Source organism: Actinoplanes sp. NPDC021490, assembly GCF_055562135.1.
Map to the genome: position 1 here is coordinate 184,956 of NZ_JBVHFW010000012.1, position 56,660 is coordinate 241,615.

52 protein-coding genes and 2 pseudogenes (1 of these 54 only partly in view) are annotated in these 56,660 nt (G+C 71.1%); 41 read left to right on the forward strand and 13 right to left on the reverse strand.

What is annotated here, in order from left to right:
* The first annotated feature begins 165 nt into the window (after nt 1-165).
* The 3 genes from ACZ3I4_RS29205 to ACZ3I4_RS29215 all read left to right on the forward strand — a co-directional run bounded on the left by ACZ3I4_RS29205 (nt 166) and on the right by ACZ3I4_RS29215 (nt 5,289).
* Entirely contained in the window at nt 166-849 is a 684-nt protein-coding gene (locus ACZ3I4_RS29205; protein ID WP_465385226.1) for a gamma-glutamyl-gamma-aminobutyrate hydrolase family protein, read from the forward strand.
* Between the two features lie 28 nt (nt 850-877).
* The gene (locus tag ACZ3I4_RS29210) at nt 878-1,627 is read left to right on the forward strand and encodes a gamma-glutamyl-gamma-aminobutyrate hydrolase family protein (RefSeq protein WP_465385227.1); all 750 of its coding nucleotides are present in this window, start codon (nt 878-880) and stop codon (nt 1,625-1,627) included.
* An 89-nt stretch (nt 1,628-1,716) separates the two neighbouring features.
* Complete coding sequence (locus ACZ3I4_RS29215) at nt 1,717-5,289, forward strand: SpoIIE family protein phosphatase (RefSeq protein WP_465385228.1); 3,573 nt, start codon at nt 1,717-1,719, stop codon at nt 5,287-5,289.
* A 4-nt stretch (nt 5,290-5,293) separates the two neighbouring features.
* On the opposite strand, the gene ACZ3I4_RS29220 is transcribed toward ACZ3I4_RS29215, so the two are convergent.
* The gene (locus ACZ3I4_RS29220) at nt 5,294-5,605 is read right to left on the reverse strand and encodes an STAS domain-containing protein (protein WP_465385229.1); all 312 of its coding nucleotides are present in this window, start codon (nt 5,603-5,605) and stop codon (nt 5,294-5,296) included.
* A 210-nt stretch (nt 5,606-5,815) separates the two neighbouring features.
* On the opposite strand from ACZ3I4_RS29220, the gene map reads away from it, so the two are divergent.
* Together map and ACZ3I4_RS29230 are read left to right on the forward strand one after the other, a co-directional pair.
* A complete protein-coding gene (gene map, locus ACZ3I4_RS29225; protein ID WP_465385230.1) occupies nt 5,816-6,673 on the forward strand; it encodes a type I methionyl aminopeptidase in 858 nt (285 codons plus the stop codon).
* Entirely contained in the window at nt 6,670-7,374 is a 705-nt protein-coding gene (locus ACZ3I4_RS29230) for a VIT1/CCC1 transporter family protein (RefSeq protein WP_465385231.1), read from the forward strand. Before map ends, ACZ3I4_RS29230 begins: the two co-directional genes overlap by 4 nt.
* Here the strand turns inward: ACZ3I4_RS29230 and ACZ3I4_RS29235 are convergent, their stop codons facing one another.
* The 3 genes from ACZ3I4_RS29235 to ACZ3I4_RS29245 form a co-directional block, all read right to left on the reverse strand.
* Entirely contained in the window at nt 7,375-8,082 is a 708-nt protein-coding gene (locus ACZ3I4_RS29235; protein WP_465385232.1) for a nucleotidyltransferase domain-containing protein, read from the reverse strand. It abuts the gene before it with no gap.
* Between the two features lie 71 nt (nt 8,083-8,153).
* A complete protein-coding gene (locus ACZ3I4_RS29240) occupies nt 8,154-8,579 on the reverse strand; it encodes a ferritin-like domain-containing protein (protein WP_465385233.1) in 426 nt (141 codons plus the stop codon).
* Nucleotides 8,576-9,067, reverse strand: coding sequence for a hypothetical protein (locus ACZ3I4_RS29245; RefSeq protein ID WP_465385376.1), 492 nt, complete (start codon nt 9,065-9,067; stop codon nt 8,576-8,578). The genes ACZ3I4_RS29240 and ACZ3I4_RS29245 overlap by 4 nt, the downstream gene beginning before the upstream one ends.
* Before the next feature lie 152 nt (nt 9,068-9,219).
* Here ACZ3I4_RS29245 and rimP point away from each other — a divergent pair, with 152 nt between their 5' ends.
* The 16 genes from rimP to dapB all read left to right on the forward strand — a co-directional run bounded on the left by rimP (nt 9,220) and on the right by dapB (nt 27,512).
* Complete coding sequence (gene rimP, locus ACZ3I4_RS29250) at nt 9,220-9,846, forward strand: ribosome maturation factor RimP (RefSeq protein WP_465385234.1); 627 nt, start codon at nt 9,220-9,222, stop codon at nt 9,844-9,846.
* Nucleotides 9,843-10,874 carry a transcription termination factor NusA gene (gene nusA, locus ACZ3I4_RS29255; RefSeq protein ID WP_465385235.1) on the forward strand — a complete coding sequence of 344 codons (1,032 nt, stop codon included), beginning with the start codon at nt 9,843-9,845 and terminating at the stop codon, nt 10,872-10,874. Before rimP ends, nusA begins: the two co-directional genes overlap by 4 nt.
* Nucleotides 10,875-10,914: 40 nt before the next feature.
* Entirely contained in the window at nt 10,915-11,253 is a 339-nt protein-coding gene (locus ACZ3I4_RS29260) for a YlxR family protein (protein WP_465385236.1), read from the forward strand.
* Between the two features lie 92 nt (nt 11,254-11,345).
* Nucleotides 11,346-14,402: a translation initiation factor IF-2 gene (infB, locus tag ACZ3I4_RS29265; protein ID WP_465385237.1), complete on the forward strand. Its 3,057-nt coding sequence runs from the start codon at nt 11,346-11,348 to the stop codon at nt 14,400-14,402.
* A 68-nt stretch (nt 14,403-14,470) separates the two neighbouring features.
* On the forward strand, nt 14,471-15,493 hold the full coding sequence (locus ACZ3I4_RS29270; RefSeq protein ID WP_465385238.1) for a TRM11 family SAM-dependent methyltransferase: 1,023 nt from the start codon (nt 14,471-14,473) through the stop codon (nt 15,491-15,493).
* 39 nt (nt 15,494-15,532) lie between these two features.
* Nucleotides 15,533-15,826, forward strand: a complete 294-nt coding sequence (locus ACZ3I4_RS29275) for a DUF503 domain-containing protein (RefSeq protein ID WP_465385239.1) — start codon at nt 15,533-15,535, stop codon at nt 15,824-15,826.
* Between the two features lie 95 nt (nt 15,827-15,921).
* Complete coding sequence (rbfA, locus tag ACZ3I4_RS29280; protein WP_465385240.1) at nt 15,922-16,395, forward strand: 30S ribosome-binding factor RbfA; 474 nt, start codon at nt 15,922-15,924, stop codon at nt 16,393-16,395.
* The gene (locus ACZ3I4_RS29285) at nt 16,392-17,444 is read left to right on the forward strand and encodes a DHH family phosphoesterase (protein WP_465385241.1); all 1,053 of its coding nucleotides are present in this window, start codon (nt 16,392-16,394) and stop codon (nt 17,442-17,444) included. Before rbfA ends, ACZ3I4_RS29285 begins: the two co-directional genes overlap by 4 nt.
* A 509-nt stretch (nt 17,445-17,953) precedes the next feature.
* Nucleotides 17,954-19,291, forward strand: a complete 1,338-nt coding sequence (locus ACZ3I4_RS29290; RefSeq protein WP_465385242.1) for an MATE family efflux transporter — start codon at nt 17,954-17,956, stop codon at nt 19,289-19,291.
* Between the two features lie 17 nt (nt 19,292-19,308).
* Nucleotides 19,309-20,190 (forward strand): tRNA pseudouridine(55) synthase TruB, encoded by an 882-nt coding sequence (gene truB, locus ACZ3I4_RS29295; protein ID WP_465385243.1) that lies wholly within the window; start codon nt 19,309-19,311, stop codon nt 20,188-20,190.
* A 210-nt stretch (nt 20,191-20,400) separates the two neighbouring features.
* The gene (locus tag ACZ3I4_RS29300) at nt 20,401-21,333 is read left to right on the forward strand and encodes a bifunctional riboflavin kinase/FAD synthetase (RefSeq protein WP_465385244.1); all 933 of its coding nucleotides are present in this window, start codon (nt 20,401-20,403) and stop codon (nt 21,331-21,333) included.
* 133 nt (nt 21,334-21,466) lie between these two features.
* Nucleotides 21,467-21,736, forward strand: coding sequence for a 30S ribosomal protein S15 (gene rpsO, locus ACZ3I4_RS29305; protein WP_203724260.1), 270 nt, complete (start codon nt 21,467-21,469; stop codon nt 21,734-21,736).
* Between the two features lie 192 nt (nt 21,737-21,928).
* Nucleotides 21,929-24,271, forward strand: a complete 2,343-nt coding sequence (locus ACZ3I4_RS29310; RefSeq protein WP_465385245.1) for a polyribonucleotide nucleotidyltransferase — start codon at nt 21,929-21,931, stop codon at nt 24,269-24,271.
* A gap of 6 nt (nt 24,272-24,277) precedes the next feature.
* Nucleotides 24,278-25,612: a M16 family metallopeptidase gene (locus ACZ3I4_RS29315; RefSeq protein WP_465385246.1), complete on the forward strand. Its 1,335-nt coding sequence runs from the start codon at nt 24,278-24,280 to the stop codon at nt 25,610-25,612.
* Nucleotides 25,613-25,698: 86 nt separating this feature from the next.
* Nucleotides 25,699-26,616, forward strand: coding sequence for a phosphatase PAP2 family protein (locus ACZ3I4_RS29320; protein ID WP_465385377.1), 918 nt, complete (start codon nt 25,699-25,701; stop codon nt 26,614-26,616).
* Between the two features lie 137 nt (nt 26,617-26,753).
* A complete protein-coding gene (gene dapB, locus ACZ3I4_RS29325; protein ID WP_465385247.1) occupies nt 26,754-27,512 on the forward strand; it encodes a 4-hydroxy-tetrahydrodipicolinate reductase in 759 nt (252 codons plus the stop codon).
* Between the two features lie 25 nt (nt 27,513-27,537).
* Here dapB and ACZ3I4_RS29330 read toward each other — a convergent pair whose 3' ends face one another.
* Complete coding sequence (locus ACZ3I4_RS29330; RefSeq protein WP_465385248.1) at nt 27,538-29,463, reverse strand: glycogen debranching N-terminal domain-containing protein; 1,926 nt, start codon at nt 29,461-29,463, stop codon at nt 27,538-27,540.
* A 135-nt stretch (nt 29,464-29,598) separates the two neighbouring features.
* Here ACZ3I4_RS29330 and ACZ3I4_RS29335 point away from each other — a divergent pair, with 135 nt between their 5' ends.
* The 6 genes from ACZ3I4_RS29335 (at nt 29,599) to ACZ3I4_RS29360 (ending at nt 35,173) form a co-directional block, all read left to right on the forward strand.
* On the forward strand, nt 29,599-30,567 hold the full coding sequence (locus ACZ3I4_RS29335) for a LacI family DNA-binding transcriptional regulator (RefSeq protein WP_465385249.1): 969 nt from the start codon (nt 29,599-29,601) through the stop codon (nt 30,565-30,567).
* Nucleotides 30,568-30,582: 15 nt separating this feature from the next.
* On the forward strand, nt 30,583-31,818 hold the full coding sequence (locus ACZ3I4_RS29340) for a sugar ABC transporter substrate-binding protein (protein WP_465385250.1): 1,236 nt from the start codon (nt 30,583-30,585) through the stop codon (nt 31,816-31,818).
* Nucleotide 31,819: 1 nt separating this feature from the next.
* Nucleotides 31,820-32,836, forward strand: coding sequence for a carbohydrate ABC transporter permease (locus tag ACZ3I4_RS29345; RefSeq protein WP_465385251.1), 1,017 nt, complete (start codon nt 31,820-31,822; stop codon nt 32,834-32,836).
* Nucleotides 32,833-33,666, forward strand: coding sequence for a carbohydrate ABC transporter permease (locus ACZ3I4_RS29350; protein WP_465385252.1), 834 nt, complete (start codon nt 32,833-32,835; stop codon nt 33,664-33,666). Before ACZ3I4_RS29345 ends, ACZ3I4_RS29350 begins: the two co-directional genes overlap by 4 nt.
* A gap of 209 nt (nt 33,667-33,875) precedes the next feature.
* Nucleotides 33,876-34,313: a hypothetical protein gene (locus tag ACZ3I4_RS29355; RefSeq protein ID WP_465385253.1), complete on the forward strand. Its 438-nt coding sequence runs from the start codon at nt 33,876-33,878 to the stop codon at nt 34,311-34,313.
* Entirely contained in the window at nt 34,310-35,173 is an 864-nt protein-coding gene (locus ACZ3I4_RS29360) for an MFS transporter permease (RefSeq protein WP_465385254.1), read from the forward strand. Before ACZ3I4_RS29355 ends, ACZ3I4_RS29360 begins: the two co-directional genes overlap by 4 nt.
* Before the next feature lie 103 nt (nt 35,174-35,276).
* Here the strand turns inward: ACZ3I4_RS29360 and ACZ3I4_RS29365 are convergent, their stop codons facing one another.
* From ACZ3I4_RS29365 to ACZ3I4_RS29375, 3 genes are read right to left on the reverse strand one after another with little or no spacing between them, the layout of a single operon-like run.
* A complete protein-coding gene (locus ACZ3I4_RS29365; RefSeq protein WP_465385255.1) occupies nt 35,277-35,678 on the reverse strand; it encodes a thiol-disulfide oxidoreductase DCC family protein in 402 nt (133 codons plus the stop codon).
* A 4-nt stretch (nt 35,679-35,682) separates the two neighbouring features.
* Nucleotides 35,683-36,246 carry a GNAT family N-acetyltransferase gene (locus ACZ3I4_RS29370; protein ID WP_465385256.1) on the reverse strand — a complete coding sequence of 188 codons (564 nt, stop codon included), beginning with the start codon at nt 36,244-36,246 and terminating at the stop codon, nt 35,683-35,685.
* Nucleotides 36,247-36,255: 9 nt separating this feature from the next.
* Nucleotides 36,256-36,756, reverse strand: a complete 501-nt coding sequence (locus ACZ3I4_RS29375) for a GNAT family N-acetyltransferase (protein WP_465385257.1) — start codon at nt 36,754-36,756, stop codon at nt 36,256-36,258.
* A 40-nt stretch (nt 36,757-36,796) separates the two neighbouring features.
* On the opposite strand from ACZ3I4_RS29375, the gene ACZ3I4_RS29380 reads away from it, so the two are divergent.
* The 5 genes from ACZ3I4_RS29380 (at nt 36,797) to ACZ3I4_RS29400 (ending at nt 42,927) form a co-directional block, all read left to right on the forward strand.
* Nucleotides 36,797-38,035: a winged helix-turn-helix domain-containing protein gene (locus ACZ3I4_RS29380; protein ID WP_465385258.1), complete on the forward strand. Its 1,239-nt coding sequence runs from the start codon at nt 36,797-36,799 to the stop codon at nt 38,033-38,035.
* Between the two features lie 59 nt (nt 38,036-38,094).
* Nucleotides 38,095-38,649 (forward strand): DUF2752 domain-containing protein, encoded by a 555-nt coding sequence (locus ACZ3I4_RS29385; protein WP_465385259.1) that lies wholly within the window; start codon nt 38,095-38,097, stop codon nt 38,647-38,649.
* A 25-nt stretch (nt 38,650-38,674) separates the two neighbouring features.
* Nucleotides 38,675-39,568 (forward strand): 4-hydroxy-tetrahydrodipicolinate synthase, encoded by an 894-nt coding sequence (dapA, locus tag ACZ3I4_RS29390; RefSeq protein WP_465385260.1) that lies wholly within the window; start codon nt 38,675-38,677, stop codon nt 39,566-39,568.
* Between the two features lie 41 nt (nt 39,569-39,609).
* Nucleotides 39,610-41,298 carry a ribonuclease J gene (locus tag ACZ3I4_RS29395; RefSeq protein ID WP_465385261.1) on the forward strand — a complete coding sequence of 563 codons (1,689 nt, stop codon included), beginning with the start codon at nt 39,610-39,612 and terminating at the stop codon, nt 41,296-41,298.
* Nucleotides 41,299-41,385: 87 nt separating this feature from the next.
* A complete protein-coding gene (locus ACZ3I4_RS29400; protein ID WP_465385262.1) occupies nt 41,386-42,927 on the forward strand; it encodes a S1 family peptidase in 1,542 nt (513 codons plus the stop codon).
* A gap of 82 nt (nt 42,928-43,009) precedes the next feature.
* Here ACZ3I4_RS29400 and ACZ3I4_RS29405 read toward each other — a convergent pair whose 3' ends face one another.
* Nucleotides 43,010-43,423, reverse strand: a complete 414-nt coding sequence (locus ACZ3I4_RS29405; RefSeq protein ID WP_465385263.1) for a YbjN domain-containing protein — start codon at nt 43,421-43,423, stop codon at nt 43,010-43,012.
* Between the two features lie 99 nt (nt 43,424-43,522).
* Between ACZ3I4_RS29405 and ACZ3I4_RS29410 the strand changes: the two genes are divergently transcribed.
* A complete protein-coding gene (locus ACZ3I4_RS29410) occupies nt 43,523-46,081 on the forward strand; it encodes an FtsK/SpoIIIE family DNA translocase (protein ID WP_465385264.1) in 2,559 nt (852 codons plus the stop codon).
* Here the strand turns inward: ACZ3I4_RS29410 and ACZ3I4_RS29415 are convergent.
* Nucleotides 46,023-47,249: a glycosyltransferase 87 family protein gene (locus ACZ3I4_RS29415; protein WP_465385265.1), complete on the reverse strand. Its 1,227-nt coding sequence runs from the start codon at nt 47,247-47,249 to the stop codon at nt 46,023-46,025. The two genes, ACZ3I4_RS29410 and ACZ3I4_RS29415, sit on opposite strands and share 59 nt — an antisense overlap.
* Before the next feature lie 81 nt (nt 47,250-47,330).
* Here ACZ3I4_RS29415 and rimO point away from each other — a divergent pair, with 81 nt between their 5' ends.
* The 7 genes and pseudogenes from rimO (at nt 47,331) to pspM (ending at nt 52,433) form a co-directional block, all read left to right on the forward strand.
* A complete protein-coding gene (rimO, locus tag ACZ3I4_RS29420; protein ID WP_465385266.1) occupies nt 47,331-48,791 on the forward strand; it encodes a 30S ribosomal protein S12 methylthiotransferase RimO in 1,461 nt (486 codons plus the stop codon).
* Nucleotides 48,788-49,396, forward strand: a complete 609-nt coding sequence (pgsA, locus tag ACZ3I4_RS29425) for a CDP-diacylglycerol--glycerol-3-phosphate 3-phosphatidyltransferase (protein WP_465385267.1) — start codon at nt 48,788-48,790, stop codon at nt 49,394-49,396. Before rimO ends, pgsA begins: the two co-directional genes overlap by 4 nt.
* An 18-nt stretch (nt 49,397-49,414) precedes the next feature.
* Complete coding sequence (locus tag ACZ3I4_RS29430) at nt 49,415-49,900, forward strand: CinA family protein (RefSeq protein ID WP_465385378.1); 486 nt, start codon at nt 49,415-49,417, stop codon at nt 49,898-49,900.
* A gap of 157 nt (nt 49,901-50,057) precedes the next feature.
* A pseudogene (locus ACZ3I4_RS29435) lies at nt 50,058-50,322 on the forward strand (helix-turn-helix domain-containing protein); the annotation flags it as partial.
* A gap of 14 nt (nt 50,323-50,336) precedes the next feature.
* A pseudogene (locus tag ACZ3I4_RS29440) lies at nt 50,337-50,444 on the forward strand (helix-turn-helix domain-containing protein); the annotation flags it as partial.
* A gap of 301 nt (nt 50,445-50,745) precedes the next feature.
* Nucleotides 50,746-51,606 (forward strand): PspA/IM30 family protein, encoded by an 861-nt coding sequence (locus tag ACZ3I4_RS29445; RefSeq protein ID WP_465385268.1) that lies wholly within the window; start codon nt 50,746-50,748, stop codon nt 51,604-51,606.
* Between the two features lie 23 nt (nt 51,607-51,629).
* On the forward strand, nt 51,630-52,433 hold the full coding sequence (pspM, locus tag ACZ3I4_RS29450) for a phage shock envelope stress response protein PspM (protein WP_465385269.1): 804 nt from the start codon (nt 51,630-51,632) through the stop codon (nt 52,431-52,433).
* Here pspM and ACZ3I4_RS29455 read toward each other — a convergent pair.
* Nucleotides 52,390-53,184 (reverse strand): DNA-formamidopyrimidine glycosylase family protein, encoded by a 795-nt coding sequence (locus ACZ3I4_RS29455; protein WP_465385270.1) that lies wholly within the window; start codon nt 53,182-53,184, stop codon nt 52,390-52,392. The genes pspM and ACZ3I4_RS29455 overlap by 44 nt on opposite strands.
* Nucleotides 53,185-53,187: 3 nt before the next feature.
* On the reverse strand, nt 53,188-55,869 hold the full coding sequence (locus ACZ3I4_RS29460; RefSeq protein WP_465385271.1) for an AfsR/SARP family transcriptional regulator: 2,682 nt from the start codon (nt 55,867-55,869) through the stop codon (nt 53,188-53,190).
* Nucleotides 55,870-55,936: 67 nt separating this feature from the next.
* On the opposite strand from ACZ3I4_RS29460, the gene ACZ3I4_RS29465 reads away from it, so the two are divergent.
* Nucleotides 55,937-56,602 carry a hemerythrin domain-containing protein gene (locus tag ACZ3I4_RS29465; RefSeq protein WP_465385272.1) on the forward strand — a complete coding sequence of 222 codons (666 nt, stop codon included), beginning with the start codon at nt 55,937-55,939 and terminating at the stop codon, nt 56,600-56,602.
* On the opposite strand, the gene ACZ3I4_RS29470 is transcribed toward ACZ3I4_RS29465, so the two are convergent.
* Nucleotides 56,599-56,660 carry the 3' portion of an SAM hydrolase/SAM-dependent halogenase family protein gene (locus ACZ3I4_RS29470; protein WP_465385273.1) on the reverse strand. Its footprint extends 715 nt past the window's final position, so 62 of the gene's 777 nt are visible here — the last part of the coding sequence; its start codon lies beyond the right edge, outside the window; it ends in the stop codon at nt 56,599-56,601. The two genes, ACZ3I4_RS29465 and ACZ3I4_RS29470, sit on opposite strands and share 4 nt — an antisense overlap.

Consider the following 56,660-nt stretch of genomic DNA (forward strand, 5'->3'; position numbering starts at 1 on the left):
CGTCGGGGTTTCGGGGGCCCCCCCCCCCCCGGGGGTGGTCGCCGGGGGGGTGGGTGGTCCCGTGGCCCCCGGGGGCGGCCCCCCCCCCGCGCGGGGGGCCCCCCCCCGCGCCTCATTCAGCCGTTAAGCGGTTGTCCTGAAACATGATCTGGTTACGGTGGGGCGATGCGTCCGATCATCGGCATCACGACCTATGTGGAACCGGCCACTTGGGGCGTATGGCGCGATCTGCCCACCACCCTGATCCCGCACGACTACGTGGCCGCGGTCGTCCAGGCCGGTGGCCGTCCGGTGCTGCTGCCCGAACACGACGACACCGACGTGCTCGCGATGCTCGACGGGCTGGTGCTGGCCGGCGGTCCCGATCTGAGCCCCGAGCTCTACGGCGCCGAGCCCGGGCCGTTCACCGTGAGCCGCCCCGATCGTGACCGCGCCGAAATACTCCTCGTTCGCCGCGCGTTGGAATTGGATGTACCCGTTCTTGGTGTCTGCCGTGGCATGCAACTGCTCGTCGCCGCGGCCGGAGGCACCCTGCACCAGCACCTGCCCGACGTCCTGGGCCACGACCGGCACCGCCCGGCGCCCGGCGTCTACGGCGAGCATGACGCCTCGTTCGTTCCCGGCAGCCGCATCGCCGGCCTGATGGGCGAGGACCTGGCAATCAAGTGTTTCCACCACCAGGGCGTGGCCGATGCCGGAAAACTCACAGTCACCGGCCGCGCCGAGGACGGCCTCGCCGAGGCGGTCGAGGATTCGGACCACCGGTTCGTCCTGGGGGTGCAGTGGCATCCCGAGGTGATACGTGACGAACGGCTTTTCGGGGCGCTCGTCGCGGCGACAGGCAAGTAGGGAAGAGCAACAAGGAGGAAAGCACCGCATGCGCAGGCCCCTGATCGGCATGACCTCGTACGCAGAGCAAGTGCAGTACAACGGCAACGACGTCATGGCGGGCATGCTCCCGATGACGTACGTGCGGGCCGTGCACGCGGTGGGTGGGCGGGCCGTGCTGATCACCCCCGACGATCCCGGTGAGGACGTGCTCGAGTCGCTCGACGGCATCGTCTTCTGCGGCGGCAACGACATCGACCCGGCGTACTGGGGAGCCGACCGGCACCCGGCGACCGAGATCGACAAGGAACGCGACGAGTCCGAGATGATGCTGATGCGGGCGGCCCTGGCGGCCGACCTGCCGCTGCTCGGAATCTGCCGGGGCCTGCAGATCATGGCCGTGGCCGGCGGCGGCACGCTGCACCAGCACCTGCCCGACGTGATCGGCCATGAACGGCACCGGGCCGCCAAGGGCACCGACCCGCTGGCCGCCGGCCCCGGCGCGTACGGGCGGCACGACCTGATCATCGAGCACGGCTCGATCGCGCACCGGCTGCTGGGCGCGCACACGACTGTGAACTCGTTCCACCACCAGGCGATCGATGACCCGGGCTCGTTCACCGCGACCGGCTGGTGCCCCGACGACCGGGTCATCGAGATCATCGAGGATCCGGCCCACTCGTTCGCCGTGGGCGTGCAATGGCATCCGGAACGCACCGCCGACCTCCGGGTTTTCGCCGCCCTCGTCGAGGCGGCCGCCGAGCGTTCCGGGCTCAAGCCGGAAGCCTTCGCCGCGTAACCACTGGACGCACTGCCCGTGCCCGGCGGTGTTACGGTGCTCAACCGGACCAGTGGACCGCTCGCCGGTCGTCGAGCACGGGAGGACCTATGGGCGATGGCTCGGACGGGGCCCTTCCGAGTCAGCTCCGCCTGGCTTTCGAGCGGGGCGGCGAGATGGGCCGTCGGATGGCCGGGTTCGACTGGGTCGGCAGCCCGATCGGTGAGCCCGCCGGGTGGCCGGACGAACTGCGCGGCGCGGTCGCGACCATGCTCGCCTCCCGGGCGCAGATCGTCGTCTTCTGGGGCCCGGAGTACTGCGCGCTTTACAACGACGCCTACATCGCCACGATGGGCACCAAGCATCCCGCCTTCCTGGGCCGGCCCGGCCACGAGATGTGGGCCGAAGCCTGGTCGGTGCTGAAGATCCTGTTCGACGGCGTGGTGACCGGCGGCGAGGCGTTCTGGGCCACCGACCACCCGTTCATGCTGGAACGGCACGGCTTCCTCGAAGAGACGTACTTCGACATCTCGTACGACCCGATCCGCAGCCCCACCGGGGCCGTCGACGGCATCTTCTGCATCGTCAGCGACACCACCGGGCGGGTGCTGGGGGAGCGGCGGGTGCGCACGCTCAGCGCGCTCGGCTCACGCCTGGCCGGCCTGTCCAGCGAGGCGGCACTGAGGGCCGAAGTGGTCGCCGTGTTCGCCGACGACGCGGCCGACGTGCCGTACGCGGAGCTGGTCCTCGACCACGACGAGGGGCCGGTCCACCCGATCGTGCGGCGGGTGATCGAGAGCGGTGACCCGGCGTCCCTGCCCCTGGGCGAGATCACCGACGCGCCCCCCTCGGCCGCCGACGAGGCGCTGGTGCTGCCGGTCACGGCGGGCACCGCCCGGGTCGGGGCACTGGTGATCGGGGTGAGCCGCTATCTGGCGCCCGGCGGGGACTATCGCGACTTCCTCGAGCTGGCGACCGCGCAGATCTCCCGGGCCGTGGGCAACCTGCGGGCGTACGAGCAGGAACGCGCCCGGGCCGTCGAGCTGGCCGCCCTCGACCGCGCCAAGACCAACTTCTTCTCCAACGTGAGCCACGAGTTCCGGACGCCGCTGACCCTGATCCTGGGCCCGCTGGAGGACCTGCTCGACGACCCGGAACTGCCCGGCGGCCAGCGGGAACGGCTGCAACCCATGCGGCGCAACGCCCTGCGCCTGCTCAAGCTGGTCAACACCGTGCTCGACTTCTCGCGCCTGGAATCGGGGCGGCTGCGCGCGGCGTACCGGCCGACCGATCTCGCCGACTACACGGCCCGGCTGGCCAGCACCTTCCGATCGGCCGCCGAGCGCGCCGGCCTCGAGCTGGTGGTCGACTCGCCGCCGCTGCCCGCCCCGGTCTACGTCGACCGCGACATGTGGGAAAAGATCGTCCTCAACCTGCTCTCCAACGCGGTGAAGTTCACCCAGCACGGGCGCATCGAGGTGCGGGTCCGGGCCGTCGAGCGGGGCGCCGAGCTGACCGTGCGCGACACCGGCGTCGGCATCCCGCCCGATCAGCTGCCGCTGCTGTTCGACCGCTTCCACCGGGTCACCGGCGTCTGGTCGCGCACCCACGAGGGCACCGGCATCGGCCTGGCCCTGGTGCGTGAGCTGGCCGAGCTGCACGGCGGGTCGGCCGGCGCCGAGAGCGAGCCCGGCGCGGGCAGCGTCTTCACCGTCACGATCCCGTTCGGCGCCGCGCATCTGCCGGCCGACCGGGTCGCCGAGGGCGGCGATCGCATCGTCGCCGAGATCGACGCCCGCCCGTACGTCGAGGAGGCCGAGCACTGGTGGGCCGGGGACTCGCCGCCCGCGCCGGTGCGCCCGGCCGCCCCGGCCGACGGGCCGCGCGGCCGCATCCTGGTCGTCGACGACAACGCCGACCTGCGCGACCACCTCAGCCGGCTGCTGCGGCCGCTGTGGGACGTCACCACCGCGGTCGACGGCCGGGCCGCGCTCGAGCTGGCCGGGCGCCAGCAGTTCGACCTCGTGCTGACCGACGTGATGATGCCCCGGCTCGACGGCTTCGGCCTGATCGCCGCCCTGCGCGCCGACGAACGCACCCGTGACGTCCCGATCGTCGTGCTCTCGGCCCGGGCCGGCGAGGAGGCGTCCAGCGAAGGACTCGCCTCCGGCGCCGACGACTACCTGGTCAAGCCGTTCTCGGCCCGCGACCTGACCGCCCGGGTGCGGGCCAACCTCGACCTCGGTCAGGCCCGCCGCCAGGTCCTCCACCGGCTGCGCGAGCTCGTCGACACGGCGGCCGCGGTCAACTCCGTCCGCACCACGGCCGAGGTGCTCGACGTCGCCGTCCGGCACGTGCGCGACATGGCCTCGGCCGGGCGCGTTGTGATCAGCGTGCCCGGGGCCCGGTCCGAGGTGGACGCGGGCGCCGACCCGCTGGCCCGGCCCGACCTGGTGCTGCCGCTGCCCGACACGTCCGGCGCGTCCGTCGGCGAGCTGCGGGTCTGGGCGTCGCCGCAGGGCACCCCGGAACCGGCCGTGCTGGCCCAGCTGGCCCGGCTGATCGGTCTGCGGCTCGAGAACGCGCGGCTCTACGAGGCCGAGCACCGGATCGCGACCACGTTGCAGCACAGCCTCCTGCCGCAGTCGCTGCCCCAGATGCCGGGGGCCATCGTGGCCAGTCGCTATCTGCCGGGCAGCAGCGAGGCCGAGGTCGGCGGCGACTGGTACGACGTGATCGCCGGCCAGGACGAACAGCTCTACCTGGTGATCGGCGACGTGGTCGGCAAGGGTGTGCAGGCGGCGGCGGGCATGGGGCAGCTGCGCAACGCCCTCCGCGCGTACATCCTGGAGGGCTTCGACTGCGGCGAGGCGCTGACCCGGCTCAACCGGCTCGTCGACAACCTCGGGCGGCGGCAGTTCGCCACAGTCGTGTGCGTCCGGTTCGACCCGCGGGAACGCCGGCTGCACTACTCGTCGGCCGGGCACCCGCCGCCGGTGCTGGTGCCGCCGGGCGAGCATGGCTCGTTCCTCTACACGTCCGCTCTCGGGCCCCCGATCGGCGCGCTCACCGATGTCAGCTATCCGACGTTCTCGGCCCCCATGCCGGCCGGCGGGCGGCTGCTGCTCTACACCGACGGCCTGGTCGAGGACAGGCAGACCGGGATCGACGCGGGCCTGGCCGAACTGACCGCCGACGCCGCCAAGCCGGCCGAACACGTGGAGGATCTGCTGGACACCCTGCTGGCCAAGGCGGCCCGGCGCGACCGCCGCGACGACATCGCGCTGCTGGCGCTCGAGGCGACCGAGCCCCGCGAGTTCGTGCTGCGGCTGCCGGCCGAGCCCACGCAGCTCAGCGTGCTGCGCCACCGGCTCGACGACTTCCTGGCCGCGCACGCCGTGCCCGACGCCGACGCGTTCGATCTGACGGTGGCGGTGTCCGAGGCGGCGGCCAACGCGATCGAGCACCCGATCGAGCCGGCCGAGCCGTTCATCACGGTCGAGGCCTCGCTGGACGACGGGGCGGTGGTGATCGTCGTGCGGGACAGCGGTCGCTGGCGGCCCAGCGAGTCGGGCGGGTTCCGCGGGCGCGGGCTGGCCCTGATCGGCGCGCTGTCCGAGCTGGCCGTGCTGCGCTCGGCCGAGGGGACGTCGGTGACGCTCCGGCGGCCGCTCAGCGCTTGACCCTTCAGTCTCGCAACCAGGGCTGTGTCGACAGCCCCGAGATCTCCAGCACCCGGCGCACCTGCGGCGACGGCAGCACCGCCAGACCTTCGCGGTAGCGCTCGGCCAGCCGCAGCAGCGCGTGGATCGCGGCGGAGTCGAAGAAGGTGACATCCCGCAGGTCGAGCGTCGCGGCGGCCGTGCCGTCCTTGGTGGCCGCCAGGAACATGGCGTCGGCGGTCGACATGTCGACCTCGCCACCGATCCGCACAACGACCCGTCCCGCTTCCACGGCCGACGTGGCCCTGAAGCTCTGGTCCGCCCCCTCTTGATCCACGCTGACACGATTACACAGGGGCCGGGGAGCGGCAAGAACCGCCCGTTCGGACTCAACGGAGCCGTTATCGTCCATCCGCCGCCGCGCCTGACCGGCCCGCGCCCGGCGATAGGCTTCGGGTATGACCGACCGCACCGAGCGGCACCCAGCCGCACTGATCTACGGCCGCGCAGGCGAGGGCCAGGAGGGCATGCCCCAGGAGGCCCGGCTATGACCGTTCGCGCCCCCTTGGCGCCGGGAAGGCAGACGCCCTGGCGGGCGGTCCCGGCCCAGATCGTCCGTCCTGAATACGTCGGGAAGAAGCGCCCGAAAGAGTGGCGCGGCTCGCACGTGCAGTCCGCCGAGACCATCGACAAGATGCGGATCGCCGGGCGGCTGGCCGCGCAGGCCACGCAGCTGGCCGGGGAACACTGCAAGCCCGGCGTCACCACCGACGAGATCGACCGGGTGGTGCACGAGTTCCTGTGCGACCACGGGGCCTACCCGTCCACCCTGGGCTACAAGGGCTTCCCCAAGTCGTGCTGCACGTCGCTCAACGAGGTGATCTGCCACGGCATCCCCGACTCGACCGTGCTCGAGGACGGCGACATCATCAACGTCGACGTCACCGCCTATCTGAACGGCGTGCACGGCGACACCGACGCGACCTTCTGCGTGGGCGAGGTCGACGAACAGGCCCGCCTGCTGGTCGAGCGCACCCACGAGGCGATGATGCGCGGCATCAAGGCCGTCGCGCCGGGCCGCCCGATCAACGTCATCGGCCGGGTCATCGAGTCGTACGCGAAGCGCTTCGGCTACGGCGTGGTCCGCGACTTCACCGGTCACGGCATCGGCGAGACGTTCCATTCCGGGCTCTACATCCCGCACTACGACAATCCGCGCCTCGACACGGTGATGGAACCGGGCATGACCTTCACCATCGAGCCGATGATCACCCTCGGCACCTACGAGTACGACCTGTGGAAGGACGGCTGGACGGTCGTCACCAAGGACCGCAAGTGGACCGCCCAGTTCGAGCACACGCTGGTGGTCACCGACGACGGCGCGGAAATCCTGACGCTCCCGTGACGCAGCCCTCCGAGGTGGCCGAACATCACCACGCCGACGTGTCCGGCGGCTGGCTGCGGGCGGCCACCTTCGGCGCGATGGACGGCCTGGTCACGAACATCGCGCTGATCGCCGGCGTGGGCGGCGGCGGGGTCGATCGCAGCACCCTGGTGCTCACCGGGGTGGCCGGCCTGGTGGCCGGCGCGATCTCGATGGGCATCGGCGAATACACCAGCGTCCGCACGCAGAATGAGCAGGTCGCGGCCGAGCTGGCCAAGGAACTGCGCGAGCTGCGCCTCAACCCCGAGGGCGAGGCCGACGAGCTGGTCGGCATGTGGGTGGCCCGGGGCCTGCCCGAGCCGCTGGCCCGCGAGGTCGCCGACGTCCTCAAGGAGCACCCCGACCAGGCTCTGCGTGTGCACGCCCAGGAGGAGCTGGGCGTGGTCCCCGACGAGCTGCCCAGCCCGTGGACGGCGGCCGGGTCCTCGTTCGTGTGCTTCGCCGTGGGCGCGCTGATCCCGCTGCTGACGTACTTGCTCGGATTCGACAGCCTGTGGCTCGCGCTCTCGGTGGGTGGACTCGGCCTGTTCGTGGCGGGTGCCGTGGTCGGTCGGTTCACGGCCCGGCCGTGGTGGCTCGGCGGGCTGCGCCAGCTCGTCCTGGGTGCGCTGGCCGCCCTGGCCACGTACGGCATCGGCGCGCTGATCGGCGTCGGCGCCTGACTATTCGAAGAGCTCCTTGAGGGTGCCGTCGACCGGCCGGCCCCGCGCGGTCAGGTCCTCGGCCTGCGAGTCGAGGATCTTGCTGAGCTCCTGCACGTCGGCGCCCGCCACCCCGGTGCGCCGGACAGCGTCGGCCGGGTTCCGGAAATACGTGCGGCTGAGCAGGCCCGCGACCAGGGCGGCGTGCAGGCGCGCGTCGGCCATCATGACGAGCGCGGCATCGGTGTCGTAGTACTCGGCCAGCCGCACCGCCCGGCCTCGCGCGGCCGACGCGATCTCCCAGTCGTGCCGGGCCAGACCGCTGAACTCGATCGGCCGGGCCTCGGCCAGCCGGCCCAGGTGGGCGTCGCGATGCTGGGCGAACAACCCGCGCGGGTCGTGCAGCGGCCGGCTCGTGACGAACCGTTGTGCCTCCAGCGGCCAGCGCGGGGTCAGCTCGCGGGCCCGGCGCAGGTCCTCCTCGGCCGTCGTCACCCGCAGGTCGACCAGGATGCCGTCCACCTTGCGCAGGGCCGGACGCGGGCCGCCACCCGGGCGATAGGTGAGGACGACCAGGTTGACGTCGCTGCCGTCGTGGTCGTCGCCGTGCGCCAGCGATCCGTGTACGCCGATGGCCCGCACCTCGGCCGGCCAGCGGCGCTCGATCACGTCGCTCAGCCGGGTGGCGAGGCGTCCCCGCGGCGACGTGAAGTCGATCTCGTCTTGCACCCCGTCATTCTCGGGCATCCATGCGTACGCGGAAGGTGCACAGCGCGTAGCTGGAGAAGGGACATTCCGGTTCAGGCGGGGCGGCCGGGGAACGGCAGGGTCACCGGGCTCACCGCGGCCAGGCGGCGCCAGCGGGTCGCGCGTACGGCCGCCTCGGTCATCGCGGCCAGGGCCGTGGTGCGGTCGTTGTCCGTGGTCACCGGCAGGAGCGGCCGCCACGCCTGGGCCACGCCGTCCTCCACGTGGATCGCCAGCTTGAGCGCGCTCGCCCGATCGGTCACCTCGAACGGCATCTGGTAGCCCGCGGGCGATGGCGCCGAACTGGCCCTCAGCTGGGCCAGCTTGGCCACGATGTAGTCACGGCGGCCGCGGTGGACCTGTTCGGCCGCCCGGGCCTCGGTGACGTCGCCCCGGCTGCCCAGATGCACCCCGATCACCCCGTACGCATAGATGGCCGCCTCCTCCGCCGCCAGGGCCGCGCCCAGTTGCGGGCTCATCGCAGCGCCTCGGCGTGGGTGGCCCGGCACGCCGCGATCGACCCGATCAGGGCGGCCCGCTCGGCCGGCGCCGCCCGGCACGCCGCGACCGCGGACTTCTGCGCCGCCTGTTCGGCCGAGCGCAGCGTGGCGATCGTCTCGGCCGGGGCGCCGGTCGCCGCGCTCGCGCCCGGTCCGGCCGACGGTGGCGTCCGGCCGATCAGGCGGGTCAGTTCGGCGATGTGCGTGCGGTGGTCGTCGGCCAGGGGAGTGAGCCGGGTGGCCAGCCCGGGCTGGGCGGCGATCGCCCGATCGTAGGAAGCGGCCAGCGCGACGGCCTCGTCGAGCAGCGGCTGCGCCGGATCGGGCGGGTCGGGTGGGGCCGGCTTGTCGTCGAAGAGCCCGCAGCCGCTCAGCGAGGCCGCGCCCAGCCCGGCCGCGGCGGCTCCCAGCACACGTCGGCGGCTGTACCCCGTGATGCTCTTTCGCACCGCGCCAGTCAACACCATCACCCACCGGGTATGACCTGCGCATGGCGGGGAATCGGTGCGGCGGCGAACCGTCGTCCGGCCCCGCGCGTTACGCTCTGTCCCAGCCGCGGGGCTTTCCGGCCCGGCGGCATAAAGTCGTTTGTCCGATTTTGAGGAAAGGTCGAGCCCCGATGACGCAGCGTGGTCGCGCCGGCGCCCGGCCCGGACAGGGTCCCGGGGCACGCCGCCGCCGCGAGGAGGAGCAGCCCCGCGTTCCCGCCGCGCCCCGGATCGACCTGGCCGCCGCCCGGGCCCGGGTGCGCGAGGTGATCGACCCGGTCGTCACCCAGGCGGGTTACGACCTGGAGGACGTCGCCGTCTCGCGGGCCGGCCGCCGCCATCTGGTGCGCGTGCTGGTCGACGCCGACGGGGGCATCAGCCTCGACGACGTGGCGATCGTCTCCCGCGAGATCTCGGCCGCGCTCGACGCGGCCGAGGAGAGCGGCGGCGAGGTGCTCGCCGGCGAATATCAGCTTGAGGTCGGTTCGCCCGGTGTCGACCGGCCGCTGACCCTGCCCCGGCACTGGCGGCGCAACCGGGGCCGGCTGGTCGCGGTGAACGGGCTGACCGGCCGGGTGGTCGACACGGACGACGCGGGCATCGTGCTCGACGTCGACGGCACCACCCACGAGCTGCGCTTCGGCGAGCTCGGCCCCGGCAAGGTGCAGATCGAGTTCAAACGGCTGGACGAGGCCGACTTCGGCGACGAAGACGAAGACGACGACCATGACGACGACGAAGGGGAGGGCGAGGAATGAACATCGACCTCGCGGCGCTGCGCGCCCTCGAGCGCGAGCGGGAGATCCCGTTCGAGACGATTCTGGCCGCCATCGAGACGGCCCTGCTGACCGCCTACCGGCACACCGAGGGCGCGCAGAGCCACGCCCGTGTCGAGATCGACCGCAAGACCGGTGTCGCCTCAGTGCTGGCGCAGGAACTCGACGCCGACGGCACCGTGGTCCGCGAGTGGGACGACACCCCGCACGACTTCGGCCGGATCGCCGCGATGACCGCCAAGCAGGTGATCCTGCAGCGGCTGCGCGAGGCCACCGACGAGCAGCACTTCGGTGAGTACGCGGGACGCGACGGCGACCTGGTCACCGGCATCGTGCAGGCCGACGCCGCGCGGGCCGAGAAGGGCATCGTGATCGTCGACCTCGGCAAGATCGAGGCCGTGCTCCCGCAGTCCGAGCAGGTGCCCGGCGAGTCGTACGATCACGGCTCGCGCATCCGGGCCATCGTGGTGCACGTGGCCAAGGGCTTCCGCGGCCCCCAGGTCACCCTCTCGCGGTCGCACCCGGCCCTGGTCAAGAAGCTGTTCGCCCTAGAGGTGCCCGAGATCGCCGACGGCGTGGTCGAGATCGCCGCGATCGCGCGTGAGGCAGGTCACCGCACCAAGATCGCGGTCCACTCGAAGGTTCCCGGCGTCAACGCCAAGGGCGCCTGCATCGGCCCGATGGGTCAGCGGGTCCGGGCCGTGATGAGCGAGCTGCACGGCGAGAAGATCGACATCATCGACTGGTCGGAGGATCCGGCCCAGTTCGTCGGCTACGCCCTCTCGCCGGCAAAGGCCCTGCGTGTCGAGGTGGTGGACGCCGCCACCCGGACGGCCCGGGTCACCGTGCCCGATTTCCAGCTGTCGCTGGCGATCGGCCGTGAGGGCCAGAATGCCCGGCTCGCCGCCCGCCTCACCGGCTGGCGAATCGACATCCGGCCGGACAACGAACCGGCCGCATCCGACCGTTCGACCCCGGCCCACCGTGATGCGGCCGAGGCGGGAAGCTGACCGGATACGCGTCCGGGACGTACGAGGAGTAGACTTTCACATGGCTGGCCCGACGCGTACCTGTGTCGGTTGTCGCAAGCATGCGCCGGCCTCCGAGTTGATTCGGTTCGTCGCGGTCGGTTCCGGGGAAAATTTCCGGCTCCAGCCCGATCCGAACCGCCGACTGCCGGGTCGGGGAGCGCATCTGCATCCTGATCCGGCTTGCTTCGCGCTAGCGGAGCGGCGTCGTGCCTTCGGGCGCGCGCTGCGTCTCACCGGTGTTGCTGACACCGGATTGCTGGCCGAGCACATCCGTGTGGTTTTCATTCCACGCGGAACGACCGATGACACGGCCGCCGTGGCCGCGTCACGACCCAGCAAGGTAGGACGACCCAGATGAGCACACGATGAAGTCCCTGAAATGAACAGGCTTCTAGTGCACGAGTGAGGTCGTTGCGGGTGCGCTCGCACGACCTCGAAGTGAGGAGTGCAGTGCCAGGAAAGGCCCGCGTACACGAGCTCGCGAAGGAGCTCGGGGTCGACAGCAAGACCGTTCTCGCCAAGCTCAAAGAGATGGGCGAGTTCGTCAAGTCCGCATCAAGCACGGTCGAGGCCCCGGTGGCCCGGCGGCTGCGTGGTGCCCTCGAGGCAGGTTCCGCTCCGGCGGCCCCCGCCGCGTCGGCGCCCGGCGCATCCGCGCCCGCCTCCGTCCGCCCCGCCCCGCCCAGCGTCCGGCCCCAGCCGCCGCGCAAGCCGGCTGCCCCGGCCGCGGGAGCGCCCAGCGCCCCCACGTCCCCGGCGCCGTCTCCCGGTCCCTTCGCGCGTCCCAAGCCGCCGGCCGGCCGGCCGGGCCCCACGCCCGGTCCGGTCGCCAAGCCGGCGAGCGCCCACGACATCGAGGTCGCGGCGGCCGAGGCACGTGCCTCGGCGCTCAAGGCCGAGCAGGAGGCCGCGGTCAAGGCCGCACAGGCCGCCCGCACCCGCGACGCCGAGCGTCGCTCCCAGCAGCCCGCGTCCGACGGTGGCTCGCGTCCCCGTCCGGGCCCCGGCGCGGTTCCGCCGCGTCCGGGTTCGCCGGCTGCCCGTCCCGCGACTCCCGGTGCTCCGGGCGGTCCGCGTCCCGGCCCCGCCGGTGGCGCCCCGCGTCCGCCGCAGCGTGGTCCCGGTAACAACCCGTTCGGTGTGTCCGGCGGCGGAACGTCCCGGCCCACGCCGGGCGCGATGCCCCGGCCCAACCAGCCCGGCATGCCGCCGCGGCCGAGCCCGGCGTCGATGCCGCCGCGGCCCAGCCCCGCGTCCATGCCCGCGCAGCGCCCGGCCGGTCCCGGTCGTGGCGGTCCCGGTGGCGGCGCTGGTCGTCCCGGTGGTCCCGGCGCCGGTCGTGGCGGTCCCGGTGGCGGCGGTGGCGGTGGCTACCGCGGCGGCCCCGGCGGTGGTGGCGGCGCTGGCGGCGGCTTCCGTCCTGGTGGCGGAGCCGGCGGCGGTGGCGGCGGTTACCGCGGCGGCCCCGGTGGCGGCGGCGGTGGCTACCGTGGCGGCCCCGGTGGTGGCGGCGGTGCTCCGGCCGGTGCCGGTGCTCCCGGTCGTCCCGGTGGTGGCGGTCGTGGCCGTGGCGGCGGTGCCGCGGGTGCCTTCGGGCGTCCGGGTGGTCGTCCGACCCGCGGTCGCAAGTCGAAGAAGCAGCGGCGTCAAGAGTTCGACAACCTGTCGGCTCCGCAGATGAGCTCGGGCGCTCCGCGTGGTCAGGGCCAGGAAATCCGGCTCTCCCGCGGCGCGTCGCTCTCCGACTTCGCCGACAAGATCAACGCGAACCCCGGTTCGCTGGTCCAGGAGATGTTCAACCTGGGCGAGATGGTCACGGCGACGCAGTCGTGCTCCGACGAGACGCTGCAGCTGCTGGGCGAGCACCTGGGCTTCGACGTCCAGATCGTGAGCCCGGAGGACGAGGACCGTGAGCTGCTCGCGCAGTTCAACATCGACCTCGACGCCGACGTCGCCGAGGACCGTCTGGTGGCCCGTCCGCCGGTCGTGACCGTCATGGGTCACGTCGACCACGGTAAGACGAAGCTGCTCGACGCGATCCGCAAGACCAACGTGGTCGCCGGCGAGGCGGGTGGCATCACCCAGCACATCGGCGCCTACCAGGTGCGCTACCAGCACGAGGGGATCGAGCGGGCGGTCACGTTCCTGGACACCCCGGGTCACGAGGCGTTCACCGCCATGCGTGCCCGTGGCGCCCAGGTGACCGACATCGTCATCCTGGTCGTCGCGGCCGACGACGGCGTCATGCCGCAGACGGTCGAGGCGTTGAACCACGCCAAGGCGGCCGAGGTGCCGATCGTGGTCGCGGTCAACAAGGTCGACAAGCCCGACGCCAACCCCGAGAAGGTGCGTCAGCAGCTGGCCGACTACGGCCTGCTGGCCGAGGAGTACGGCGGCGAGACGATGTTCGTGAACGTGGCGGCCAAGCCCGGGATCGGCATCGACGAGCTGCTCGAGGCCGTCCTGCTCACCGCCGACGCGTCGCTGGAGCTCACCGCTCCGATCGACGGGCCGGCCCAGGGCGCCGTCGTCGAGTCCCACCTCGACAAGGGCCGCGGTGCGGTCGCGACGGTGCTGGTGCAGAAGGGCACGCTGCGGGCCGGCGACTCGATCGTGGCGGGTGGCGCGCACGGCCGCGTCCGCGCCATGCTCGACGAGAACGGCAACCAGGTGTCCGAGGCCTTCCCGGCCCGTCCGGTGCTGGTACTGGGTCTGACCTCGGTGCCGGGCGCGGGCGACACGTTCCTGGCCGCCGAGGAGGACCGCACGGTCCGGCAGATCGCCGAGCAGCGGCAGGCTCGCCGCCGCGCGGCCAGCTTTGCCAACTCGCGCAGCCGGGCGACCCTCGAGACGCTCATGGACCAGCTCAAGGAGGGCGAGAAGACCTCGCTCACCCTGGTCATCAAGGGCGACTCGTCCGGTTCGGTCGAGGCCCTCGAGGACGCGCTGTTCAAGATCGAGATTCCGGACGAGATCCAGCTCAAGGTCATCCACCGCGGCGTCGGTGCGATCACCGAGAGCGACGTGAACCTGGCCTCGGCATCCTCGGATGCCACGGCCACGATCATCGGCTTCAACGTCCGGGCCTCGAACAAGGTCAAGGACATGGCGGACCGGGCGAACGTGGAGATCCGCTACTACAGCGTGATCTACCAGGCCATCGAGGAGATCGAGGCCGCGCTCAAGGGTCTGCTCAAGCCGGAGTACGAAGAGGTCGAGCAGGGCACGGCGGAGATCCGCGAGGTCTTCCGCTCGTCCAAGATCGGACTCATTGCCGGCTGTCTGGTCCGGTCGGGTCTCATCCGCCGCAACGCCAAGGCCCGCATCCTGCGGGACGGCACCGTGGTGGCCGACAACGTCACGATCAGCTCGCTGCGCCGCTTCAAGGACGACGCCACCGAGGTCCGCGAGGGCTTCGAGTGTGGTCTGACGCTGAGCGGTTTCGGCTCCCCGCAGGTCGGTGACGTGATCGAGACCTTCGAGATGCGCGAGAAGCCCCGCGCGTAAGGTTTCCGCTCGACGGTGAAGGCCCCCAGTGCTCCGGCACTGGGGGCCTTGCTGTACCAATGGCAGCTATGTCCCGGTACGCCTTGCTGCTCGCGCCCTCCGCCAACCGCGTCTACGCCGACCAGGCCGCCCGCCTCGCCACGGCCGAGCTGGCCGGGTTCGGGCCGGTCCTGTCCGCCGGTCTCGGCGACATCGAGGTGACCACGCTCGGCGGCGTCGAATACCTGACGTTCACCGGCGACCTGACCGTCCGGGACGTCGCCTACCTGTCCAACCTCTCGGCCGCGTACGCGCTTTTCGAGCGTCCGGACGAGGAACACCTGCGGCCGGTGACGATGACCCCGCTGGCCCGGTACGACAGCGACCTCATCACGATCCCGAAGTACGCGGGCAAGACCAACGAGCAGTTCACCAAGCTCGTGCTCAACCTGACGATCCTGGCCTCGGCGTCGGCCGGCCGGATGCTCGACGGCCATCTCACCGTCCTCGACCCGCTCTGCGGCCGCGGCACGACCCTCAACCAGGCGCTGATGTACGGCTACGACGGCATCGGCATCGAGATGGACGGCAAGGACGTCGAGGCGTACAAGCTGTTCCTGCAGACCTGGCTCAAGCGCAAGCGCCTCAAGCACACCGCCGACCTCGTTCCCGTACGCCGTCAGGGCCGCCGGGCCGCCCGCCGGCTCGAGGTGACCATGGCCGCCAGCAAGGACGACCACAAGGCCGGAGCGGTGCAGAAGCTCGTGGTGCTGCAGGCCGACACCACCCAGCTCGACGGGCTGCTGCGGGGCGGGGTGGCCGACGTCCTGGTGGCCGACCTGCCCTACGGGGTGGCGCACGGCTCCTACGACGACGAGGGCGGCCTCTCCCGGCGCCCGCTCGACCTGCTGGAGCGCGCGGTGCCGCAGTGGCTGCCGCTGCTGCGCCCGGGGGCCGCGATCGGGCTCTCGTGGAACACGAAGGTCGCCAAGCGGGAACTGGCCGAGGACATCCTGCGGGCCAACGGGCTGGAAATCGTGCAGCAGCTGCCGCTCGGGCACCGGGTGGATCAGGGAATCGAGCGCGATGTGCTGATCGCCCGCGGTAATTGAGCCGCGAACTGTCGTACCCCGGCAGTAACCTTCCCGCTGATGTATACCGAGACCGCAGTGTTCGACCTGCTGCTTCCCGGCGACTCACGCTCGCTGAAGCAGAAGCGTTCCTATGTCCGCCCGATCCTCGCGATGCTGAAGAAATACGAGGTCAGCGCAGCCGAGGTGGGCTTTCACGACCTGCACGCCCGGGTTCTGCTGGGCGTGGCGGTGGTGGCCGCCGAGCCGGCCCAGGCCCGCGCCGTCATCGACACCTGCGAAAACCAGGTGGCCGGCCGTCCCGAGATCGAGTTGCTGTCGGTGAAACGTCGCCTGTACGGCGAGGACGACTGAACGGGGGCGTTCGGTCCGGCGGCCGCCTGGGTAGGCTTCAGCAGTTGGGCGGGGGCGTTCGCGAACCCGCGGGATCACAGTCGGAGGTGGGCGATATGTCGGACCCGGCCAAGACGCGTCGGCATGCCGAGCGCGTACGGGAACTGGTGGCGTCGCTGGTACGTGAGATCAAGGATCCCCGGCTCGGCATGGTGACCATCACGGACGCCCGGATCACCGGCGACCTCCGCGAGGCCACCGTCTATTACACGGTGCTGGGCGACACCACCGAGCAGGCGGGCACCCAGGCGGCGCTCGAGAGCGCCAAGGGCATGCTGCGCACCCGCGTGGGTCACGCCCTGGGCCTGCGGCACTCGCCGAGCCTGGCCTTCGTGCTCGACAACGTGCTCGACCACGCCAAGGAGATCGACGACCTGCTGGCCGAGGCGCGTCAGCGCGACCAGGAGGTGCAGCAGCTGGCCGCCGGCAAGAAGTACGCCGGCGACCCCGACCCCTACAAGAGCGAGGACGAGGAAGAGGACGACGAGGACGCCACCGAGCGGGTGGGCGCCCGCGAGGACCAGAGTTGACCTCGCCTGCCCCTACGCGGCCCGGTGTCGAGCCGGGCCGCACTCCTTCCGGCGTCTCCGAGGCGGCCTGGCAGGCGGCCGTCGCGGCGATCCGGGCCGTGCCCCTCGACGCCGAGGTGCAGCTGATCTGCCACGTTAACCCCGACGGCGACGCGCTCGGCAGCATGCTCGGCTTCGCGCTGGGCCTGCGCCGGCTGGGGTTCACCGGGTTGCGGGCCACCTTCCCGGGCGAGTTCGACGTGCCCGAGCCCTACCGTGAGCTGCCCGGGGCCGAGCTCCTGGTTCCGGAACTCCAGGCGTACGGGAAACCGGGGTTGATCCTGATTTTCGACGTGGCCGGCGAGTCACGCCTGGGCGCCCTGGTCAGCCTCCTCGACACCGGCGTTCCGGTGATCGTGCTCGACCACCACGCCTCCAACACCGGGCTGGGCGACATCAGCCTGGTCGACCCGGCGGCCGTCGCCACCTCGGTGGTGGCCGACGAGCTGCTGACCCGGCTGGGCGTCGAGCTGGACGCCGCCATCGCCGAATGCCTGTACGTCGCGCTGGCCACCGACACCGGTTCGTTCAAGTTCGTGCGTCACCCCTCGGTGCACACGCTGGCGGCCCGGCTGATCGCCACCGGCATCAGCCCCGGCGACATCGCCCGCCGCATCTTCGACACCCGCCCGTTCGGGGCCATGAAGCTGGCCGGCGAGGTGCTGGGCCGTGCGATCCTCGATCCGGCCGCCGCCGGTGGTCGCGGCCTGGTCTGGACCTATGCGACGACGGCCGACCTGGAACGGCATCACCAGCGCCCGTACGTGCTGGAATCGCTGATCGACCCGGTTCGCGGTGTGGCCGAGGCCGACGTGGCCGTGGTCGTCAAGGAGCTGACGGCCGGCGAATGGTCGGTGTCGCTGCGGTCCAAGGGCGGCGTCGACGTCAGCGCGGTCGCGGTGGCCCTGGGCGGCGGCGGTCATCGACTGGCCGCCGGTTTCACCGCGTACGGCAGCCCGGACGACGTGATCGCCCAGATCGTCCCCCTGCTGGACGCCCACCTGTCCTGACTCCTCTTTTCGCACAACTCTTTTGAACAACGCGCGGCGAGCTCTCTCGCCGCGCGTTTTCTTGTCTCCAAGTGACTGTCGGGTAGCGGCTGGGTGTCTCGATTGGTGGGAACACCGCTCCAACCGGCGGAACTGAACGATAGTTTGGTACCTGAACGGTGATTTGGTTTTGCGCGGCCGTGACCACCGCCCGCCGTGGAACCTCGAGCCACCCGGGTTCACCCATCCGGGTCGCGTCACCCAGCGCCAAGTGCCCGGCGATCCCGGGCCGGCCCCGATGTGACGCCCGCTCGACCGAATCCAGAGGACGCGTGCCCCAGTGCGCCGCGCCCGCACCCACCGTGGAAGGACACGATCATGGCTGCCAAGCCCAAGCCGCAGAGCACCGACGAAGCCCGCGAGCAGGCCCGACGCGCCCTGCAGACGTCGATGGACACTCGCCAGTAACCCCTGAGTAAGCCCCTATCCGCCTTGCAGTCCTTACGGTCGGGCGGGCATCATGAGTAACCATGAGCCCGCCTGCCCGGCCCCCCGCTGAGGCGATCGCCCGGCAAGGCACGTCCGCGCGCAAGATCGCCTCGCTCGCCCTGCCCGCCCTCGTCGTGCTGGCCGCCGAGCCGCTCTACGTGCTCGTCGACACCGCCGTGGTCGGTCATCTCGGCCCGGTGCCGCTCGCGGCCGTCGCCGTCAGCGGTTCCGTCATGTCGGTGGCCGCCTGGCTCGGCACCCTCATGTCGTACGGCACCACCGGACGGGCCGCCCGTCGCTTCGGCGCCGGCGACCGGGCCGCCGCCGTGGCCGAGGGCGTTCAGGCCTCCTGGCTCGCCCTGTGCGTGGGCGTCGTGCTGGCCCTGCTCGCGCAGCCCCTGGCCGGACCGCTGGCCCAGGCCCTCGCCGGGGACGCCGAGACGGCCGACGCCGCGGCCGGATGGTTGCGCGTCGCCGTGCTGGGCGCGCCCGGCCTGCTGCTCGCCGCGGCCGGCAACGGCTGGATGCGCGGAGTGCAGGACACCCGGCGCCCCCTGATCTTCGTGCTGGGCGCCAACGTGCTGTCCGCGATCCTGTGCCCGGTGCTTGTCTATCCGGTCGGCTGGGGCCTGACCGGCTCCGCGATCGCCAACGTCGTCGCGCAGAGCGTCTCCGGCGCCTTCTTCCTGTACGCCCTGTTCCGCGAGACCAAGCAGCTGCGCCCCAGCCCGCAGGTCATCCTGCTGCAGCTGCGCCTCGGCCGGGACCTGCTGATCCGCGGCGGCGCGTTCCAGGCCTGTTTCCTCTCGGCGACCGCGGTGGCCAGCCGCTTCGGCGTCGAGTCGGTCGGCGCCCACCAGATCGCGCTCCAGCTCTGGTTCTTCAGCGCGCTCGCCCTCGACGCGGTGGCGATCGCCGCCCAGTCGCTGGTCGGGGCCGCGCTCGGTGGTGGCAGCGCCGACGAGGCCAAGGCTGTGGCCCGCAAGGTGACGATCGCGGGCGGCCTCTCCGGCGTCGCGTTCGCCCTGCTCGTCACGGTCGGGGCAGATTCGATCCCAGGCTGGTTCACACCCGACGAGGGTGTGCACGCCCAGGCGGCGATCATCTGGCCCTGGTTCATCGGGCTGATGCCGTTCGCCGGCGTGGTCTACGCGCTCGACGGCGTGCTGATCGGGGCCGGCGACGTCCGCTTCCTGCGCAACATCACCCTGGCCGCCGCCCTGCTGGGCTTCCTCCCGGCGATCTGGATCGCGTACTTCTTCGACCTCGGTCTCGGCGGCGTCTGGGCCGGCCTGGCCCTGCTCATCCTGATCCGCTTCGCCACGACCGTGTGGCGCTGGCGCTCCGGGCGCTGGGCGGTCACCGGAGTCACACGCTGAGAACTTAGGGTGGTCCGGTGAATGCGGACGGACTGATCGTGGTGGACAAGCCGGCGGGGATGACCTCGCACGACGTGGTGGCGCGGATCCGGCGGCTGGCCAAGACCCGGCGCGTGGGCCACGGCGGCACCCTCGACCCGATGGCCACCGGCGTTCTGATCATCGGCGTCAATCGAGCGACGCGCCTGCTCACCTACGTGATCGGCTCGTCCAAGAGCTACACGGGCACGATTCGCCTGGGCCAGTCGACGATCACCGACGACGCCGAGGGCGAGGTCACGGCGACCGCCCCGGTCGACGGCGTCACCGGCGAAGCCATCCGCGACGGGCTGGCCGGGCAGCGCGGCGAGATCGACCAGGTGCCGAGCGCCGTGAGCGCCATCAAAATCAACGGCCAGCGGGCGTACAAGCGGGTGCGCGAGGGCGAAGAGGTCTCGATCCCGGCCCGGCGGGTGACGATCTCGCGCCTGGAGGTCCTCGACATCCGCCACACTCCGGACGCGGTCGACATCGACATCGACGTGACGTGCTCGTCGGGAACGTACATCCGCGCGATCGCCCGCGACCTCGGCACGCTGCTCGGCGTGGGAGGTCATCTGACCGCCCTGCGCCGTACGGCCGTGGGCGGCCTGACCCTGGCCGAGGCGCGCACGCTCGAGCAGCTCGAGTCGGTGGCGCCGGATGTGGTGTCGTTGCCTATGGCCGAGGCGGCGCGGCAGGCTTTTCCGCAGCGCGAGGCGACCGCCGAGGAGGCTCGGGTGCTGAGCCATGGTGGGCCGCTTGCGCCGGTCGGGATCGATGGTCCCTACGCGGTGTTTGCCCCGTCGGGTGAGGTGCTGGCCATCGTTTCGGAGCGGGATGGGCGGGCGCGGGCGGAGATCGTGCTGGCTCCGGCCTGATCGCCGTCGTCGTCGTGATGGGCCGAGCGGCCCTGTGGATAACCCGGCTCCGCAGCTTGACAAGCGCGTAACGTCCTCCCCATTTCCCCAGGGCGGGTGGGGGTTTGGGATGGCCGTACCTCCTGCACAACCTGACAAATCGCCTGTTATTGCCCGCTCGGGTGGACCTATACGCTGTCCGGGGAGCGAGGCTGACCGGAGGCGCGAGACATGCAGCGGTGGCGGGGATTCGAGGCTGTGCCCGGCGGGTGGGGGCGCTCGGTCGTCACGATCGGGGTCTTCGACGGCGTGCACCGGGGCCACCAGGCCATCATCGGGCACGCCGTGAAGCGGGCCCGTGATCTGGGCCTTCAGTCCGTGGTGGTGACCTTTGACCCGCATCCGGCCGAGGTGGTGCGGCCCGGGTCGCATCCGGCCGTGCTGACCGAGCCGGTGCGCAAGGCCGAGCTGATCGAGCAGCTGGGGGTCGACGCGCTCTGCGTGGTTCCTTTCACTCCGGCGTTCTCGCAGCTCAGCCCCGAGGCGTTCGCGCATGACGTGCTGGTCGAGGCGCTGCACGCGGCGGCCGTGGTGGTGGGGGACAACTTCCGGTTCGGGCACCGGGCCGCCGGTGACGTGGCGCTGCTCGAGCGGCTGGGTGTGCAGTTCGGCTTCACCGTCGAGGACGCGCCGCTGGTCACCGAGGACGGGCTGGTCTTCTCGTCGACGTACATCCGCAGTTGTGTCGACGCCGGTGACGTGCGCGCGGCGGCCGCGGCGCTGGGCCGGCCGCACCGGTTGGGCGGCGTGGTCGTGCGGGGTGATCAGCGCGGGCGCGAGCTCGGCTTCCCCACGGCCAATCTGATGGTTCACCGTTACGCGGCCGTGCCGGCCGACGGCGTCTACGCGGCCTGGCTGATCCGCGGCGGGGAGCACGCCGCCCGGCTGCCGGCCAGCGTCTCGATCGGCACCAATCCCACCTTTTCGGGCCGCGAGCGGCGGGTCGAGGCGTACGTGCTCGACTTCTCCGGAGACCTGTACGGCGAGCGGGTCAGCCTCGATTTCGCGGGCCACCTGCGCGAACAACGAACGTACGATGCCATCGAGCCGCTGGTCGCCCAGATCAACCAGGACGTGGAAGAGACCCGCGCGCTGCTTCAATGAGGCCCTGGTAGGGTTGAGACGACGTCGGATGTCCGACGCCGGACTTACTGCTGCACAGCTCCCGCCTGCCTGCTCGACGCCGCGGGCCGCGGGGAAGTTCGGATCTTATCGGCAGCACAGAATCACGGAGAACATGGCGCTCGATCAAGAGACCAAAAACAAGATCATCGATGAGTACAAGGCGCAGGACGGCGACACCGGTTCGCCCGAGGTCCAGGTCGCGATGCTGACCAAGCGGATCGCCGACCTGACCGAGCACCTCAAGGTGCACAAGCACGACCACCACAGTCGTCGTGGTCTGCTTCTGCTGGTCGGCCGTCGCCGGCGCCTGCTCAACTACGTGCAGAAGAAGGACATCGCGCGCTACCGGACGCTCATCGAGCGTCTCGGCCTGCGCCGATGACCTGACGGGGGAGTGGCCGACCGGCCGCTCCCCCGACATGTATCACTCGGACCCGCGCGGAACGCAGTAAGCCACCGGTCCTCGGTAGTGGTTCCCAGGAAGACCTGCCTGGGCACTTCGATCGAAGACCGGCAGCTGCGAAAACCGCGCTGTGTTGACCGCCGGGTCCTCGACGAAGGAGTACCGCACCACATGACAGAGCAGACCGCTCTCGGCACCGAATCTCGCACCGCCGTAATCGACAACGGCACCTTCGGAACTCGCGAGATCACGTTCTCCACCGGCCGCCTCGCCATGCAGGCCGCCGGCTCGGTCATCGTCCAGCTGGGCGAGACCGTTGTCCTCTCCGCGACCACGGCCGGCAAGCAGCCGAAGGAGCACTTCGACTTCTTCCCGCTGACCGTCGACGTCGAGGAGCGGATGTACGCCGCGGGTCGCATCCCCGGCTCGTTCTTCCGTCGTGAGGGCCGGCCCAGCGAGGACGCGATCCTCACCTGCCGCCTGATCGACCGGCCGCTGCGCCCCTCGTTCACCAAGGGCCTGCGCAACGAGGTCCAGGTCGTCGAGACCGTCCTCGCGCTCGACCCCGCCCACCCGTACGACGTGGTCGCCATGAACGGCGCCTCGATGTCGACCAAGCTGTCCGGCCTGCCGTTCAGCGGCCCGGTCGGCTCGACCCGCGTCGCGCACATCGACGGCCAGTGGGTCGCCTTCCCGACCATCGAGGAGCTCGAGCGGGCCACCTTCGACATGGTGGTCGCCGGTCGCGTCCTGGCCGACGGTGACGTCGCCATCATGATGGTCGAGGCCGAGGCCACGCCGCACGCGGTCAAGCTGATCGCCGGTGGCGCCGCCGCCCCGACCGAGGAGATCGTCGCCGGTGGCCTCGAGGCCGCCAAGCCGGCCATCCGCGAGCTCTGCCGCGCGCAGAGCGAGCTGGCCGAGATCGCCGCCAAGCCCGTCGCGGAATACCCGGTCTTCCTCGAGTACCAGGACGACGTGTACGCCGCCGTGGTCGAGGTCGTCCGCAGCGAAACCGCCGAGGCCCTCAAGATCGCGGCCAAGCAGGAGCGCGAGGAGGCTCTCGACCTGGTCAAGGCCAAGGCCCACGAGCTGCTCGACGAGCGCTTCGAGGGACGCGAGAAGGAGATCAGCGCCGCCTTCCGCTCGGTGACCAAGAGCGAGGTGCGCCAGCGCGTGCTGCGCGACCAGGTCCGCATCGACGGCCGTGGCCCGCGCGACATCCGGCCGCTGTCGGCCCAGATCGGCGTGCTGCCCCGCGTGCACGGCTCGGCCCTGTTCGAGCGCGGTGAGACCCAGATCCTGGGCGTCACCACGCTGAACATGCTGCGCATGGAGCAGGCGCTCGACACCCTGGCGCCGGAGAAGTCCAAGCGCTACATGCACAACTACAACTTCCCGCCGTACTCGACCGGTGAGACCGGCCGGGTGGGCTCGCCCAAGCGCCGCGAGATCGGTCACGGCGCGCTGGCCGAGCGGGCCCTGGTGCCCGTGCTGCCGTCGCGCGAGGAGTTCCCGTACGCGATCCGCCAGGTCTCCGAGGCGCTGGGCTCCAACGGCTCGACGTCGATGGGCTCGGTCTGCGCCTCGACGCTGTCGCTGCTGAGCGCCGGTGTGCCGCTGAAGGCGCCGGTCGCCGGCATCGCCATGGGCCTGATCTCGGACGAGGTCGACGGCAAGACGCAGTACATCGCGCTGACCGACATCCTGGGCGCGGAGGACGCGTTCGGCGACATGGACTTCAAGGTCGCCGGCACCAGCGAGTTCGTCACCGCCCTGCAGCTGGACACCAAGCTCGACGGCATCCCGTCGGACGTGCTGGCCGGCGCCCTGCAGCAGGCCCACGACGCCCGCGCGACGATCCTCGGCGTGATGGAGGCCGCGATCAGCTCTCCGGCCGAGATGTCGGAGTACGCCCCGCGCGTCACCTCGGTCAAGATCCCGGTCGACAAGATCGGCATGGTCATCGGGCCCAAGGGTCAGACGATCAACGCGATCCAGGACGAGACCGGCGCCGACATCTCGATCGAGGACGACGGCACGATCTACGTCGGCGCCACCAACGGCCCGTCGGCCGAGGCCGCGGTCGAGCGGATCAACGCCATCGCCAACCCGACGCTGCCCAAGATGGGCGACAAGTTCCTCGGCACGGTGGTCAAGACGGCCGCGTTCGGCGCCTTCATCTCGCTGCTGCCCGGCCGCGACGGCCTGCTGCACATCAGCAAGGTCGGCGACGGCAAGCGCGTCGAGCGGGTCGAGGACTTCCTCAACGTCGGCGACAAGGTCGAGGTGTCGATCGCGGACATCGACGCCCGCGGCAAGATCTACCTCGACAAGGTCCGTCCCGAGGGCGAAGAGGCTCCGGCTGCTCCCGCCGCCGGTGCTGCTGCGGCCGAGGGTGGCCGTCCGCCGCGCGAGTCGCGCGAGCGGAGCGAGGGTGGCGGCGAGCCCCGCCGTCGCCGGTCGCGCCCGGCCGGCGACCGTGGTGGCGACCGTGGCGCCCCCCGCGAGTAAACAACTGTGACAGCGAGTTCCCGCGGGCCGGCCGGAAAGCCGGCCCGCGCCGTCACCCAGACCCTTGCGGACGGCGCCAAGCGCACCACCCTGCCGAGCGGGCTGCGCATCGTCACCGAGGCGATCCCGACCACCCGCAGCGCCTCGCTCGGCGTCTGGGTGGGCATCGGATCGCGCGACGAGACGCCCGGCATGTCGGGCGCCTCGCACTTCCTCGAACATCTGCTCTTCAAGGGCACGCACAAGCGCACCGCGCTGCAGATCTCGGCCGAGATCGAGGCCGTGGGCGGCGAGACCAACGCCTTCACCACGAAGGAATACACCTGCTACTACGCGCGGGTGCTGGACGCCGATCTGCCGCTCGCGGTGGACGTGCTCTGCGACGCGGTGGCCGACTCGATCATGAACCCGGCCGACGTCGAGACCGAGCGCGGCGTGATCCTCGAAGAGATCGCGATGCACGAGGACGAGCCCGGTGACGAGGTGCACGACGTCTTCACCGAGGTCGTCTTCGGCACCCACCCGCTGGGCCGGCTGATCTCGGGCACCGAGGAATCGATCACCCCGATGACCCGCAACCAGATCCACGGGTTCTACCGGCGGCGCTACACCGCCCCGAACATCGTGATCGCGGCCGCGGGCAACCTCGACCACGCCACCGTCGTGCGGCTCGTCCGCAAGGCGCTGGCCGGCACCGCGCTCGACTCCGGCCCAGCCGACCCGGCCGGACCCCGCTCGGGCTCCAAGCGGGTGCCGACCCAGAAGCCGCACACGGTCGTGCGCAACCGCGACACCGAACAGGGCCACCTGGTGCTGGGCGGGGTCGGGATCGGCCGCCGTGACGAGCGCCGCTTCGCCCTGGGCGTGCTCAACAACGTGCTCGGCGGCGGCATGTCCAGCCGGCTGTTCCAGGAGATCCGCGAGAAGCGGGGCCTGGCCTACTCGGTCTACTCGTACGCCAGCCAGTACGCCGACGCCGGCCTGTTCGGCGTGTACGCCGGCTGCGCGCCCGGCAAGGTGGAAGAGGTCCTCGACCTCACCCGCACCGAACTCGAACGGGTCGGAACCAAGGGCATCACCGCCGAGGAGATCGCCCGGGGCAAAGGCATGGTCAAGGGCTCGTACGTGCTGGGCCTGGAGGACACCGGGTCGCGGATGAGCCGCCTGGCCAAGTCCGAGCTGCTCTACGGCGACCTGATGTCGGTCGACGAGCTGCTCACCCGGGTCGACGCGGTGACACCGGACGAGGTGAACGAGATCGCGGCCGATCTGCTGACCCAGCCGATGTCGCTCGCCGCCGTCGGGCCCTTCGACGAAAACGCGTTCGGCACGCACCGCTAACCTTGGTCCCCGTGACGACGCTGGAGACTCCACCGCCGCCCGCCCCCGCCATCACACCCGATCAGCGGAAACGCCGGATCATCGGGATGACGGTGTGGGCGGCGGCCTTCGCGGTTTTCGTGTGGCTGGTCGGCGTGCCGACCAGCGATCCGCTCACCGCCTTCGGCTGGCTCTGGCTGGCCACGATCGCCTGGCGCAACTATCTGCCCTGGCGCGAGCACCTGCTCTTCCTGCGCGACTGGGGCCCGGTCGTGGTCCTGCTGATCGGCTACAACCTGTCCCGCGGCGCGGCCGACAAGCTGTTCGCCCCGCACGTCCAGTTCATGATCGACGCGGACGAGGACATGTTCGGGTGGCTCACCGGCGGCCGGATCCCGACGATCTGGCTTCAGCAGCACCTGTACGACGCCAACCACGTGCCCTGGTGGGAGGTGGTGACGACGGTCGTCTACATCTCGCACTTCCTCACCGTGCCGACCGTCGCCGTGATGCTGTGGCTGCGCAGCCGCAAACTGTCCTACCGCTTCATCCGCCGCTGGATCACGCTGAGCTGCGCGGGCCTGATCACCTACTTCCTCTACCCGGCGGCCCCGCCCTGGTGGGCCTCCGACGAGGGCTACCTGACCGAGACGGTCGCCCGCTTCTCGTCCCGCGGCCTCGACGTGATCGGCCTGCACGGCGCCGGCAACACCCTCAACGCGCTGCAGGCCGACCAGTCCAACCCGGTCGCCGCCATGCCGTCACTGCACACGGCGTACGCGATGATGGCCGTTGCCTTCTTCCTGCCGATGGTGCGCCGGCGGTGGTGGCCGCTGCTGCTGGCCTACCCGCTGGCGATGACGTTCACGCTGGTCTACACGGGCGAGCACTACGTCATCGACGTGCTGGTGGGCTGGCTCTACGTGGCCGGCACGTTCTTCGTCGTGGGCCGCGCCGAGCGCTGGTGGGTCAGGTCCCGTCGTCCGGATCACGAGGGGCTGCGGCGTGGCCCGGATGGCGCCTGACGGCGTCCGCGAGGCGACCAAGTACAAAGCCGGTACTAGGCCGCCTCGCGGCCGACGTCAGCCACCACCCGGACCTCGCCTCGCTCCCGCGTGATCCGAACGACGGGACCTGCGAAACGGTGCGTTAAGTTATCCGGGTGACTCAGCAACCTGACCCGATTCGCGTCGGCGTTCTCGGAGCCCGGGGCCGCATGGGCCTCGAAGTGTGCAAGGCGGTCGACGCGGCCGGCGACATGGAACTGGTCGCCATGATCGATCAGGGTGACGAGCTGTTCCAGGCGTCCGATGCCGGCGCCCAGGTGTTCGTCGACTTCACCACGCCCGACGTCGTGATGGACAACCTGCACTGGGCCATTGATCAGGGCATCAGCATGGTTGTCGGCACTACCGGGTTCACCGAGGAGCGGCTCGGTCAGGTGCGCGGCTGGCTCGACGGCAAACCCGGCGTCGGCGTGCTGATCGCCCCTAACTTCGGGCTCGGCGCGGTGCTGATGATGCAGTTCGCCACCCGGGCCGCCCGCTATTTCGAATCCGTCGAGGTCATCGAGCAACACCACCCGCGCAAGCTGGACGCGCCCAGCGGCACGTCGACGCACACGGCCAAGCTGATCGCGCAGGCGCGGGCCGAGGCGGGGCTCGGACCGATGCCCGACGCCACGAAGGAAGAGGTCGACGGGGCGCGGGGAGCCGACATCGATGGCGTACGGGTTCATTCCGTACGGGCCTCGGGTCTGGTTGCCCATCAGGAAGTGCTTTTCGGGTCGCTCGGCGAGACGCTGACGATCCGCCACGACTCCCTCGACCGGGTGTCCTTCATGCCGGGAGTGCTGCTGGGTGTGCGGCGGATTTCGCAGCACCCGGGATTGACCGTGGGGTTGGACAGCTTTCTCGATTGAGTGCTGCCGCGGTGACGTTGCCCGGTCAGATCAGCCTCACGCCTGGTGGCAGGCCGGTGAGTTTTCCGCCGGTGACCGAGACCGGGTGGCCCGCGATGCGTAAGCCGGTGACGTCGGGGGCGTCCGGGAGCGGGTTCAGACGGACGACGCCGTTGGGGACGTCGGGCTGCAGGCCCAGCCAGCACTGGGTGATCAGCACAGAGGCGGCAGCCGACCAGGCTTGTGGGTGACACGAGGCCGGATAGGGCATGGGGCGGTTGAGGTCGGCGCGGGCGTCGCCGGCGTACAGCTCCGGGAGCCGGAAGCCGAAGGCCTCGCCGGCGGTGAGCAGGCCGTCGATCAGGCGGGTGGCCTCGATGGCGAAGCCCGCCCGGCCCAGGCCGGCGGCCACGATCGCGGTGTCGTGGGCCCAGACCGAGCCGCAGTGGTACGACAGCGGGGCGAAGCCGGCGTCGGCCGACGACATCGTGCGCAGGCCGTAGGCGCCGGACATTTCGTCTGAGGACAGGGCGGCGGCGACCAGGGCCTCCTCGTTACCGGACAGCAAGCCGGTGGCCAGCAGGTGGCCGATGTTGCTGGTCAGGGCGTCTACTGGGCGCTTTTCGCGGTCCAGGGCCAGGGCCGGGTAGCGGCCGCCGGCCACCCAGAAGGCGGCGCGGAACCGGGTGGCCAGCTCGTCGGCGTACGAACGCCAGCGGTCCCCGCCGGGACGGCCGAACGCGTCGAGCAGGGCGGCGCCGTCGAGGGCGGCCCGGTACGCGTAGCCCTGCACCTCGGCCAGCGCGATCGGCGGGTCGGCCAGGCGGCCGTCGTGGAAGCGGACCGCGTCGTGCGAGTCCTTCCAGCCCTGGTTGGCCAGGCCACTCCCGGTCGGATCGAGGTATTCGAGGAAGCCGTCGCCGTCCGGGTCGGCGTGATCGGCGAGCCAGCCCAGCGCCGCCTCCAGCGCGGGCAGCAACTCGGCGATCCCGGCCGGGTCATGGCCCCAGCGCCAGGCGTCGTGCAGCAGGCTGACCCAGAGCAGGGTGGCGTCGATCGTGCCGTAGTAGACCGCCGGCAGCCGCCCCTCGACCTCCACGTCCGACCGCCGCAACTCGTGCATGATCTTGCCGGGCGCCTCGCCGGTCGCGGGATCGACCTTGGTGCCCTGACGGCGGGCCAGCACCCGCAGCGTGCCGAGGGCCAGGTCGGTGCCGAGCGGCAGCATCATCCGGGCGGCCCACAGGCTGTCGCGGCCGAAGAGCGTGAGATACCAGGGCACGCCGGCGCCCAGAAACGTGTCGCCGTCGTCGATCGCGGTGGTCAGGCGCAGCGCGGCCAGGTCGTCCAGGGACTGGTCGAGGAGGCGGGCCAGACGCTTGTCGGGGCCGGTGACCGTCGGACGCGAGAAGGAGCCGCGCGGGCCGGGGAACATCACGGCGTGCGGATCGTCCACCTCGAGCGACCAGCGCAGGACGACGGTGGAACCGGGCGGGATCGTCACCGTGCGGTCGAGATCGCCCTGCAGACGTACGGGGAAATCGTCGTTGACCGGAGGCCCGGCGTTGCCCGACTTGACCTGCTCGATCGGCGCGAGATCACTGGCCGTCGAGATCGTGACAGTGGTCGTCACCGGCGCGTCGGCGGTGGAGGAAATCGTGATCTCCTCGTCGAGGCCGCCCGCCCGGACCCGGCGTACGCGATCAATGCGCACCGTCGGGTCGGGACCGGGATTGCCCAGCCAGCGGGCCAGGCTCACGAACCGCGTCGCCCCCGGTCCGGCCTGCGCGTGACCGATCGGCTCGGGTTCGCGGCCGTCGAGGCGCAGCAGCGCGAGCGAGAGCACCCGGCGGTCGGCGTGGAACACCCCCTGCACGCCGCTGGCCCGGATCTGACCGTCGGGCCCGGAGAGCGCCGAGGTGGGCGCGGCCAGGGTGGGCACCAGATCGTGCAGAAGCGGCTGCAGAGACAAGGTCGAACTCCCGGGTTGACAGCGGGCCGGGGCAAAGGCAAAGTGCGAAACAACCCCGTAACTTGATCGATCCAATCTTGCCTTATCCGAATTTGATCGTTCAAGACCTAGAGAGGCCGCATCTCGGTGGAAAAGGTGACGATCGCGACGGTGGCTCAACGCGCCGGCGTCTCCCGCCAGACCGTGTCCAACGTGATCAACACGCCGGACGTGGTGCGCGAGGAGACCCGCGAGCGCGTCCGGGAAGCGATCGCCGAGCTCGGCTATCGGGTCAACCAGGCCGCGCGCCAGATGCGTACGGGCCGGTCGCGCCTCATCGCGGTGCGCATCGAACCCGCCCGCGACGGCATCAACGGCTCGGTGCTCGACCGCTTCCTGCACGGGCTCACCGACGCCGCCGGACTCGCCGGCTATCGCGTCATGCTCTACACCGCGGCCGACGACGCCGACGAGATCGCCACCTACGACGAGCTGCTTTCCGCGTACGACCTGGACGCGTTCGTCCTGACCAGCACCCACCACGGCGACCCCCGTACGTCCTGGCTCGCGGCCCGCGACGTGCCGTTCGTGACCTTCGGCCGGCCGTGGGGAGCGCCCGACACCCACTCCTGGGTCGACGTCGACAACGCCGCGGGCACGGCCGCCGCCACCGAGCACCTGCTCGCCGCCGGTCATCGCCGGATCGGGTTCCTGGGCTGGCCCGCCGGCTCCGGCGTGGGTGACGCCCGGCGCGAAGGATGGCATCGCGTGCTCGGCCCGTGGGGAACCGCGCGGGAAACGGTCGACGGGGTCGAATCCGGTGCCGCCGCCGCCCTGTCGGTTCTGCGCGAAGAGGATCCACCGACCGCCCTGGTCTGCGCCAGCGATTCGCTGGCGCTCGGTGCGCTGCGGGCCGCCCGCGACCTGGGGCGTGACTGCGCGGTGGTCGGCTTCGACGACACCGCCGTCGCCCAGGCGATCGGGCTGACCAGCGTCAGTCAGCCGCTCGCCGAGGCGGCCGCCCGATGCATGGGCCTTCTCGGCGAGCTTCTCGACGGCCGGGCGCCGTCCTTCCCGACGACCGTCCTGCTCCCTCCGTCCCTGGTCGTTCGTCAGACGGCCTGACCCCCTGGAGAACTGATGAGAACCAAACTCTGCGGCGCCGCGCTGGCCGCCGTGCTCGTCGCGGTCAGCGCCTGCGGCAGCGGCTTCGACGACAACGGATCGACCACCACCCAGGAAAGCGCCGGACCGGCCGATCTCAAGATCATGATCGCGTCGTCCGGTGACGCCGAGACCAAGGCGGTGCGGGAAGCGGCCGCGTCGTGGGCCTCCAGCAGCGGCAACAAGGCCACCATCACCCCGGCCCAGGACATCGTGCAGCAGCTCGGCCAGGCGCTGGCCGGCAGCACGCCGCCCGACGTCTTCTACGTCGACGCCGCCCGGTTCGCCGACTACGCCAGCGTCGGGGCCCTCGAGCCGTACGCGCAGGGCATGGCCGGCGTCGACGCGTTCCTGCCCAACCTGCGGCAGAGCTTCACCTACGAGGACAAGCTGTACTGCGTGCCGAAGGACACCTCGACCCTCGCCCTGCAGATCAACACCGACCTGTGGCAGAAGGCCGGACTGACCGACGCCGACATCCCCACGACCTGGGACCAGCTGCGCTCGAGCGCTCAGAAGATCAAAGCCAAGGGCATCACCCCGCTCGCGATCGGCGACACCCGCGACCGGATCGGCGCCTTCCTCGTGCAGGCCGGCGGATATTGGGTGAGCCCCGACGGCAAGCAGGCGACCGGGGACACCGCCCAGAACGTCGAGGCCCTCACGTACGTACAGGGGCTGTTGAAGGATGGTCTGGCCAAGTATCCGAAGGCGATGGACGCGGGCTGGGCGGGCGAGGCCTTCGGCAAGGGCAAGGCCGCCATGGCCATCGAAGGCAACTGGATCAAGGGCGCGCTGAGCGCCGACTTCCCCGACATCAAGTACACGGTCAAGGAACTGCCGGCCGGTCCCAAGGGCAAGGGCACGCTGAGCTTCACCCAGTGCTGGGGCGTCGCCGCCAAGAGCAAGTTCAAGCAGCAGGCGGTCGCCTTCGTGCAGGCCATGACCAGCGCCGACCAGCAGCTCAGCTTCAGCAAGGCGTTCGGCGTGATGCCCTCCCGGCAGGACGCGCAGGCCACCTACCAGCAGCAGAACCCCGGTGACGCCGCGTTCGTGGCCGGTGCGCAATACGCCCAGGGCCCGGTGAACGCCCCCAAGATGGACAGCGTGCTGGCCGACCTCGACGCCGGACTGCAAGGCCTGCAGAACGGCGACCCCAAGGCGGTGCTGCAACGCTTCGACAAGAACGCCAAAACGGCCCTCGGGGGCTGAGGTGGCCCGTGGCATCCGGGGCAACGAGCGGACCGCCGGCTGGCTGTTCGTTGCCCCCGCCCTGATCATCCTCGGCCTGTTCATGCTGCTGCCGATCCTGATGGCGCTGTGGGTCAGCCTGACCCGCTGGAACGGCCAGGGCAGCCCGTTCACCGGCGACGTGCCCTTCGCCGGGCTGGGCAACTACACCCGGCTGTTCACCGACGAGGGGCTGGCCCGCCAGGACTTCATGACCAGCATCCGGAACAACGCCTACTACGTGTTCCTGGTGGTGCCGATCCAGACCGTCCTCGCCCTCGCGCTCGCGCTGATCGTCAACAACCGCCTGCTCAAGGGCAAGGGCTTCTTCCGTACGGCGTTCTACTTCCCGTCCGTCACCAGCTCGGTGGCGATCAGCGTCGTCTTCCTGTTCATGTTCGCCAACGGCGGGGCGATCAACGCGATCCTCAGCGTCTTCGGCATCCGGGGCCCGCAGTGGTTCTCCGACCCGCGCGGCCTGATCCACCTGCTCCTCGAAAAGCTCGGCGTGTCCGCACCCCCGTCCCTGCTGGCCGATCACGGCCTGTTCGGCCTGGCCTGGTGGGACTGGCTGTCGGGGCCGAGCGTGGCGATGTGCGCGATCATCTCGCTGGTCATCTGGACCACCTCCGGCACGTTCATGGTGATGTTCCTGGCCGCGCTGCAGAACGTGCCGGTGCAGCTCGAGGAGGCCGGCCTGATCGACGGGGCCAACCGGTGGCAGCGCTTCCGCCACATCACGCTGCCCCAGATCCGCCCGACCATGTTCCTGGTGATCACGCTCGGGCTGATCGGCACCTGGCAGGTCTTCGACCAGATCTACGTGATGAGCCAGGGCAACCCGGCCAAGACCACCCTGACCCCGGCGTTCCTGTCCTACCGCACGGCCTTCCGCGACTTCGACTACGGCTCGGGCGCGGCCATCTCCTTCGTCCTGTTCGTGATCATCGTGCTGCTCACCCTGCTGCAGCGCTGGCTGACCCGGGAGCGTGCCGCATGATCCGTACGCTGACCTCGCGCTTTCTCGGCTACGCGATCCTGATCTTCTTCGCCCTGGTCTTCCTCTACCCGTTCGTCATCCAGATCGCGAACTCGTTCAAGACCGAGTCGAACGCGGCCGACAACCCGCTCTCGCCCGTGCCGTCCCCGCTGGTCACCGATTCGCTCGTACGCATCTTCGAAGGCACCGGCTTTCCCACCTGGCTCGGCAACTCGGTGCTGGTCACGGTCGTGGTGACGATCGGCCGGGTGCTGTTCGCCTCGATGGCCGGCTACGCCCTGTCCCGGCTGCGCTTCCGCGGGCGCAAGGCGCTGTTCGGCGGGCTGCTCGCGCTGATGGCCGTGCCGCCGGTCGTGCTGCTCATCCCCAAGTTCCTGGTGCTCAACCAGCTCGGCATGTACAACAGCTACTCCGGGCTGATCGTGCCGCTGCTGGCCGACGCCACCGGCATCTTCGTGATGAAACAGTTCTTCGACTCGGTGCCGGTCAGCGTCGAGGAGGCGGCCCGCATCGACGGCGCCGGCTCGTTCCGGATGTTCTGGTCGGTGGTGCTGCCGATGGCCCGGCCGGCGCTGATCACGCTGACCATCCTGTCGTTCACCGGATCGTGGAACGAGTTTCCCCACACGCTGGTCTCGGTGCAGGACCCGAGCCTGTTCACGTTGCCGCGCGGGCTGGCCGACCTGGTCAGCGGGTCGCTGGGGGCGGGCACGCAGTATCCGCTGAAGCTGGGCGCGGCCCTGCTGGCCACCATCCCGGTGGCGATCATCTTCGTCGTCTTCCAGCGCTACTTCGTCCGCGACGCCGCCGCCGGCGCGGACAAGGGCTGAGCTGAGCTGACCAATGCTGACCGGACCCATGCTGAGCTGACCCATGCTGAGCGCAGCCCCAACCGGTCCCCAACTGGCCCTACCCCACCCACCCGGGGGCTGGCCAGAGCTTACGCCATCCGGGCCGGTCGATCCGGGTTATCCACAGGCGGAGGTTATCCACAGGCGGCCGGGCGCCGACTGGACCGCGGCCGATAAGTTGTCTCGCTGTGAACCAGCTTTCCGTCCGCGGCCGCCGGGTCCGGGTGCTCGCCACCCTGCTCGCGGGGGCCCTGCTGCTCGCCGGCACCTTGTGGGGCTCCGACGACGACTTCCCGTTCGGGCCCTTCAGGATGTATTCGACGGCGCCCGACCCGAACGGCGACGCCCGCGACACCCGCGTCGAGGGCGTCGACGCCGACGGACGCACGGTGCCGATCACCGAGGGCAACAGCGGCATCCGCCGGGCCGAGATCGAGGGTCAGCAGCAGGCGTACGAGGATGATCCGTCCCGGTTGAGCCGGGTCGCTTCGGCGTACGCGGAACACACGCCCGGCGCCGCCCCGCTCACCTCGGTGCGCATCGTCGTGCGCTGGCACGGCATCGAGCATGCCCGCCCCACCGGCACCTGGCGTGACGAGGTCGTGGCGGAATGGAAGCGCCCATGAAGTGGCTGTTCGCGCCGGTGCCGCTGGGCCGGGTCGCCGCCTTCCGCACGCTGGTCTACGTCTTCGTCGCCCTCGACCTGACCGTCTTCACCCCCTGGGTGCGTTCCCACGCCAACACGCCGGGCGAGCTCTACGAGCCGCTGCTGATCGGCCGGATCCTCCCGCTGCCGACGCCGACGCACTTCCTGGTCTGGGCCGTGTTCTGGGCGCTGATCGTGCTCTCTCTGGCCGCCGCCACCGGCCGGGCGCCGCGCATTCTGGGCTGGGCGGTGTTCGCGCTCTACCTGGAGTGGATGGTCATCGCGATGAGCTACGGCAAGGTCGACCACGACCGGGTCGGTCTGCTCGTGGCGCTGGCCGTGCTGCCGACGATCGGCCGGGCGCGCTTCGGCGACAAGACGCTCTCGGAGGCCGCCGGGTGGGCCCTGCGGGTCACCCAGATGGCGGTGGTCTGCACCTATTTCCTGGCCGCGTGGGCCAAGCTCCGGTTCGGCGGCATCGACTGGCCGACCAGCGCGGTGCTGGCCCAGGCGATCATCCGCCGGGGCACGTGGCCGGCCGACGAGATCGCGGTGATCCCCGGTGTGCTGATCGCGGCCCAGTTCGGCATCATGCTGTTCGAGATGCTGAGCCCGCTGATCTTCGTGGTGCCGCAGCGGTTCCGGTGGATGGGCGTGGCTTTCTTCTACTCGTTCCACGTCGTGACGTTCGCGATGATCACGATCTCGTTCGCGCCCCACCTCGTGGCGATGGCCAGCTTCCTCGCGCTGGAGAGAGTGCGACCGATCGAGTGGGCGCGGCGCCGCTTGGGCCGAACGCCTCGGCCGGCGGTGACAGCGGAGCCCGAACCATCGACCTGACCGGCGGTGACAGCGGAGCCCGAACCATCGACCTGACCGGCGGTGACAGCGGAGCCCGAACCATCGACTTGACCGGCCACGAGGCCGGCCCAGCGGCCAGGGGTCAGGCGTCCTTGCCGTACAGGAGATCTCTTTGGGCCTGCGGCAGCGAGCAAGCCGCCGTGCCGCCCGGCAGCAGGTGCCGGTGCTCGGCGATCCAGCGATAGGCCGGCCAGGCCACCAAGCGGACCGGCCCCAGCTGCAACGCCCCGCCGGCCACCTGCCAGGCCCGCCCCGCGTCGCGGAGCATGAGGGCGATGGCGTCGGGGCCGGAAGTGACCTGGCCGTCGGCGCCGACCCACTGGACCGCTTCCTCGCACTGCTCGACCGTCAGGCCCAGCGACTCGAGATCGGCGAACTGCCACGGAATCACCCGGGCGTGCGTCGGGATGCGCTTCTCCAAAAACTCGGCGCACGTCGTGCAAAAGGAGCAATCGCCGTCGTAGACGAAGGTCGGCGTGGTCACGCTTCTATTCTGCGCTCACGGCCACGTGCAGCCGCAGCTGGGGGACGAGCATGTCGTCCACGTCGAGGGCCCGGCCCGCGCCGTCCGGCTCCCAGCCGGCCGAGGTGAGGAACTTCTGCGTCGCCTTGTCCTGCTCGTAGGCCCAAGCCACCGCGTACGTGAAGGCGTCGTCCCGCCAGTGCGCCACCGCGGCCGACAACAGGCGGCTGCCGTGCCCGCGCCGGCCCCAGCGCGGCTCGACCAGCATGTCGGTGATGGCGGCGACCGTCTCGGGCAGGGGCGGTTCCTCGGGGGCCAGCGCCTGCTCGTCGGCCGGGCCGAAGGCGGCGAACCCGACGGTGGACGACGCGGTCTCGCTCTGTTCGAGCGCGACCAGCACGCGATGCCGCGGGGTCGGAGGGCGCTCGATCGCCTCGGTCCAACCCCGGGCCAGGTACGCCTCGTCGAGGTTGGCGAGCACGTGGGCGGGGAACATGCGCCGGTACGCCGAGCGCCACGTGGCCAGCTGGATGCGGGCGATCTCCGCGGCGTCCTCGGGACGGGCGGGACGGACGAAGCCGATTGCCATGCGGGGAGCCTACAGAGCCGTCGCGTACCGCAACTCGGGCAGTTCGATCGCCGAGCCTCGCGGCGTCCAACTCTGACGGGTGCCGTCCGGCGTCAGGCCCATCCGTTCGTAGAAACCGCGGGCCGCGTGATTCTCCTCGAGCACCCACAGCCGCATGCTCGGGAAACCGGCCGCGGTCAGCCCGGCCCGCGCGGCCTCGACGAGTTTGCGGCCGATGCCGCGGCCCGCATGATCGGGATCCACGTAGACGGCGTAGAGCTCACCCTCGGCCGGGTCCGAACGGTCGGGTCCAAAAGTGACGAAGGCGACGATTCGGCCGTCCTGCTCCGCGACCAGATTGCCGGCGTCCGGATGCGGGTTGCTGCGGCGGCGGGCGGCGAACTGCGCCGGATCCAGCGCGGCCAGAAAATCGGACGGCACAATTCCCTCGTACGCGGTCTGCCAGGTCTTGACGTGCACAGCCGCGACCTCGTCGTAGTCAGCCTCGGTGATCGGCCGGATCTCGGTCATGCGGCGATTTTGTCGTACCTCTGCTCTAACGTGCTCGTCGATGGCTCTTCCAGATGCTCTTTCCGTCGCGCAGGCCCGCCGGGTGACGCTGGCCGCGCAGGGTTTCGCCGATCCCAAGCCGGGCGGCGCGACCGATCTGCGTCACCTGCGGCGGGTGCTGCGCCGCGTCCACCTGATCCAGATGGATTCGGTGAACGTTCTGCAGCGGGCCCACTTCATGCCGCTCTACAGCCGGCTCGGCCCCTATCCGGTCGAGCTGCTCGAGCGTGCGGCCTATCGCAAGCCCCGCGACCTGTTCGAGTTCTGGGGTCACGAGGCGTCGCTGATCACCACCGATCTGCAGCCGCTGTTCCGCTGGCGCATGGCCCGCGCGGCCGAGATGGCCTGGGGTGGCATGCGCCGCGTGGCCGAGGAGCAGCCCGAGCTGGTCGCCCGCGTCCTCGGTGTGGTGCGTGACCGCGGCCCGATCACGGCGGCCGAGATCGAGCACGACGAGCCCCGCCGCAAGGATCACTGGGGCTGGAACTGGTCGGCCGTCAAGCAGGCGCTCGAGTGGCTGTTCTACAGCGGCCAGATCACCGCGGCCGAACGCACGACGTCGTTCGCCCGGCGTTACGACCTGCCCGAGCGGGTGCTGCCCCAGGCCGTGCTCGACGCGCCGACCCCAGCCCCGGTCGACGCCTTCCGGGCGCTGGTCGAGCTGTCCGCCCGCGCCCTCGGGGTGGCCGCCGAGCCCGAGCTGCGCGACTACTTCCGGCTGCCGGTCGACGGCTTCAAGCAGGCCGTCGCCGAGCTGGTCGACGATCGGGTGTTGCGGCCCGTCACCGTCCCGGGGTGGAAGCAGCCGACCTATCTGCATCATGAGGCGAAGCTCCCACGGTGGGTGCGCGCGTCCACCCTGGTCAGCCCGTTCGACCCGCTGATCTGGGAACGCGGGCGCACCGAGCGGCTGTTCGGCATGAACTACCGCATCGAGATCTACGTGCCGGCCGCCCAGCGGCTCTACGGCTATTATGTGCTGCCGTTCCTGCTCGGCGACCAGCTCGCGGCCCGGGTCGATCTCAAGGCCGACCGCAAGGCGGGCCGGCTGCTGATCCCGGCCGCGTGGCTCGAGCCCGGCGCCGACGCGGAAGAGACGGCCGTCGCCCTCGCCGCCGAGCTGCATCGTCTGGCCGGCTGGCTGGGGCTCGACGAGATCGCGCCGCCGGAGCGGGGCGATCTGGCCGGCCCGCTGACCGCCGCTTTGCGGGCGGCCGGCGCCGGCGCGGCCGAGATCTGACGAAGAGCCGAGATCTGACGAAGATCGGCCGCGGGCCGGGCCGGTGTACCGTGACGGGCATGACCACCGCCACCGAGCGCCCGTGGCTGGACGACCAGCCGGTGCAGGGCCCGCCGGTGCCGCCCGAGTGGCTGGCCTATTACGCGCGGCAGCAGGCCGCCCGCGAGCCCGACCGGGTTACCCGGTTCGTCCAGAAAATCTGGACCGGGTCGCCGATCTGGGCCGCCCCGCTGGCCCTTCTGGTGTGCATGGGTGGCGCGGTGGGTTACACGCTGGCCAGCCACCCGGCCGAGGCCGGCGCCGGCGACGCCCCGACCTGCCTGCTCAAGTTCACCACCGGCTTCGTCTGCCCGGGCTGCGGCGGCACCCGCGCGGCGTGGTATCTGCTGCACGGTGACCTCCCGGCCGCGGCCCGCCACCACGCCCTCTTCACCTTCGCGGTTCCCTTCCTTCTCTATCTGTACGTCGCCTGGGCCGCGAAGCGCCTCTTCAAGTGGAACCTCCCGCAGCTCAACCTCAGCCCCGCCGTCCTGATCACGTTTGTCGCTGTGTGGGGGGTCTGGAGCGTGTTGCGCAACCTGCCCTGGGCCCCGTTCACCGCGCTCTACGTCTGACCGGGCCGTCCTATAGGTTGTGGGTATGACGCACGACCCGCGACCCTTCGGACGGCTGCTGACCGCGATGGTCACCCCGTTCGCCCCGGACGGCTCCCTCGACGTCGAGGGCGCGGCGAAACTGGCCACCTACCTCGTGGACGAGCAGCGCAACGACGCGCTCGTCGTCAGCGGCACCACGGGCGAGTCGCCGACCACCACCGACGCGGAGAAGGAAATCCTGCTCCGGGCCGTGGTCGACGCGGTGGGCGACCGGGCCCAGGTCATCGCGGGTGTGGGCACCAACAACACCGCACACACCCTGGAACTGGCACATGCCGCCGAGAAGGCCGGAGCACACGGCCTGCTGGTCGTGACGCCGTATTACAACAAGCCGCCGCAGGCGGGCGTGGCCAGGCATTTCCTCACCGTCGCCGATGCCGTCGGCCTGCCGGTGATGGTCTACGACATCCCGCACCGCGCCGGCACGGCGATCGCCACCGAGACGATGTGCCGCCTCGCCGAGCACGGTCGCATCGTGGCGGTCAAGGATGCCAAGGGCGACCTGACCGCCAGTTCGTGGGTGCTCAGCCGCACCGGTCTGGCCTATTACTCCGGCGACGACGTGGCCACCCTGCCGCTGCTGTCGATCGGCGGGGCCGGCCTGGTCGGCACCTCCACCCATTTCACCGGCGTGCTCGCCAAAGACATGATCGAGGCGTTCGAGCGCGGTGACAACGCCGCCGCTCTGGCTCTGCACCGGCAGGCGATGCCGCTGTTCACCGGCATCTTCCGCTCGCCGGGCACCATGCTGGTCAAGGCGGGTCTGAACGCTCAGGGCCGCCCGGCGGGCCCGGTCCGTTCGCCGCTGGTCGACGCGACCGGCGCCGAGCTCGACCAACTGCGCCAGGACGCCGCCGCCGCCGGCATCGCCCTGTAAAAGGGGCGGCCGGCCTCACGACGAAAGACAGATAAACGCGAATGAGTCAAGCCCACGTGGATCTCGATCCGCCGCCGCCGCTGCCGGAGGGCGCCCTGCGCGTCATCCCGATGGGTGGTCTCGGCGCTATCGGCCGCAACATGACCGTCCTCGAGTTCGACGGGAAGCTGCTGGTCATCGACTGCGGCGTGCTGTTCCCCGACGTGGAGCAGCCGGGCGTCGACCTGATCCTGCCCGACTTCACGCCGATCCTCGACCGCCTCGACGACGTGCAGGCGATCGTGCTCACGCACGGCCACGAGGACCACATCGGCGCGGTGCCCTACCTGCTGGCCCACAAGGCCGACATCCCGCTGGTGGGCTCCGAGTTCACGCTGGCGCTGGTCGAGGCCAAGCTGGCCGAGCGTCGGCTCGACCCTTACACGTTGACCGTGCGGGAGGGGCAGACCGAGCGGCTCGGCCCGTTCGAGTGCGAGTTCTTCGCGGTCAACCACTCGATTCCCGACGCGCTCGCCGTCGCCGTCCGCACCCCGGCCGGCCTGGTGCTGCACACCGGCGACTTCAAGATGGACCAGGTGCCGCTGGACGGCCGCATCACCGACCTGGCCGGGTTCGCGCGGCTCGGCGCCGAGGGTGTCGACCTGCTGCTCTCCGACTCGACGAACGCCGAGGTGCCCGGCTTCGTGGCGCCCGAGCGTGACATCGGCCCGGTGCTGAGCTCGATCTTCGGCAAGGCCCGCGGCCGCATCATCGTGGCCAGCTTCGCCTCGCACGTGCACCGCGTGCAGCAGGTGATGGACGCGGCCTGGGAGTACGAGCGCAAGGTGGCCCTGATCGGCCGCTCGATGGTCCGCAACATGGGCATCGCCCGCGACCTCGGCCTTCTCAACATCCCGGACGGCCTGCTGGTCAGCCTGGACGAGGCGACCAGGATGCCGGGCGAGGAGATCGTCTTCATGTCGACCGGCTCGCAGGGTGAGCCGATGAGCGCGCTCGGCCGGATGGCCAACGGCGACCACCGGCACATCACGATCGAGCCGGGCGACACCGTCGTGCTCGCCAGTTCGCTCGTGCCGGGCAACGAGACCTCGGTCTACCGGGTGATCAACCGGCTGTCCCGGGCCGGCGCCACCGTGGTGCACAAAGAGACGGCCAAGGTGCACGTCTCGGGTCACGCCCCGGCCGGGGAACTGCGCTACCTGCTCAACGTGGTGCGTCCCAGCAACCTCATGCCGGTGCACGGCGAGTGGCGGCACCTGCGCGCCCACGCCCAGCTCGGTGTCGAGACCGGGGTCGCGCCCGACCGGGTCGTGCTCTGCGAGGACGGCGACGTCGTCGACCTGGTCGAGGGGCACGCCCGCCACGTCGGCCGGGTACCCAACAGATACGTCTACGTCGACGGGCTCGCGGTCGGTGACGTCAGCGAGTCGCTGCTCACCGAGCGGCGCATCCTCGGCGACGGCGGGTTCATCTCGGCCACCGTGGTGATCGACTCGGTCACCGGCAAGGTGGTCGGCGAGCCCAGCATCTCGGCCAAGGGCTTCAGCGAGGACCCCGAGGCGTTCAACCCGGTGATCCCGTTGCTGACCGCCGCGCTGCACCGTTCGGCCGAGGACGGCATCACCGACACGCACCAGTTGCAGCAGGTGGTGCGGCGCACGGTCGGCCGCTGGGTCAACGACGCGTACCGCCGGCGCCCGATGATCGTGCCGACCGTCGTAGAAGTCTGAGCAGATTTAAACCTTTCGCTGCCGTCCTCCGTACTTCCTGTCACGGTGCCGCCCCCACGGCGCCGATGGCGAGGGGAGTACCTCAAGATGCAGCGCAGACGGATCGCCGTGGCGGCGGCGGTCGTGGTCGCGGCCGGGGCAGCGGTGGCTTTCACCCTGCCGTCCATGGCCGGCACCACGCCGTCGAGTAAGGCCGTCAGGCCCGGCCCGGGTGGCGTGGCGCCGCAGATCCTTGCGGCGATGAAGCGTGACCTGGGCCTGGATGGCGATCAGGCGACGGCCCGCTTGCAGCGGTCGAAGTGGGCCAGCGGCGTGAGCGCCAAGCTGTCGGCGCAGACGGGCGCCGACTTCGGTGGCGCCTGGCTGGCCACCGACGGCAACACGCTCAAGGTCGCCGTGACCGACCCGGACGCCGAGGCGGCCGTCCGCGCCGCCGGCGCCGAGCCGGTGCTGGTCCAGCGCAGCGAGCAGGCGCTGGTCAAGGCCAAGGAAAAGCTGGACTCGGTCCGTTCCGAGGCCCCGGGCATCACCGGGTGGTATGTCGACGTCGCCACCAACAAGCTGGTCGTCGTGGCCAAGCCGGGCGAGCAGGCGGCGGCCAAGCGGCTGGCCCGCACGGCCGGTGTCGGCACCGGCACCTACTCGGTCGTGACCAGCACGGCCAGCCCCAAGCCGCTGTTCGACGTGCGCGGCGCCGACCCGTATTTCATCGCGGTCGCCGGCGGCACGGCCCGCTGCTCGATCGGTTTCTCGGTCGAGGGCGGCTTCGTCACGGCCGGGCACTGCGGCGAGGTCGGCGCGACCACGACCGGCTTCAACCAGCAGGCTCAGGGCACCGTCCGCGCCTCGACCTTCCCGGGCGACGCCGACATGGGCTTCGTCGAGGTCAACGGCAACTGGACCCCGCGCGCCGTGGTCAACGACTTCGAGGGCAACGAGCTGCCGGTGGCCGGCAACACCGAGGCCCCGGTGGGTGCCGCGGTGTGCCGCTCCGGCTCCACGACCGGCACGTTCTGCGGCACGATCCTGGCCAAGAACCAGACCGTGGTCTATCCGGAGGGCGCGGTCACCGGCCTCACCCGCACGAACGTCTGCGCCGAGGGCGGCGACTCGGGCGGCCCGTGGCTCAGCGGCGACCAGGCCCAGGGCATGACCTCCGGCGGTTCGGGTGACTGCACCGTCGGCGGCGAGACCTTCTTCCAGCCGATCAACGAGATCCTGGCCGCGGAAGACCTCACGCTGGTGACCAGCGGCGGCGGCAGCGCGGGCAACGGTGGCGGCGAGGCCGCGCCGAGCGACCCGCCGGCCGAGTCCACCGGCGCCTGCGACGACCAGGCCGCGCAGCGCACGGGCAACCTGCCCCGCGCCCGCACCGCCCAGGCCCAGCCCGACGGGGCCGCGTTCCGGTCGAACGCCGGCGCCCAGACCGCCTGCCTGACCGTCGCCGAGGGGGCCGACTTCGACCTCTTCCTGCAGCGACTCACCAATCGCGGCTTCCGCACGGTCGCCAGCGCCACCGGCGAGGGCGACAAGGAGCTGACCTTCAACGGCCGCTCCGGCACCTACCGGTACGTCGTCGTCGCCACCTCCGGCAACGGCGCGTACACGCTGGGGTTCAGCACCCCGTGACGCGCCCGGCCACCAACCCTGCCTAGGTGGCGAGAGCGCGATTGATGCCGGGGAGCCGAGAGGCTCCCCGGCATCACACGTCTCAGGAGGATTGCCGCAGTTCGGCGACCTCGTTGGCGAGCTGGACACTGGTGGCGATCGCGGCCAGCATCACCTGGTCGAGCTGCTCGGGGGTCACGCCCCGCTCCCAGTCGGCGATCACCTCGCCGATCACCAGCACCGTCCCGTCGTCGTTGACGTGCACGTACGCCTTCGGGAAGAGCTGATCGTGGTTCCACGCGTTGCAGAACTCGTAGAGCCGGGGCACCTCCTCCATCGGGAACAGGTGCTGCACCATCGCCCGGATCTGGAGCACCTCCTGCTGCTGCCCGATCCGGAAGAAATAGATCAGGTTGCCCTGGAAGTTGCCCCCGATGTCGCCGTCGGCGTCCTCGAAGTACTTGAATTCGCGCGCGTCGAGCGCGGCCGTGATCATTTCCTTGGTGAACGGTTGCACGGGGACGACCCTACGTCGCGGTCTCTCGCGGGTGCCGGGATACGACGCCGGTCGGTGCGCCTACCGGATTCATGAGCATCGCGGCGTTACGGTGTGACCATGGCGGGCCGAACCTCTCCGGCGAGCCGGGGTCGCGCCGCGTCCACGTCGCGCGGCGCCGCGAGCAGTCGTGCCCGTCAGCCGGCGGCACGTCAGCCCGCTCGCAAGACCACCAAGTCGACCCGACCGGCCGCCCGCACGCGTTCGGCGTCGCGCGCGCGGCCCGGCATGGGTTCGGCCATCGCCACCGGCATGGGCCGTGGCCTGGGCGCCCTCTGGATGGGCCTGGCCCACAGCGTCGGCTGGGCCGCCCGCGGCGTCGGCCGGCAGGCCGCCACGGCCAAGGAGATCGATCCCGAGCACCGCCGTGACGGTGGCGGGCTGCTCATGCTCGGCCTGGCCATCCTGGTCGGGGTGGCGGTCTGGGCGAACAGCGCCGGGCCGGTGGGGCAGTGGCTGGCCGACTCGACGCATCTGTTCTTCGGCGGCCTGGCCGTGCTCCTGCCGCTGCTGCTGCTCTACGGCGCGATCCGGCTGATGCGCAAGCCGGCCGACCCCGAGCACCGCGGCCGCTCGCTGGTCGGCTGGACGGCCCTGGTCATCTCCATCGCCGCGCTGTTGCACATCGGCGAGGATCCGACCGACGACGTCGGCATCACCAAGGCCGGCGGCCTGCTCGGCTACGGCTTCGGCGCGCTGCTCGAACGGGCGGTCACGGCCTGGGTCGCCGTGCCGCTGCTCGTGCTGCTGTTCGTCTTCGGGCTGCTGGTGATCACGGCTACGCCGATCAACAAGATCCCCGAGCGGATCATGCTGCTGGCCGACGTGCTGATGGGTCGCTCGACCGAGCGTGCGCCGCTGCCCACGCCCGAGCTGCCCGACGACTACGACCTCGAGGACGACCCGGAAGAGCCGGTCAAGAAGGGCCGCTCGTCGCGTCGCCGGCAGGGATCGCTGGCCGACATCGGCCTGGCCGGCGAGCCCGGGGAGCCGGCCGCTGACGAGGACGACTTCCTGCTGCACGACACGGTGGCCGTGCCCAAGGTGCCGGCCAGCCGCAAGAAGCCCGCCCCGCAGCCGCCGCCGGAGCATTCGGAGCCGCTGCCCACGCGGGCCGAGCAGCTCGAGATCAGCGCGGTGCCGGGCGACTACCGCCTGCCGCCGCCGTCGCTGCTCGGCAAGGGCTCGCCGCCGAAGTCGCGCAGCCGCGCCAACGACGAGATCATGGCCGCCCTGACCGGGGTGTTCGAGCAGTTCAACGTCGACGCGCTGGTCACCGGCTTCACCCGGGGTCCGACGGTCACCCGATACGAGGTCGAGATCGGGCCGGGCACCAAGGTCGAGCGCATCACGCAGCTCTCGCGCAACATCGCGTACGCCGTCAAGTCGCCCGATGTCCGGATCCTGAGCCCGATTCCGGGCAAGAGCGCCGTCGGCGTCGAGATCCCCAACACCGACCCCGAGAACGTGTCGCTTGGCGACGTGCTGCGCTCGCGGGCCGCTGCCGCCGATCACCACCCGATGCTGGTCGCGCTGGGCAAGGACATCGAGGGCGGCTTCGTGGTGGCCAACCTGGCCAAGATGCCGCACATCCTGATCGCGGGCGCGACCGGCGCCGGCAAGAGCTCCTGCCTCAACACGCTGCTCGTCTCGCTGCTGACCAGGTCGACCCCCGACGAGGTACGCCTGCTGCTGGTCGACCCGAAGCGGGTGGAGATGACCGCGTACGAGGGCATCCCGCACCTCGTCACGCCGATCATCACCAACCCGAAGAAGGCCGCCGAGGCGCTCGAATGGGTCGTCCGCGAGATGGACATGCGCTACGACGACCTGGCGGCCAACGGCGTACGCCACATCGACGACTTCAACCGCAAGGTGCGCAGCGGCGAGATCACCGCGCCGCCCGGCAGCGAGCGCGTGATGAAGCCGTACCCCTATCTGCTGGTCATCATCGACGAGCTGGCCGACCTGATGATGGTGGCGCCGCGCGACGTGGAGGACTCGGTCGTCCGCATCACCCAGCTCGCCCGGGCCGCCGGCATCCACCTGGTGCTGGCCACCCAGCGCCCGTCGGTCGACGTGGTCACCGGTCTGATCAAGGCCAACGTGCCGTCACGGCTCGCGTTCGCGACCTCGTCGCTGGCCGACAGCCGGGTCATCCTCGACCAGCCGGGCGCCGAAAAGCTGCTGGGCCGGGGCGACGGCCTGTTCTTGCCGATGGGCGCGTCCAAGCCGACGCGTATCCAGGGCGCCTGGGTCGACGAAAAAGAGATCGCGGCGGTCGTCAAGTTCTGCAAGGACCAGCGCGAGCCGGAGTTCCGCGAGGACGTCATCGAGGCGCCGGCCAGCAAGAAGAAGCAGATCGACGAGGAGATCGGCGACGACCTCGAGGTGCTGATCCAGGCCATCGAGCTGGTCGTGACCAGTCAGTTCGGCTCGACGTCGATGCTGCAGCGCAAGCTGCGCGTCGGGTTCGCCAAGGCCGGCCGCCTGATGGACCTGATGGAGACCCGCGGCATCGTTGGCCCCTCCGAGGGCAGCAAGGCCCGCGACGTGCTGATCAAGCCCGACGAGCTGGAAGGGGCGCTGGCGGAGCTTCGAGTGGGGGACGGGGACTAGTCATCGCCTCGAGTTCGTCCTCCAGCGTCGGGCGGAAGGCGTCGCGGAAGAGACGGTGGGCGACGGTGAGCAGCGCGGCCAGCATCAGCAGGGCGGCGATCGTCGGCAGCACGGGGACGACCCGGCCGAACATGTACGGCTGGTAGGAGAGCAGGGACGCCGCCTGCACCAGCAGCGGGACGTACCAGAGCCGCGGGATGAACAGGGCGAGCACGACCGTCATCACGTCGGCCAGGAAGAAATACCGCTCGTGCATGCCGGGCAGCAGGAACGGCACCAGGATCGAGAAGAGCGCGGCGACCAGCACGGTCCGCTCGGTGGTCAGCTCGACCGAGCGCGCGATCAGCACGTAGATGACGCCGATCACCACCGCCGCGCAGAACAGGTAGCCCAGCATCCGCAGCCCGTCCTCCCGGGTGCTGCCGGTGACCAGGGCGAAGACGTTCGGGGCACGCAGGCTCAGCTCGGGCACGTTGACGGCCTGACGGTTCATCGAATAGATCGTGAGCAGCTCGACCGGGTTGCGGCCGAAGACGATCGCCGGGAGGTCGAGCAGCAGGTACGCGGCCGGGGCGGCCAGGAGCGTACGCCAGGGCAGGCGGCCGCTCAGGGCGAGCAGCAGCAGGAGCGGGAAGATGAACACGCCCTGCGGTTTCATGGCCAGCGCGACACCGCACAGGGCGACACCCCACCACGGTTTGCCGCGCAGCAGGTAATAGAGGCCGCCGAGCGCCGGGGCGGCCCACATGGCGTCGACCTGGCCCCACCACGACGCGTTGAGCACCACCGTCGGCAGCAGCACGACGACCAGCGCGACGGCCATCGGCTTACGGCTGCCCGGATGGCGCAGGCCGACGATGCGGTAGGCGAAGAACGCCAGCACGACGTCGAACAGCACCCAGATCGCCTTGATTTTGAGCAGCAGCGGGCCGGGCAGAAGGTGCGCGAAGGCCAGCAGATAGACGAACGGCGCGTTGTAGTTGCCCACGTCGGCCCCGAGCGCACGCCAGTCGCCGACCCGGCCCAGCTGGTGATACCACTGGAAGAAGATGTTCATGTCGTTCGTCTTCTCGCGGAATCCGGCCCAGCGGGCGAGGATCGCGATGACGACGAGGGCGGCGATGAGCAGCCACTCCGCGTGCCGGGCGGGCTTGTCTGAAGTCTGCATGGTGACCTGGGGTACGGTCCCGGCCCCCGATCGGATCAGTGCGCGGGTGAACCCGGGTGGGAACCCGGCTAACCTTGCCTGGTGTCGGTAACTCCTTCCCCCCGCCGTGTCGCCCTGCTCACCCTCGGCTGTGCCCGAAACGAAGTCGATTCGGAGGAGCTCGCGGCCCGCCTCGACGCGGGCGGATGGCAGGTGAGCACGGACGCCGACGGGGCCGATGTGGTCGTCGTCAACACCTGCGGCTTCGTCGAGAAGGCGAAGCAGGACTCGATCGAGACGCTGCTCGCCGCGGCCGACACCGGCGCCAAGGTCGTCGCGGCCGGCTGCATGGCCGAGCGTTACGGCAAGGAGCTGGCCGACAGCCTGCCCGAGGCGTCCGCGGTGGTCAGCTTCGACGACTACACCGACATCGCGGCCCGGCTCGACGGCGTCCTGGCGGGCGAGCGGTTCGACGCGCACACTCCCCGCGACCGGCGCGAGCTGCTGCCGATCACGCCCGTGCAGCGCCAGTCGGCCAAGGTGGTCATCCCCGGCCACGCCACCGTCGACGAGCACACCCCGGCTCACCTGCGCAAGGTGCTGCGCCGCCGGCTCGACAACGGCCCGGTCGCGAGCCTCAAGCTGGCCAGCGGCTGCGACCGCAAGTGCGCGTTCTGCGCGATCCCGGCGTTCCGCGGCGCGTTCGTGTCCCGCGACCCGCAGGAGCTGCTGGCCGAGGCCGAGTGGCTGGCCCGGTCGGGCGTGCGCGAGCTGGTGCTGGTGAGTGAGAACAGCACCTCGTACGGGAAGGATCTGGGCGACCCGCGGCTGCTCGAGAAGCTGTTGCCGCAGCTCGCCGCGGTCGACGGCATCGTCCGGGTGCGCGCCAGCTATCTGCAGCCCGCCGAGACCCGGCCCGGCCTGGTCGAGGCGATCGCCACCACCCCGGGTGTCGCGCCCTACTTCGACCTGTCGTTCCAGCACTCCAGCGAGCCGGTGCTGCGCCGGATGCGGCGTTTCGGCTCGACCGACCGGTTCCTCGACCTGCTGGCCTCGGCCCGCGAGCTGGCTCCGGCGGCCGGCGCACGCAGCAACTTCATCGTCGGCTTCCCCGGCGAGAGCAAGCAGGACGTCGACGAGCTGGTGCGATTCCTGTCCGAGGCCCGGCTCGACGCGATCGGCGTCTTCGACTACAGCGACGAGGACGGCACCGAGGCGGCCGGGCTCGACAAGAAGGTCAAGGAAGACACGATCAAGCGCCGCTACGACCGGATCGTGACGCTGGCCGACGAGCTCTGCGCCCAGCGGGCCGAGGAGCGGCTCGGGTCGATCGTCGAGGTGCTGGTCGACACGATCGCCGACGGCGAGGTCGAGGGCCGCGCCGAGCACCAGGCCCCCGAGGTCGACGGCTCGACGACGCTGGTTTCCGACGGCACCGGCGCCGACCTGGCCGCCCTGCGTCCCGGCGACTTCGTCCGGGCCCGGGTCACCGCGACCGAGGGCGTCGACCTGGTCGCCGTGCCGGTCGAGATGATCTCAGCGGCGCCGGTGTCCCCGCGGTGACCGACGAGCCGGTCCCGGTGACCGCGCCGAGGACGGTGTCGCCGTACAACGTGGCGAACGTCCTGACCGTGGTGCGGATCGTGCTGGTGCCGGTCTTCCTCGGCCTGGTGGTCTCGTCGCAGCTGACCGGCACGGGCGCGCGTATCGTCACGTGCCTGGTCTTCTGCGTGGCCTCGGCGACCGATTTCGTGGACGGCTGGATCGCCCGGCGCTGGTCGCTGGTCACCTCGTTCGGCAAGGTCGCCGATCCCATCGCCGACAAGGCCCTCACCGGCACGGCTCTGGTGCTGCTCTCGGTCTACGACCGGCTGCCCTGGTGGGTGACCGTGCTGATCCTGGTACGCGAGTGGGGCATCACCGCGCTCCGGTTCTGGGTCATCCGGTACGGCATCATTCCGGCCAGCCGGGGTGGCAAACTCAAGACGGTGCTGCAGATCGCCGCCATCGCGTGGTACCTGTGGCCGGTGCCCGAGCCGTTCGACATCGTCGGCCCGGGTCTGATGGCCGCGGCGACTCTGGTGACCGTCGTGACCGGTGTGGACTATGTGATCGAAGCGCTCCGCCTTCGCCGGAATGCCCGGCATGCGAGCCGCACGGAAGGGTAGACGCCGGGCGTGGAAGATTTGAACAACGCCGCTGCGGCGGCCATGCACCGTCTGGTCGACCGCCGGGAGACCTTCGCCACCGCCGAGTCGCTGACCGGCGGTCTGGTGGCCGCGACGGCGGTCGAGATCCCCGGGGCCAGCGTGGTCTACCGGGGCGGCTTCGTGGTGTACGCCACCGACCTCAAACACAAGCTCGCGGGCGTGCCCGAGAAGCTGCTGGACGAGCGCGGACCGGTCGACGGCGACGTGGCGGCGGCGCTGGCCGAGGGCGCCCGCGCGCGGTGCGAGGCCGACTGGGGACTGGCGACGACCGGCGTGGCCGGGCCCGAGCCGCAGGCCGGCAAGCCGGTGGGACTCGTCTACGTGGCGGTGGCCGGGCCGACCGGCACCGAGGTGCGCGAGCTGAAACTCGACGGAAATCGGGACGCCATCCGCACGGAAAGTGTGACGAGGGCACTACTCCTGCTCGCAGACTGTTTGCAGAACGCCCCCGCGGCGGTCTGAGCTGGGGAATGTCCCGGTGATCATCGAAGTTACGTGAATGCCCCGTTGTCGGGCCCCCCGGAATTCGGCGGGGCGGGATGTCGGTATGGCCGGCAGCGGGTACGGTTGCGGGAAGCCTCCGGCGTGTGCCGGCGGCCCCGCCGCAGGAGGAGGTGCCATGGTCCTGCTACGCCGGGTCATCGGCGACGCACTACGGGCGCGCCGGCAGGGGCAGCACCGCACGCTGCGCGAGGTGTCCACCGCCGCGAATGTCAGCCTCGGTTACCTGTCCGAGATCGAGCGCGGTCAGAAGGAAGCGTCCAGCGAGCTGCTCGCCGCCATCTGTGACGCGCTCGGCGCACGGCTCTCCGAACTTCTCAGCGAGGTCAGCGACACGCTGTCCCTCGCCGAGGACATGGACGGCGTGCTGGTGCCGGTCGACGACAACAAGAAGAGCGTCACGAGCGACGGGAACGTGTCGGTCAAGGTCCGTCAGGATTCGCCTCTCAAGGCGACCCTGCACGCGACTCGCAAGCCGCAGCGCGACGTCGTCTACGCCGCCTGAGAGATCATTCGAATGGGCTGGGTCCGCTCCTTCCGGGAGCCGACCCGGCCTGTTTCCTTTTTGTGCCTTGTGCGGTTGCTGTGACTCCTCGGGGACGCTCCCTCGGGATCGACCCCGAGCCCGGAGAGCGCGTAGCCTCGAAGCCTGGGGGACACCCTGAGATCCCCCGGAGGTCACGTGACGTCGGTGGCGTCGAGCTGACACGATGGCATGACCACACCAGGTAACTCGCCATCGCGACAGCTCCTCGATCTGCGTCGGTGGCGGACCCGACTGAGCGACATTGAGGGGATACCGCGAGATGGCGAATCCGTTCGTCAAGGGCTGGCGTTACATGATGGCGCTCTTCGGCGCGAAGATTGATGAATACGCCGACCCCAAGGTCCAGATCCAGCAGGCCATCGAGGACGCACAGCGCCAGCACCAGGCCCTCGTGCAGCAGGCCGCGGCGGTCATCGGCAACCAGCGTCAGCTGGAGATGAAGCTGTCCCGCCAGATGTCCGAGGTCGAGAAGCTGCAGGGCATGGCGCGGCAGGCGCTGGTCCTGGCCGACCGGGCACGCTCCGGCGGCGACGAGTCCGAGGCCCAGAAATACGAGTCCACCGCCCAGACGCTCGCCACCCAGCTGGTCTCGGGTGAGCAGTCGATGGAGGACCTCAAGACGCTGCACGACCAGGCGCTCTCGGCCGCGGGCCAGGCCCGCAAGGCCGTCGAGAACAACGCCATGGTGTTGCAGCAGCGCATTGCCGAGCGGTCGCGTCTGCTCAGCCAGCTCGAGCAGGCCAAGATGCAGGAGACCGTGGCCAAGTCGCTCGAGTCGATGTCCTCGCTGGCCGCGCCGGGCAACACCCCGTCGCTGGACGAGGTGCGCGACAAGATCGAGCGGCGCTACGCCGACGCGATGGGCCGCGCCGAGCTGGCCTCCAACTCGGTCGAGGGCCGCATGCTCGAGGTGCAGAAGTCCAGCCTCGACATGGCCGGTTCGTCCCGGCTCGAGCAGATCCGCGCCAGCATGGCGGGCGAGCAGCTCGGTGGCGCCCCGGCCCAGCCCGCGGTCGAGAAGGCCGCCTCGCCGGCTTCCGACCCGGCCAGTGTCGCCCGGCTCGACGAGATCCGGGCCAGCATGAATCAGAAGCGCGGCGACACGACCGCCGCCGGCTGAGCACAGCAACGGGGAGGGCGACGGTGGACGAGCGGACCAGATACTTCCGGCAACTCAAGCGGCTGCGCGGCTCGGCGCGGCGATGGAGCGTGCTGGGAGGCGGACTGACCGCGGCCACCGCCGTCCTCACTCCGTATGCGGGAGTCGGCTGGGCCGACGCGATCTGGGCCGGCACGGCCGGTGCCTCGGTCGCGCTGGCCTGGTGGCGGCACAGCGACCATCGTGAGCTGGCGGCCATCCCGGCGCCGCCTCCGCCGCCGCCCGCGGTGCCCGGGGCAAGGCTGGCCGCGGCCATCGAACGGTTCCCGGCCGGGCGCACGGTGATGAACGAGATGCGCCGGCAGAAGAACCGCTACGCCCTGCGCGGGTCGGCGATCACGCTGGCGTGGGACAGGCTCGACCGCGCTTCGCTGACGCTGACCACGCTGGCCGGCCGGCTCAACGGTCCCGGTGAGAGCGCCCTCCTCGAGGCCGCGGTGGCCGAGGAGTGGCTGCGTGATCTCGGTCAACGGGTGGCCGGCGTCGAACGGGCGCTTCCGCTGAGCCCGCCCGAGCAGCGCGCCTCCCTGACCGAGTCGCACGGTTCGCTGGCCACCCAGTTCACCGAGGGCGTCGAGGCCTACGAGCGTCTGGTCGCGGCGGCGGCGAGCTATATCGCCGAGGACGGGCACCCGATCGCCGACGGCCGGCATCCCGCGTTCGGCAGCCTGGTCGACGCGACCGATCGGCTGCGCGGCCTGGCCGAGGGCCTCTCGGAGCTCAAGCGAACCCCGACGACCGTTTTCAAGCAGCAGGCCGCGGCTGACAACGCGGGCACCAGTACGTGATCCGTTCGCCCTTGTCGTCCTTCTGGATCGCGCTTCCGCAGCGCCGGCACGGCTGAGCGCGCCGACCGTACACATAGCTGGTCTGGCCGCGCCGCAATGAGCCGGTCGTGGTCTGCGTCCAGCGTCCCCGGTTCGAGGCGACCAGCTTCTGGGCCAGCGTGACCGTCCCCGGCAGATCGGCGACCTGCGACACCGGCGTCCACGGCCACACTCCACGCAGGAACAGCGTCTCGGCCTTGTAGAGGTTGCCGACCCCGGCCAGGTTGCGCTGGTCGAGCAGGGCCTCGGCGATGGTCGTGCCGGGCTGCGCGGCGATCCGGCGCACCGCCTCCTCCGCGTCCCAGTCGGCGCCCAGCAGGTCCGGGCCGAGATGCCCGAGGTGCTGTTCCTCCTCGGCCGTGGGATAGAGCGCGACCTCGTGCAGGTGATAGCCGACGGCGACCGAGCGTTGGGTGCGCAGCACGACCCGGATCAGGTGGGCCGGGCGGCCCGTCCAGCGTTCGCCCGGCGCGTACGCCCGCCAGGCGCCCTCCATGCGCAGGTGCGAATGCACGGTGAGCGGCCGCTCACCGTCGCGGGTCAGGCGCAGCAGCAGATGCTTGCCACGGCTGGCCGACTCGGCGACGGTCCAGCCGCTGAGGTCGGTGGCGGCGAGCTGCGGCACCCGGAAGTCGGATCCGGTGAGCGTGTCTCCCTGCAGTGCGCGTTCGAGCACGCGCGCGGTGTTCCAGACGGTATCGCCCTCGGGCATGGCTCAATTGTTCCCGCTTTCCGGCCCGAGCAACGTCGGCAGGGCCGACTCGTCGTCACCGATTTCCCCGGCCGCGTCGAGCAATGCGGCCGGGATCGCCTCGGCCAGGGCCCCGGATCGGATCGGGTCGGCGACGTCGAGGTCCATGCCGCGGCGGACGGCGGCCCGGCGTGCGGCCACGAGCAGCCGGGCCGCTTCCTCGGTGCGGCCGTTGCGAACCAGCGCGTACGCCCCAGTGTGCAGGCTGGCCAGGACATTGCCCACGTCGTCCTCCTCGTGGAAAAGATCCAGGGCCCGCCGTACGACGGTGAGCGCCTCCTCCGGCCGCGCGGGCTCGACGAGCAGCGTCCGGGCCAGCAGCAGCCCGCACATGGCGGCCGTCCAGGTCTGATGGTTCGCGATCGCCTGCTCGCCCGCCGCGGCCAGCACCCGGCGGCCCTCGTCGAGCCGGCCCGCGCCGGCCAGGGCCGCGCCGAGCGACATCTCGGCCGCGGGCCGGATCCACTCCTCGCCGATCTCGGCGGTCATCGCGATCGAACGGCGGGCGGGCTCGACGGCCCGGTCGGGCTCGCCCCGGAACGACCAGTAGAGCGACTCGTAGTAGGCGGCCTGCGCGGCCACGATCCGCCCGTCGTGGTCGGGGTGGTCGCGGAGCAGGTCGAGCCCCGCATAGAGGTCGACCGTCGCGCCGAGATCGCCCGCTATGTAGCGCAGCATGGCCAGGCTCAGGTGGGCGCGGGCCCGGTCGGTGGGCGGCGCGGCCGGGGCGGCGGCCAGTGCGGCCCGCAGCAGCGGCAGCCCCTCGGCGACCAGCCCGCCGCGGAACCAGAACCACTCCAGCAGCCCGGCGGTGCGCAACGCCGTGGCCGGCCGGGCCTCGAGGTCGTGCCGGATGCCGGCTCGCAGGTTGGGCAACTCGCGGTTGAGCACGCGGATGGAGCGCGCCGACCGTTCACCGCGGAGCAGGGGCGCGTGCTGCTCGACCAGCCCGCGCACCCAGGCGGCGTGCCGCTCACGGCTGTCCCGCGGGTCGGGGTCGCGCTGCCGGCAGTAGGCCCGCACGATCTCCAGCAGCCGGTAGCGGGCCGGGGTGACCGTGGTGTCGGCCACCACCACCGACCGGGCCACCAGCGCCGACAGCGCGTCCAGATCGTCCTCGACAGCCGACAGCGGGAAGCCGCCCTCGAACGGCCACAGCCGCAGCAGCATCGCCCGGTCGGACGGGCCGAGCAGGTCGACGCTCCAGGCCACCGCGGCCTCCAGCGTCTCGTGCGGGGCCAGTGCGCCGCGCGGCACCGGGCCGAGCGCCGGGAAGCGGTCGTGCAGCATGTCGAGCAGCTCGGACAGGCCGAGAACGCGGGCGCGCGCGGCCGCCAGTTCCAGGGCCAGGGGAATGCCGTCCAGCGCCGTGGCCAGCCGGGCCAGCGTGGCCGACTCCTCGGGGGCGGGGCGCCAGCCGGGGCGTACGCCGGTGATCCGATCGGTCAGCAGCGCCACCGCGTCGCCGGACGGCAGCGGCGCCACCGGCAGCAGACGTTCGCCGTCGACCGTGAGCGGTTCCCGGCTCGTGGCCAGCACCCGCAGCTGAGGGCAGCGGGCGAGCAGTTCGAGCGTCAGGTCGGCCGCGGCCGCCACGACATGCTCGCAGTTGTCGAGCAGCAACAGGCCGGGCCGATCACCCAGCGCGGTGGCGATCGCCTCGGTGGTCGCACCGCGCACCCCGGCCGCGGCGGCGACGGCGGCCGGCACGAGCGCGGCCTCGGTCACGTCGGCCAGCCGGACGAACCACGGGTCGCGGGCGGCGGCGTACTCGATCGCGAGCCTGGTCTTGCCCGCGCCGCCCGGCCCGACCAGCGTGACTAGGCGCGCGTTCCGCAGCAGCTCGGCCAGGGCGGTGAGCTCGGCCGTGCGTCCGAAGAAATGCGACAGCGGCCGTACGGCGGGAGCGGGCCGGGACGGCAGCAACAGCCCCGGATCCTGGGCGAGCAGGCGACCCTCGAGATCCTGCAGCGCCGGACCGGGATCGATGCCCAGGTCGTCGGCGAGCCGCTGGCGGACCCGGCGCAGCGCGGCCAGCGACTCGGCCTGCCGGCCACCGCGATAGAGCGCGAGGATCAGCAACTCCCAGCGGCGCTCGCGATAGGGCTCGGCGGCCACGGCGGCCTCCAGCTCACCGGTCACGCCCGGGGCGTCGCCGGTGGCCAGCCACGCCGCCAGGCGCTCCTCCTCGGCGACCGCGCGCAGCTCCTCCAGCGGCGGGCGGGCGTACGTCCGGGGCAGGTCGGCGTAGGCCTCGCCGCGCCACCGGGCCAGGGCCGCCTCGAACACCCGCAACGCCTCGCCCGGCCGCTCGTCGTCGAGCAGGACCCGCCCGCGACGCACCTCGGCGGCGAACCGGGCCGCGTCGGTGTCGTCGACCGCGAGCCGGTAACCCTCGCCGGCCCGGGCCAGCGCGGGGCGGCCCAGCGTGCGGCGCAGCCGGGAGACGTACGCCTGCAGGGAAGAAGTCGGATTGGCCGGCGCCTCCGCACCCCAGATCGCCTCGGCCAGCGTGTCCTCCCCGACCGGCCGGCCCTCGGCGGCGAGCAGCGCCGTGACCAACCGGCGCGGCAGCGGCCCGCCCAGATCGGCGACCGCGCCGTCCAGCTCCACCTCGGTGGGCCCGAGCACCTTGCCGATCAGCACAGGTCAGAGCATAGAAGTGCAGGCCACTTGCAGGCAGTCTGCAAGCCGACCCTGCGACCTTGTCCGCATGACCACGACTTCGACTTCGCAACGCACCGACACCTGGGACATGGTCGTCGTCCACCGGGTGTTCCGGCGCGAGTTCGGCATCATGCCCGCCCTGGTCCGTGCGGTGGCCCCGGGCGACACGGCCCGCGCCGAGGTGCTCGGCTCGCATCTGGCCAACATCGCGCTCGGGCTGCACCACCATCACTCGGCCGAGGACGAGCTGGTCTGGCCGTTCCTGCTCCAGCGGGCGGAAATGCACGCCGGCCTGATCCACCGGATGGAGGCCCAACATCACCGGCTGCACGAGCCGCTCGCGCGCATCGACGAGATCCAGCCGCGCTGGCGTTCCCGGGCGTCGGCCGCCGACCGCGACGAACTGGCCGACGTGATTGCCCAGGCCGCGGTGGCCCTCGACGAGCACCTGGCCGACGAGGAGCGCGAGATCCTGCCGCTGATCGAGCAGCACCTCACCCCGGCCGAATGGAAGGCGGTCGGCGACCGGGGCAAGGAGGTGCTGCCCAAGGGCAAGATGGCGCTGATCTTCCTGGGCGCGATCCTCGAGGAGACCACCCCGGCCGAGAGCCGGCGTTTCCTCGGCGAGCTTCCGTTTCCCGTACGGCTTCTGTGGCGGCTCGCCGGGGAGCGGACCTATGCGGCGTCCCGCGACCGGATCAGGAAGGGCTAACGGGCCGCGACCTTGACCATGTCGCCCGGGCGGACGGACAGGACGACCACGGCCCGGC

Coding starts and splice junctions, on each gene's coding strand:
- ACZ3I4_RS29410 (WP_465385264.1), top strand. CDS start 43,523: ATGGCGGGCCGAACCTCTCCGGCGAGCCGGGGTCGCGCCGCGTCCACG.
- ACZ3I4_RS29445 (WP_465385268.1), top strand. CDS start 50,746: ATGGCGAATCCGTTCGTCAAGGGCTGGCGTTACATGATGGCGCTCTTC.
- ACZ3I4_RS29215 (WP_465385228.1), top strand. CDS start 1,717: ATGGGCGATGGCTCGGACGGGGCCCTTCCGAGTCAGCTCCGCCTGGCT.
- ACZ3I4_RS29385 (WP_465385259.1), top strand. CDS start 38,095: ATGACCACCGCCACCGAGCGCCCGTGGCTGGACGACCAGCCGGTGCAG.
- rimP (WP_465385234.1), top strand. CDS start 9,220: ATGACGCAGCGTGGTCGCGCCGGCGCCCGGCCCGGACAGGGTCCCGGG.
- map (WP_465385230.1), top strand. CDS start 5,816: ATGACCGTTCGCGCCCCCTTGGCGCCGGGAAGGCAGACGCCCTGGCGG.
- ACZ3I4_RS29240 (WP_465385233.1), bottom strand. CDS start 8,579: ATGAGCCCGCAACTGGGCGCGGCCCTGGCGGCGGAGGAGGCGGCCATC.
- ACZ3I4_RS29350 (WP_465385252.1), top strand. CDS start 32,833: ATGATCCGTACGCTGACCTCGCGCTTTCTCGGCTACGCGATCCTGATC.
- ACZ3I4_RS29290 (WP_465385242.1), top strand. CDS start 17,954: ATGAGCCCGCCTGCCCGGCCCCCCGCTGAGGCGATCGCCCGGCAAGGC.
- ACZ3I4_RS29465 (WP_465385272.1), top strand. CDS start 55,937: ATGACCACGACTTCGACTTCGCAACGCACCGACACCTGGGACATGGTC.
- rbfA (WP_465385240.1), top strand. CDS start 15,922: ATGTCGGACCCGGCCAAGACGCGTCGGCATGCCGAGCGCGTACGGGAA.
- ACZ3I4_RS29415 (WP_465385265.1), bottom strand. CDS start 47,249: ATGCAGACTTCAGACAAGCCCGCCCGGCACGCGGAGTGGCTGCTCATC.
- ACZ3I4_RS29395 (WP_465385261.1), top strand. CDS start 39,610: ATGAGTCAAGCCCACGTGGATCTCGATCCGCCGCCGCCGCTGCCGGAG.
- ACZ3I4_RS29340 (WP_465385250.1), top strand. CDS start 30,583: ATGAGAACCAAACTCTGCGGCGCCGCGCTGGCCGCCGTGCTCGTCGCG.
- ACZ3I4_RS29210 (WP_465385227.1), top strand. CDS start 878: ATGCGCAGGCCCCTGATCGGCATGACCTCGTACGCAGAGCAAGTGCAG.
- nusA (WP_465385235.1), top strand. CDS start 9,843: ATGAACATCGACCTCGCGGCGCTGCGCGCCCTCGAGCGCGAGCGGGAG.
- ACZ3I4_RS29370 (WP_465385256.1), bottom strand. CDS start 36,246: ATGGCAATCGGCTTCGTCCGTCCCGCCCGTCCCGAGGACGCCGCGGAG.
- ACZ3I4_RS29360 (WP_465385254.1), top strand. CDS start 34,310: ATGAAGTGGCTGTTCGCGCCGGTGCCGCTGGGCCGGGTCGCCGCCTTC.
- ACZ3I4_RS29275 (WP_465385239.1), top strand. CDS start 15,533: ATGTATACCGAGACCGCAGTGTTCGACCTGCTGCTTCCCGGCGACTCA.
- ACZ3I4_RS29380 (WP_465385258.1), top strand. CDS start 36,797: ATGGCTCTTCCAGATGCTCTTTCCGTCGCGCAGGCCCGCCGGGTGACG.
- ACZ3I4_RS29320 (WP_465385377.1), top strand. CDS start 25,699: ATGACGGTGTGGGCGGCGGCCTTCGCGGTTTTCGTGTGGCTGGTCGGC.
- ACZ3I4_RS29400 (WP_465385262.1), top strand. CDS start 41,386: ATGCAGCGCAGACGGATCGCCGTGGCGGCGGCGGTCGTGGTCGCGGCC.
- dapA (WP_465385260.1), top strand. CDS start 38,675: ATGACGCACGACCCGCGACCCTTCGGACGGCTGCTGACCGCGATGGTC.
- ACZ3I4_RS29245 (WP_465385376.1), bottom strand. CDS start 9,067: ATGGTGTTGACTGGCGCGGTGCGAAAGAGCATCACGGGGTACAGCCGC.
- ACZ3I4_RS29310 (WP_465385245.1), top strand. CDS start 21,929: ATGACAGAGCAGACCGCTCTCGGCACCGAATCTCGCACCGCCGTAATC.
- ACZ3I4_RS29260 (WP_465385236.1), top strand. CDS start 10,915: ATGGCTGGCCCGACGCGTACCTGTGTCGGTTGTCGCAAGCATGCGCCG.
- ACZ3I4_RS29270 (WP_465385238.1), top strand. CDS start 14,471: ATGTCCCGGTACGCCTTGCTGCTCGCGCCCTCCGCCAACCGCGTCTAC.
- ACZ3I4_RS29455 (WP_465385270.1), bottom strand. CDS start 53,184: ATGCCCGAGGGCGATACCGTCTGGAACACCGCGCGCGTGCTCGAACGC.
- rpsO (WP_203724260.1), top strand. CDS start 21,467: ATGGCGCTCGATCAAGAGACCAAAAACAAGATCATCGATGAGTACAAG.
- ACZ3I4_RS29375 (WP_465385257.1), bottom strand. CDS start 36,756: ATGACCGAGATCCGGCCGATCACCGAGGCTGACTACGACGAGGTCGCG.
- ACZ3I4_RS29300 (WP_465385244.1), top strand. CDS start 20,401: ATGCAGCGGTGGCGGGGATTCGAGGCTGTGCCCGGCGGGTGGGGGCGC.
- ACZ3I4_RS29205 (WP_465385226.1), top strand. CDS start 166: ATGCGTCCGATCATCGGCATCACGACCTATGTGGAACCGGCCACTTGG.